This is a genomic window from Advenella sp. FME57, from assembly GCF_014897675.1.
Taxonomy (GTDB): domain Bacteria; phylum Pseudomonadota; class Gammaproteobacteria; order Burkholderiales; family Burkholderiaceae_B; genus Advenella.
Genome location: NZ_JABUXU010000005.1, coordinates 57,186 through 113,989 on the forward strand (window position 1 = coordinate 57,186; position 56,804 = coordinate 113,989).

Annotated in this window: 54 protein-coding genes and 1 pseudogene (1 of these 55 only partly in view); 36 read left to right on the forward strand and 19 right to left on the reverse strand. The window is 55.6% G+C overall.

Annotation, left to right across the window (positions count from 1 at the left end):
* The 5 genes and pseudogenes from INT32_RS07495 to INT32_RS07510 all read right to left on the reverse strand — a co-directional run.
* Window positions 1–1,207 carry the 5' portion of a mechanosensitive ion channel domain-containing protein gene (locus INT32_RS07495; protein WP_370540195.1) on the reverse strand. The gene continues 1,265 nt to the left of window position 1, outside the view, so the window shows 1,207 of its 2,472 coding nt (coding positions 1–1,207); its start codon is at window positions 1,205–1,207; its stop codon lies off the left edge, out of view.
* Window positions 1,208–1,456: 249 nt separating this feature from the next.
* A complete protein-coding gene (locus INT32_RS07500) occupies window positions 1,457–2,191 on the reverse strand; it encodes an SDR family oxidoreductase (protein WP_193088112.1) in 735 nt (244 codons plus the stop codon).
* Window positions 2,192–2,279: 88 nt separating this feature from the next.
* A complete protein-coding gene (locus tag INT32_RS07505) occupies window positions 2,280–3,125 on the reverse strand; it encodes an alpha/beta fold hydrolase (protein ID WP_255509673.1) in 846 nt (281 codons plus the stop codon).
* A 6-nt stretch (window positions 3,126–3,131) separates the two neighbouring features.
* A pseudogene (locus tag INT32_RS22355) lies at window positions 3,132–3,248 on the reverse strand (twin-arginine translocation signal domain-containing protein); the annotation flags it as partial.
* Window positions 3,249–3,291: 43 nt separating this feature from the next.
* A complete protein-coding gene (locus INT32_RS07510; protein WP_193088114.1) occupies window positions 3,292–4,458 on the reverse strand; it encodes a mandelate racemase/muconate lactonizing enzyme family protein in 1,167 nt (388 codons plus the stop codon).
* A gap of 180 nt (window positions 4,459–4,638) precedes the next feature.
* Between INT32_RS07510 and INT32_RS07515 the strand changes: the two genes are divergently transcribed.
* Both INT32_RS07515 and INT32_RS07520 read left to right on the forward strand, forming a co-directional pair.
* Window positions 4,639–5,601: a tripartite tricarboxylate transporter substrate binding protein gene (locus INT32_RS07515; protein WP_193088115.1), complete on the forward strand. Its 963-nt coding sequence runs from the start codon at window positions 4,639–4,641 to the stop codon at window positions 5,599–5,601.
* 39 nt (window positions 5,602–5,640) lie between these two features.
* Window positions 5,641–6,615, forward strand: a complete 975-nt coding sequence (locus INT32_RS07520; protein WP_226816701.1) for a LysR family transcriptional regulator — start codon at window positions 5,641–5,643, stop codon at window positions 6,613–6,615.
* Between the two features lie 131 nt (window positions 6,616–6,746).
* Here INT32_RS07520 and INT32_RS07525 read toward each other — a convergent pair whose 3' ends face one another.
* From INT32_RS07525 to INT32_RS07535, 3 genes are all read right to left on the reverse strand, one after another.
* Entirely contained in the window at window positions 6,747–7,187 is a 441-nt protein-coding gene (locus tag INT32_RS07525; protein ID WP_193088116.1) for a VOC family protein, read from the reverse strand.
* A gap of 110 nt (window positions 7,188–7,297) precedes the next feature.
* Window positions 7,298–7,810 (reverse strand): VOC family protein, encoded by a 513-nt coding sequence (locus tag INT32_RS07530; protein WP_193088117.1) that lies wholly within the window; start codon window positions 7,808–7,810, stop codon window positions 7,298–7,300.
* Window positions 7,811–8,247: 437 nt separating this feature from the next.
* The gene (locus INT32_RS07535; protein ID WP_193088118.1) at window positions 8,248–10,239 is read right to left on the reverse strand and encodes a sigma-54-dependent Fis family transcriptional regulator; all 1,992 of its coding nucleotides are present in this window, start codon (window positions 10,237–10,239) and stop codon (window positions 8,248–8,250) included.
* 241 nt (window positions 10,240–10,480) lie between these two features.
* Between INT32_RS07535 and INT32_RS07540 the strand changes: the two genes are divergently transcribed.
* The 3 genes from INT32_RS07540 (at window position 10,481) to INT32_RS07550 (ending at window position 15,164) form a co-directional block, all read left to right on the forward strand.
* Window positions 10,481–12,004 (forward strand): aldehyde dehydrogenase family protein, encoded by a 1,524-nt coding sequence (locus INT32_RS07540; RefSeq protein WP_193088119.1) that lies wholly within the window; start codon window positions 10,481–10,483, stop codon window positions 12,002–12,004.
* 359 nt (window positions 12,005–12,363) lie between these two features.
* A complete protein-coding gene (locus tag INT32_RS07545; protein ID WP_193088120.1) occupies window positions 12,364–12,828 on the forward strand; it encodes a (2Fe-2S)-binding protein in 465 nt (154 codons plus the stop codon).
* The gene (locus tag INT32_RS07550; protein ID WP_193088121.1) at window positions 12,825–15,164 is read left to right on the forward strand and encodes a xanthine dehydrogenase family protein molybdopterin-binding subunit; all 2,340 of its coding nucleotides are present in this window, start codon (window positions 12,825–12,827) and stop codon (window positions 15,162–15,164) included. Before INT32_RS07545 ends, INT32_RS07550 begins: the two co-directional genes overlap by 4 nt.
* A 163-nt stretch (window positions 15,165–15,327) precedes the next feature.
* Here INT32_RS07550 and INT32_RS07555 read toward each other — a convergent pair whose 3' ends face one another.
* Together INT32_RS07555 and INT32_RS07560 are read right to left on the reverse strand one after the other, a co-directional pair.
* On the reverse strand, window positions 15,328–15,969 hold the full coding sequence (locus INT32_RS07555; RefSeq protein WP_193088122.1) for an NTP transferase domain-containing protein: 642 nt from the start codon (window positions 15,967–15,969) through the stop codon (window positions 15,328–15,330).
* A 7-nt stretch (window positions 15,970–15,976) separates the two neighbouring features.
* Window positions 15,977–16,996, reverse strand: a complete 1,020-nt coding sequence (locus INT32_RS07560; protein ID WP_193088123.1) for an XdhC family protein — start codon at window positions 16,994–16,996, stop codon at window positions 15,977–15,979.
* A gap of 401 nt (window positions 16,997–17,397) precedes the next feature.
* Here INT32_RS07560 and INT32_RS07565 point away from each other — a divergent pair, with 401 nt between their 5' ends.
* The 3 genes from INT32_RS07565 (at window position 17,398) to INT32_RS07575 (ending at window position 20,972) form a co-directional block, all read left to right on the forward strand.
* Window positions 17,398–18,180, forward strand: a complete 783-nt coding sequence (locus INT32_RS07565) for a c-type cytochrome (RefSeq protein WP_193088124.1) — start codon at window positions 17,398–17,400, stop codon at window positions 18,178–18,180.
* Between the two features lie 79 nt (window positions 18,181–18,259).
* Window positions 18,260–20,050: a PQQ-binding-like beta-propeller repeat protein gene (locus tag INT32_RS07570; protein ID WP_193088125.1), complete on the forward strand. Its 1,791-nt coding sequence runs from the start codon at window positions 18,260–18,262 to the stop codon at window positions 20,048–20,050.
* A gap of 340 nt (window positions 20,051–20,390) precedes the next feature.
* Window positions 20,391–20,972, forward strand: a complete 582-nt coding sequence (locus INT32_RS07575) for a DUF4760 domain-containing protein (protein WP_193088126.1) — start codon at window positions 20,391–20,393, stop codon at window positions 20,970–20,972.
* 103 nt (window positions 20,973–21,075) lie between these two features.
* Here the strand turns inward: INT32_RS07575 and argE are convergent, their stop codons facing one another.
* Window positions 21,076–22,239, reverse strand: coding sequence for an acetylornithine deacetylase (gene argE / locus INT32_RS07580; protein ID WP_193088127.1), 1,164 nt, complete (start codon window positions 22,237–22,239; stop codon window positions 21,076–21,078).
* A gap of 143 nt (window positions 22,240–22,382) precedes the next feature.
* Here argE and INT32_RS07585 point away from each other — a divergent pair, with 143 nt between their 5' ends.
* Window positions 22,383–23,681 carry an MFS transporter gene (locus INT32_RS07585; protein WP_193088128.1) on the forward strand — a complete coding sequence of 433 codons (1,299 nt, stop codon included), beginning with the start codon at window positions 22,383–22,385 and terminating at the stop codon, window positions 23,679–23,681.
* A gap of 145 nt (window positions 23,682–23,826) precedes the next feature.
* Here the strand turns inward: INT32_RS07585 and INT32_RS07590 are convergent, their stop codons facing one another.
* Entirely contained in the window at window positions 23,827–24,303 is a 477-nt protein-coding gene (locus tag INT32_RS07590; RefSeq protein ID WP_193088129.1) for an OsmC family protein, read from the reverse strand.
* 81 nt (window positions 24,304–24,384) lie between these two features.
* The gene (locus INT32_RS07595) at window positions 24,385–24,705 is read right to left on the reverse strand and encodes an antibiotic biosynthesis monooxygenase (RefSeq protein ID WP_193088130.1); all 321 of its coding nucleotides are present in this window, start codon (window positions 24,703–24,705) and stop codon (window positions 24,385–24,387) included.
* A gap of 323 nt (window positions 24,706–25,028) precedes the next feature.
* Between INT32_RS07595 and INT32_RS07600 the strand changes: the two genes are divergently transcribed.
* Together INT32_RS07600 and INT32_RS07605 are read left to right on the forward strand one after the other, a co-directional pair.
* On the forward strand, window positions 25,029–25,829 hold the full coding sequence (locus tag INT32_RS07600) for a helix-turn-helix domain-containing protein (protein ID WP_193088131.1): 801 nt from the start codon (window positions 25,029–25,031) through the stop codon (window positions 25,827–25,829).
* 63 nt (window positions 25,830–25,892) lie between these two features.
* Window positions 25,893–26,786, forward strand: coding sequence for an arylamine N-acetyltransferase (locus INT32_RS07605; RefSeq protein ID WP_193088132.1), 894 nt, complete (start codon window positions 25,893–25,895; stop codon window positions 26,784–26,786).
* Here the strand turns inward: INT32_RS07605 and soxR are convergent.
* Entirely contained in the window at window positions 26,712–27,173 is a 462-nt protein-coding gene (gene soxR / locus INT32_RS07610; RefSeq protein ID WP_193088133.1) for a redox-sensitive transcriptional activator SoxR, read from the reverse strand. The two genes, INT32_RS07605 and soxR, sit on opposite strands and share 75 nt — an antisense overlap.
* A gap of 289 nt (window positions 27,174–27,462) precedes the next feature.
* Here soxR and INT32_RS07615 point away from each other — a divergent pair, with 289 nt between their 5' ends.
* From INT32_RS07615 to INT32_RS07650, 8 genes are all read left to right on the forward strand, one after another.
* Entirely contained in the window at window positions 27,463–28,461 is a 999-nt protein-coding gene (locus INT32_RS07615; RefSeq protein ID WP_193088134.1) for an MmgE/PrpD family protein, read from the forward strand.
* 133 nt (window positions 28,462–28,594) lie between these two features.
* Window positions 28,595–28,855 carry a ParD-like family protein gene (locus tag INT32_RS07620; protein WP_193088135.1) on the forward strand — a complete coding sequence of 87 codons (261 nt, stop codon included), beginning with the start codon at window positions 28,595–28,597 and terminating at the stop codon, window positions 28,853–28,855.
* Window positions 28,852–29,643, forward strand: coding sequence for a type I methionyl aminopeptidase (gene map, locus INT32_RS07625; RefSeq protein ID WP_193088136.1), 792 nt, complete (start codon window positions 28,852–28,854; stop codon window positions 29,641–29,643). Before INT32_RS07620 ends, map begins: the two co-directional genes overlap by 4 nt.
* A 228-nt stretch (window positions 29,644–29,871) precedes the next feature.
* Window positions 29,872–31,134, forward strand: coding sequence for an alpha/beta fold hydrolase (locus INT32_RS07630; protein ID WP_193088137.1), 1,263 nt, complete (start codon window positions 29,872–29,874; stop codon window positions 31,132–31,134).
* Between the two features lie 252 nt (window positions 31,135–31,386).
* The gene (locus INT32_RS07635; RefSeq protein ID WP_193088138.1) at window positions 31,387–32,412 is read left to right on the forward strand and encodes a ketopantoate reductase family protein; all 1,026 of its coding nucleotides are present in this window, start codon (window positions 31,387–31,389) and stop codon (window positions 32,410–32,412) included.
* Window positions 32,413–32,420: 8 nt separating this feature from the next.
* Window positions 32,421–33,290, forward strand: coding sequence for a fumarate hydratase (locus INT32_RS07640; protein WP_193088139.1), 870 nt, complete (start codon window positions 32,421–32,423; stop codon window positions 33,288–33,290).
* Between the two features lie 6 nt (window positions 33,291–33,296).
* Window positions 33,297–33,890, forward strand: a complete 594-nt coding sequence (locus INT32_RS07645) for a fumarate hydratase C-terminal domain-containing protein (RefSeq protein ID WP_193088140.1) — start codon at window positions 33,297–33,299, stop codon at window positions 33,888–33,890.
* 216 nt (window positions 33,891–34,106) lie between these two features.
* Window positions 34,107–34,469: a DUF488 domain-containing protein gene (locus tag INT32_RS07650; protein WP_193088141.1), complete on the forward strand. Its 363-nt coding sequence runs from the start codon at window positions 34,107–34,109 to the stop codon at window positions 34,467–34,469.
* A 257-nt stretch (window positions 34,470–34,726) separates the two neighbouring features.
* Here INT32_RS07650 and INT32_RS07655 read toward each other — a convergent pair whose 3' ends face one another.
* Both INT32_RS07655 and INT32_RS07660 read right to left on the reverse strand, forming a co-directional pair.
* Window positions 34,727–37,207: a glucose/quinate/shikimate family membrane-bound PQQ-dependent dehydrogenase gene (locus INT32_RS07655; RefSeq protein WP_193088142.1), complete on the reverse strand. Its 2,481-nt coding sequence runs from the start codon at window positions 37,205–37,207 to the stop codon at window positions 34,727–34,729.
* A 173-nt stretch (window positions 37,208–37,380) separates the two neighbouring features.
* A complete protein-coding gene (locus INT32_RS07660) occupies window positions 37,381–39,579 on the reverse strand; it encodes a TonB-dependent receptor (protein WP_226816708.1) in 2,199 nt (732 codons plus the stop codon).
* A gap of 456 nt (window positions 39,580–40,035) precedes the next feature.
* On the opposite strand from INT32_RS07660, the gene INT32_RS07665 reads away from it, so the two are divergent.
* From INT32_RS07665 to INT32_RS07680, 4 genes are read left to right on the forward strand one after another with little or no spacing between them, the layout of a single operon-like run.
* Window positions 40,036–41,289, forward strand: coding sequence for an aminotransferase class V-fold PLP-dependent enzyme (locus INT32_RS07665; RefSeq protein WP_193088143.1), 1,254 nt, complete (start codon window positions 40,036–40,038; stop codon window positions 41,287–41,289).
* Window positions 41,290–41,347: 58 nt separating this feature from the next.
* Window positions 41,348–42,397 carry an ABC transporter substrate-binding protein gene (locus INT32_RS07670; protein WP_193088144.1) on the forward strand — a complete coding sequence of 350 codons (1,050 nt, stop codon included), beginning with the start codon at window positions 41,348–41,350 and terminating at the stop codon, window positions 42,395–42,397.
* Between the two features lie 11 nt (window positions 42,398–42,408).
* Window positions 42,409–43,242: an ABC transporter ATP-binding protein gene (locus tag INT32_RS07675; RefSeq protein WP_226816713.1), complete on the forward strand. Its 834-nt coding sequence runs from the start codon at window positions 42,409–42,411 to the stop codon at window positions 43,240–43,242.
* Window positions 43,239–44,069: an ABC transporter permease gene (locus INT32_RS07680; protein ID WP_193088145.1), complete on the forward strand. Its 831-nt coding sequence runs from the start codon at window positions 43,239–43,241 to the stop codon at window positions 44,067–44,069. Before INT32_RS07675 ends, INT32_RS07680 begins: the two co-directional genes overlap by 4 nt.
* Here the strand turns inward: INT32_RS07680 and INT32_RS07685 are convergent.
* Window positions 44,066–44,809: a GntR family transcriptional regulator gene (locus INT32_RS07685; protein WP_193088146.1), complete on the reverse strand. Its 744-nt coding sequence runs from the start codon at window positions 44,807–44,809 to the stop codon at window positions 44,066–44,068. The two genes, INT32_RS07680 and INT32_RS07685, sit on opposite strands and share 4 nt — an antisense overlap.
* Window positions 44,810–45,050: 241 nt before the next feature.
* Between INT32_RS07685 and INT32_RS07690 the strand changes: the two genes are divergently transcribed.
* From INT32_RS07690 to INT32_RS07740, 11 genes are all read left to right on the forward strand, one after another.
* On the forward strand, window positions 45,051–45,770 hold the full coding sequence (locus INT32_RS07690) for an IclR family transcriptional regulator (protein ID WP_193088147.1): 720 nt from the start codon (window positions 45,051–45,053) through the stop codon (window positions 45,768–45,770).
* Window positions 45,771–45,988: 218 nt separating this feature from the next.
* Window positions 45,989–46,921: a hydroxymethylglutaryl-CoA lyase gene (locus tag INT32_RS07695; RefSeq protein WP_193088148.1), complete on the forward strand. Its 933-nt coding sequence runs from the start codon at window positions 45,989–45,991 to the stop codon at window positions 46,919–46,921.
* A gap of 1 nt (window position 46,922) precedes the next feature.
* Window positions 46,923–48,110, forward strand: a complete 1,188-nt coding sequence (locus INT32_RS07700) for a CaiB/BaiF CoA-transferase family protein (protein ID WP_193088149.1) — start codon at window positions 46,923–46,925, stop codon at window positions 48,108–48,110.
* Between the two features lie 10 nt (window positions 48,111–48,120).
* Complete coding sequence (locus INT32_RS07705; RefSeq protein ID WP_193088150.1) at window positions 48,121–49,095, forward strand: tripartite tricarboxylate transporter substrate binding protein; 975 nt, start codon at window positions 48,121–48,123, stop codon at window positions 49,093–49,095.
* 9 nt (window positions 49,096–49,104) lie between these two features.
* Complete coding sequence (locus tag INT32_RS07710) at window positions 49,105–50,037, forward strand: SMP-30/gluconolactonase/LRE family protein (RefSeq protein WP_193088151.1); 933 nt, start codon at window positions 49,105–49,107, stop codon at window positions 50,035–50,037.
* Between the two features lie 16 nt (window positions 50,038–50,053).
* Window positions 50,054–51,040 carry a tripartite tricarboxylate transporter substrate binding protein gene (locus INT32_RS07715; RefSeq protein WP_193088152.1) on the forward strand — a complete coding sequence of 329 codons (987 nt, stop codon included), beginning with the start codon at window positions 50,054–50,056 and terminating at the stop codon, window positions 51,038–51,040.
* Window positions 51,041–51,373: 333 nt separating this feature from the next.
* On the forward strand, window positions 51,374–52,294 hold the full coding sequence (gene lpxP, locus INT32_RS07720; protein ID WP_193088153.1) for a kdo(2)-lipid IV(A) palmitoleoyltransferase: 921 nt from the start codon (window positions 51,374–51,376) through the stop codon (window positions 52,292–52,294).
* 107 nt (window positions 52,295–52,401) lie between these two features.
* On the forward strand, window positions 52,402–53,376 hold the full coding sequence (locus INT32_RS07725; protein WP_193088154.1) for a quinone oxidoreductase: 975 nt from the start codon (window positions 52,402–52,404) through the stop codon (window positions 53,374–53,376).
* 218 nt (window positions 53,377–53,594) lie between these two features.
* Entirely contained in the window at window positions 53,595–53,804 is a 210-nt protein-coding gene (locus INT32_RS07730; RefSeq protein ID WP_193088155.1) for a type II toxin-antitoxin system VapB family antitoxin, read from the forward strand.
* Window positions 53,801–54,181, forward strand: coding sequence for a type II toxin-antitoxin system VapC family toxin (locus INT32_RS07735; protein ID WP_193088156.1), 381 nt, complete (start codon window positions 53,801–53,803; stop codon window positions 54,179–54,181). Before INT32_RS07730 ends, INT32_RS07735 begins: the two co-directional genes overlap by 4 nt.
* A 108-nt stretch (window positions 54,182–54,289) precedes the next feature.
* Window positions 54,290–54,718, forward strand: coding sequence for a secondary thiamine-phosphate synthase enzyme YjbQ (locus INT32_RS07740; RefSeq protein ID WP_193088157.1), 429 nt, complete (start codon window positions 54,290–54,292; stop codon window positions 54,716–54,718).
* A gap of 143 nt (window positions 54,719–54,861) precedes the next feature.
* Here INT32_RS07740 and INT32_RS07745 read toward each other — a convergent pair whose 3' ends face one another.
* A complete protein-coding gene (locus INT32_RS07745; RefSeq protein WP_193088158.1) occupies window positions 54,862–55,071 on the reverse strand; it encodes a hypothetical protein in 210 nt (69 codons plus the stop codon).
* Between INT32_RS07745 and INT32_RS07750 the strand changes: the two genes are divergently transcribed.
* The gene (locus INT32_RS07750; RefSeq protein WP_193088159.1) at window positions 55,070–55,522 is read left to right on the forward strand and encodes a DUF2214 family protein; all 453 of its coding nucleotides are present in this window, start codon (window positions 55,070–55,072) and stop codon (window positions 55,520–55,522) included. The genes INT32_RS07745 and INT32_RS07750 overlap by 2 nt on opposite strands.
* A 41-nt stretch (window positions 55,523–55,563) precedes the next feature.
* A complete protein-coding gene (locus INT32_RS07755) occupies window positions 55,564–56,049 on the forward strand; it encodes a gamma-glutamylcyclotransferase (protein ID WP_226816754.1) in 486 nt (161 codons plus the stop codon).
* Here the strand turns inward: INT32_RS07755 and INT32_RS07760 are convergent.
* Window positions 56,039–56,641, reverse strand: a complete 603-nt coding sequence (locus INT32_RS07760) for a bifunctional 2-polyprenyl-6-hydroxyphenol methylase/3-demethylubiquinol 3-O-methyltransferase UbiG (protein WP_193088161.1) — start codon at window positions 56,639–56,641, stop codon at window positions 56,039–56,041. The genes INT32_RS07755 and INT32_RS07760 overlap by 11 nt on opposite strands.
* Window positions 56,642–56,804: the final 163 nt, after the last annotated feature.

The following is a 56,804-nucleotide window of genomic DNA, read 5'->3' on the forward strand; positions in this document are numbered from 1 at the left end:
GCACCGTGGCGCGCGCCATGAACGGCAGGGCATCGACCGGATCGATCTGGCTGACAACGAGCAGAACGGTGAAATAGAGAATGGCCAGAATATGCCAGACACGGGCCAGCAGGCGCAGCATGGTTGCAAAAAATGCAGTGGAAGTCTGATTGGCGCGTTCTACGATCCGTTCACGTATCAGGGCCCGGTTATTCCATACCACCCGCAGGGCATAAATATACATGCCAAGCATGATGAGCAGGCCGACCAGATTACCCAATGCCGCAGTAAACAGGGCTGTGACGACAGGTACGACAACCAGCATGCCGTAGCCGGTGATGCCAATCAGGCTACACAGCCAGCCGTTCCAGTACATGGCAACTTCGTCACGCATTGGAAACAGCCGCAGTTGCGGAAAGCGCGTTGCAAACACCGTGCGCACCAGCGCCCTGGCAATTTCAACGGCGACAAAGGCATTGACAAAGAGCGATTCGAATGTGCCCACGGTCGCGTCAGGCCCCGCGACCGCCAGCGCAACGCTATATCCGACAACACCGGCCAAGGCAATGGCAGCGACATCGACAATGAGCGCGCCAATGACAGCTGCAATTTTTTTCAGTGTCGCAGGCTGGGCCAGGCGACGCCGCCCGAGGGCGGGTGTCGGCTGGCCGACCCAGCGATTGATAATGGAAAAGATGCGCGCGGCCAGCAAGCGCAACAAGACAAAGGCGATGACCGTGGCTGCGATAACCAGTGCAAAATTGGCCAGCGTCGATTGCCAGTCGGTCATGCCGGAGCCGCCAGTGCCTTCACCGCGCGCCATGGCGCCGATTGCCGCCGCCGCATCGCCCATATCGTTCAACAGTTTGGTCAGAAAAAATTGCGTGCTGTCGGCGACCCGGCGAGGCAATGAATCGTCAAGACTGCTCTGTGCGTCGCTGGACGCCGCTTGCTGTGCAGCGGGCGCCTGCGCGCGCAGTTGCTCTATGAGTTGCTGACGCGTCTTTTCGTTTTCCAGCAAATCGGCCAGTTGCGCGGCAGAGGCAGGCGCGATGTCGGGTTCAGGAGAGGGGGCAATCTGGGCACCTGCAGTATTCAGATGCAGCAGTGCAGCGAGCAGCAGAAAAAATGGGAGAAATAACCGGAGGATAAGGGCGGACAACGGTCTGGCTGCCTGCGCGCCCGTTAGTCTGGATTTCTGCGACCCTCTTGCAAACCGTTCAAGCACTATCCTAACTCCTTGTCCAATAGGGTTACTCAGAGGCCGGCAGCCGTGACATCCTGATTACAGCTGCAATATGACGCACGCTATTTACTGGTATTAACACTACTGACATGACACGCTTGACAGGCATAGCTCGTTGGTATGCGGCACGCTGGCTCTGAGGATACTATACGGTAACACGATTGCTATAGTGAATGAAAGCGGCAAGACGGCTTACCGGACGATCCCTTGCCAGTCAGGGCCGGCGCATGCCTAGCGTCCGCCAGCCAGATCAATAAACGAGCCGGTCACGTATGACGCTTCATCGGACAGCAGCCAGGCTATGGCCGATGCGACCTCTTCTGGCTGACCACCACGTAGCATGGGAATCTGGCTGCTGACGCGATCAACCCGGCCGGGTTCGCCGCCATCAGCGTGGATATCTGTATAGATAAACCCCGGCCGCACACCATTGACCCGGATTCCTTGGGGGGCCAGTTCCAGCGACAGACCTCGGGTGAATATATCAACGGCGCCCTTGGATGCAGCGTAATCCACGTATTCACCGGCAGCGCCGGTGCGGGAAGCCACCGAGGAAACATTGACGATGGCGCCACCGGGTTGCATGCGTTTGAGCGCTTCCCTGCTGCACAGAAAATAACTCGTCACATTGGTGGAGAGCGTTTTGTTGATGCGTTCTGCATCCATCTCGGTCACTTTCATCTGCTTGAACAGCACGCCGACATTATTGACCAGATGGGTGACCGGGCTTAGCAGCTCGTCCATTTCGGCAAAGAGCCGTACCACTTGCGCCTCTTCGGAGACGTCGGCGCCAATGGCAATGCACGGGACGGAAAATTGCTCCTTGATCTGGGCGACCAGGGTCTCGGCGGCCTGTTCGTTTCGATGATAATTAATGCAAATGCCATATCCTTTGGCGGCCAGGTATTTGGCAGTTGCCGCGCCAATGCCGCGACCTCCGCCGGTAATCAACGCCGTTTTGTCCATCCCGTTCTCCTGTTTTGCATCATGTCACGATGTCAGATAATACCGCGTGGCTTGTGCAGGAGTAAAGCGGACCTATCGCCTTGACCGGTTAAGTGGCGATATGTTTTCCTATGAATTGGAGAACAGAGGTATTAAACGCCTGCGGTTGTTCCCAGTTGGAGCAATGACCGGCTTCCTTGATTATTACCGTCTCGGCTGCTGGAAAGTGCGATGCCTGCAGACGCAATACGGACGGCGGCACATAAAGATCGGCGTCGCCAGTCATAAGCAATACCGGTACCTTGATGCTTTTCAGATTTTTCCAGTTCAATTCATTTTTTATTTCCGGCATGACTCTGCCTCCGGGCCGCGCAGCTTCTGCCAGTGCCTTCCATTGGTCGTGCCCTTCTGGATTGCCGGCGCGATATGACGGACCCAGCTCCTTGAAGTCAACGGGCAAGTCGTTGAAAAACGGCGGCCTCAGCCGTTTTTGCATGATGCTGTATGCATCGTCCCTGACACCTAGCATTGAAGAGGCCAGCGTCAGGCTCAGTACTTTGGCCGGATGGGACAGACTGTAGTCCAGTGCAAAGTAACCGCCGTGGGCTACCGCCACCAGATGTGCGCGTTCAATATTCAGATGCTGAAGCAGCCGATCCAGGTCATCGGATGCGACGCCGGGGTTACTGATATCACCCAAATCGGACTTGAAATAGCCACGCCGCGAATAGCCAATAGCACGATAACCGGCAGATGCAAATGCCGCTTGCTGGTATCCCCAGCCGGCTGCGCTCTGGCTGCCGGCGTGCATGAAGATGACGACTTCACCATTGCCGCCGGTGTCCCAATACCACAAGCGGGTGTCACCGAGATCGGCAATAGCATCTGTTACGGGCACTTGCGCCGGGATGGGTGACGCAGGCCACATTGGGGTGGTCTTTATTGTGTCTGCCATGGCTGCTTGCGGCCACAGCTCAGAAACACCGGCGATGGCTGCGCCAGTCAATAAGCTGTGTTTGAAAAAGTTCCTGCGACTATTTTGCGGTTCGCAATCCTGAAGGTGCGGTGAGCATGCCATTGTTTTTTCCCCTTTAAGTTGGTCGGATAAGGCGGTTTTCGATTTATTTTTGTAAATAGGAGATGCCGCCGCCCGGTAGGTCAGGAACGGCGATGTGACCTTGTTCGATCGGCAGGCTTTCGAATGGATCGTCCTCGAGGTGCTGATGTTCGGACAGTTCACAGGCATAGGGCAGCTGTTTGATGACACTGGCAGCCTGAGCTGCCATTGCCTGTAGCAGACCAGGGCCGAATGCAGCGCCAACCCGGCAGATGACATTCCCTGCCTCACATATATGAACCGCCTGCATAAACCGTCGTATACCACCGAGTTTGGTTATTTTCAGGTTGATCACATCAGCCTGCCGGTTCGCCACCAGTCTGAATACGTCGCTGACTGTCTGCGCGCTTTCATCGGCCTCTATGGCCGCAGGCAAGGTCCGGGTCAATAATGCCAGACCTTCGGTGTCCGATGCGGGCACGGGCTGCTCGATCAATGCAATATCGTAACGCTCCATTTTCGAAAATGCTTGCAGCATCTGCTTGCAGCTGTAGGATTGATTTGGATCCAGCGTTAATACGGTACCGGCACCGGCGGCGTTGCGCACTGCGGCGATCCGCTCAATGTCCAGCTTAGTGTCTCCGGAGAGCTTGAGTTTGAGCTGACGGTAGCCCGCCGTGACAAGCAATTCCGCCTTGTGGGCCATATCTGATGGCGATTTGATGGCCAGAATGCGCGATTGGGCAATTGTGTCGTGCATACGTCCACCCAATAGGGTGGCGACACTGAGCCCCTTGCGTTTTCCCAGCAGATCATGCAGAGCCATGTCTACAGCAGCTTTTACGCTGCAGTTGAAAGCAAGTAGCAGATCCAGCTCCTCCATGACAGACGCAATACTGTCGATTCGGCGATGCTGCAATGCAGGTCTGATCCAATCCAGAGCGCTGCGTGCACCGGCGCCGTGAGTGGTAATCGCCGGTATGGCGTGAACGTATCCCAGGCCTGTCACACCTGCGTCGTCTGTCAACTCAAGGATATGCCCCTCCAATTGAGGCACCAGAGCACGTGCAAACTTCCAGCTCGGGTCCTTCAGGCGCTGGGTACATTCTATGATCTTGACGTCGACGATTTCCAATGCAATGTTCCTGTGTATGAGTGCGCTTCGAGATATAAGTGTTCTTGGGCAGCCCGCGATGATGGCGATGGTGCCAACGCTCGGGTTTGTCTGCATGATACGTTTGCCGGCGGTTGCCAGCTACCTCAAAAACCGCAATTCAGAATTGCTGTTGCTGCGCTGGCCTAGCGCCACATTTACGCCATAAAGTAAGGGTTATCGTGGCAGCGTTTACGCCTGAGTAGGCGCTGTCCGGTCTGGAAAACAAAATAAAACCATGTTGGAGACAAAGCCGCTATGCGCAAGTTATTGTTGATGTTCATCTTGTTTTCTCCCGGCATCCTGGCGCCGGCCGCTAACGCCGCTTCCTGGCCGACAAAACCACTGCGTCTGATTGTTCCGTATACCGCGGGCGGGCCCACAGACGGTGTCGCCCGACTCATTGCCCAGCACCTGGAAGAAAATCTTGGGCAAGCGGTCGTGGTACAGAATCGGCCAGGCGCTGGCGGTGCAGTTGGTGTGGGGGAGGTTCTGCGGGCTGCGCCCGACGGCTATACGCTGGCGCTGGTCGCGCCAGGCCCTGTAGCCGGGTTACCCGCCCTGCAGGCGCTCCCATATAAACTATCGGATATTCAATATATTGCCGGGGTGGCCAGATACCCTTCTGTGATTTCGGTCGGCGCCAAATCGGCCATATCAACATTGCAGCAATTGGTGGATACGGCAAAAAAGGCGCCTGGCACGCTCAATTACAGTTCAGCCGGCAATGGCACCACACCACATATTGGTGCAGAGTTGTTTCGGCAGGAAGCCGACATCGACACGCTGCATATCCCCTATAAGGGAGCCGCGCCTGCAACGACTGCATTGCTGGCAGGTGAAGTGCAGTACGAAATGTCGGATCTTGCCCCCGTATTGCCATTTCACCGGGCGGGTAAGCTCAAAGTGCTTGCTGTTGCAGGCAAGGAGCGTTTGTCTCAATTGCCGGATGTGCCGACAACAGTCGAGTCCGGGTTGCCGGCGGTCATCATGGAAACGCTGTATGGTCTGATCGGGCCGGCTGGAATCGATAAGACGATCATTGAACGCCTTGGGCAGGCGGTCACGGATGTGACCGCCACCGAGCATGTCAGACAATTTCTGTATGAGCAGGGCGGCGCGCCGGCAAATCTGAATGACGATCAGTATCGTCAGACGATGATGGCCGAGTTCAACAAGTGGAAACGGGTGGCGGAAAAAGGGGATATCAAGCTCAATTGAATGGTAAGCTGCAGACGCAATTGTCAATACTGGCGGGCGATGAGCCTGCCTTGGGATTACAACGTCATGCAGCCAGAGCGCGTCGCTACCGATTTTCAAATTAACTTATCGTCGGATTTGAACCGGTGGCGGTTCTTTGTGGTCATTGCCCAATTGGGCAGCCTGACCCGTGCCGCGGCTTTTCTGGATAGCAATCAGTCTTTGCTGAGCCGGCAGTTGAATGCGCTTGAGCGCGAATGCGGTGTCCGGCTTTTCAACCGCACCGGGCGTGGCGTGACGCTTACCGAGACTGGAAGCCAGATTTTTGATCGGGTGGTGGCGCTGCTCAAAGATGCAGAGCAACTGGATCAGCGTTTACAGGACTATGTCAAAGCCCCCGTCGGCAAGGTCACGTTTGCCTGTTTTGGCTCGATCGGCGCGACGCTTGCTGGCCGGCTATATGATGATCTTCGCAAGGATGCACCGGGCGTCAGCTTGTGCTATATGGAAGGTAATGTAGGGCAGATCGAAGCCTGGCTTGCCGACGGGCGTGCCGATATCGGCATAGTGTATCGGTATGGAGAGGTACTGCCAGAGCAGGAATTTGAACTGGCTACGGTAGACAGCTATCTGGTGGGTAGTGCCAACGATCCGCTTACCTCCCGTGCCGAGGTCGAATTCAGTGAGCTAAGGAATTTGTCGTTTGTACTTCCTGGAGCACCTAATGAATTGCGCAATACGATGGAGTCTTTGGCGCGCGATATGGGATTTTCCATCGCGGTTTCAATGGAGACCAACTCGTTGACGTTGATGAAACTGATGGTCGCGCAAAAGGGGCTGCATACAACACTGCCCATCCATTCTGTCCTGGATGGTGTCGCCGGCGGCCGCCTCCAGGCCTCACGTATTGTGAATCCACCGATAAGGCGGTTGATTTCAATGGCCATTTCAAAAAGCAAGGGCCCTTCCAGAACGGTTTCGCTGGTATCGACAAGATTGTTTGGTCTGGCACGCTCGATATTGGTTGATCACTAGCGGGGCAAAACAGATTATTGCAGTGCACCCATCCGGATGGTATCTGGTCGGGTGCACTGTATCCGGGTGGGGGTCCGCGGTTTTTGCTGCAGTCAGCAGTGTTGGGACGCTGGGCTTGGCGCCTGCGTTCCTCAGGCTTGCGCCGCCTGTTCTGCCGGTTGCATGGCAATCATCCATTCCATCCCGAAACGGTCTTTGAGCATGCCAAAGCAGGGGGAGAAGAAGGTTTCACCCAGCGGCATGGTGACAGTGCCGCCGTCGGCCAGCGCGTTGAACATCCGGGTTGCATCTTCTTTGTTGACCGGAATAACAGACAGGGCGAAGCCGCTCAGGGTGCTGTCGCCGCCGCAGCCATCGGAAGCCATGACCAGGCTGCTGCCAATGCGAAAACTTGCGTGCATGATCTTGTTATCAAAATCTGGGGGAACGGCGCCTGGTGGTGGCGGTTCAGGGCTCTCGCCAAAACGCATCATCATATCGAGCTGGGCGCCCACGGCATCTTTGTAAAAGTTCAGGGCTTCTTCGCAGTGGCCGCCGAAGAAAAGGTAAGGGACGATAGAGGTCTGGTTCATGATGTTTTCCTGGTGTGGCCCAGTCGCAAACAGACTGGATACGGTATTAAAAATAGTCTATTGAAAAATAGCGATGTAAATTAAATTGAACTGCATTGATGCTGAGCCGATCAGGATCTTTCGGCACTGGTTGCGTCGGCAGCCTGCTGCAGTTTGCCAATATCCAGTTTTTTCATTGGCAGCAATGCCTCCATGACTCGCTGGGCGCGAGCCGGGTCGGTCAACAGGGTCGGCAATATGGCGGGCACGATCTGCCAAGACAGGCCGTACCGATCCTTGAGCCAGCCGCACTGCTGGGCAGACGGATCGCCACCTTCATTTAACGCTGTCCAGTATGTGTCTAGCTCTTCCTGAGACTCGCAATGCACCTGCAGAGAAATGGATTCATTGAACTTGAAAATGGGGCCACCATTAAGGGCAGTAAAAGGCACGCCGGCAAGCTCGAACGCGACTGTGAGCACACTGCCTTCGGGTCTGCCGCTGACCTGTGTCATTTTCTTGCCCAGATAATGGGTAGTCTGGGTTATTTTTGAATCAGGAAAAATGCCGGTATAAAACCGTGCTGCAGCCTCGGCCTGGTCGTCAAACCAAAGGCAGGGTGAAATTTTCGAAGCGATTATCATGTTTATTTCCTTTTGCCGACAGCACAATTGCAAATGCCATAATGAGAACCAGGAAGGAGAGACGACCCGACCGATTCGGCCGTTTTATTGCACGCTGTCAGTATGCGCAGGAACGAACTGTCGGTAAATAGGCAGATGCGTCATTCTGCAAGGGGAGATACGGCAGCGGTTAAAAGGCAGATAACGACTGGCTCAAGGCGGTGCCCAGGCGCAGTGGTCTGCCGGCGTGCCGGGCCAGACGCAGGGGCGCTGGTATGCTTGGTGGGCAACAAATTGGTCACTGGCGTCATTGAATGACGCCAAGCGCAATGGAACAACAACTGCAATGACCACCGTGCGACATCATAATTCAGCAGAGATTTGCGCAGCCACCGCGAGCGTCCGTACCTGGCCGGGGGCGCACAGTAAAACAAATCCGGCGCCGTGCCTGTGCCAGCCTATTGCACTCGAGAACCAGCTCGAGTCAATTGCCGGTATACCGTACTGCGATGTAACCCCAGTTCTCTGGCTGTTTTGCTGACATTGCCCCGATTTTTGGTCAGCGCCTGTCTGATCCGCAATGCCTGCAAATCCTTTACGCTGACCTCCGGCAAGGGCCTTTCTGAAGGCGATATGGCGTCTTGCCACATCGTCCCACCCGCCTGAGTGATCCTCGTCGCCAGGTCCTCCTGTGCTGCCGTCCTGTCCTCCTGTCCGGCTACCGCTGCTCCGATGTCGGTAGACGATGGCGTGTGCGATTGCGTGCGCAGATGGGCCGGCAAGGATTCAGGATGAATAATACAGCCAGCGGGTAAAAAGGCGGCCAGCGTTTTGAGCACCGATCGCAATTGTCGGTAGTTGCCGGGCCAGTGATAGGTACACAGGATATCCAGCGTCTGGTCGGCGAAAATCAGGCTGGGGGTGTTTTCATGGCGTCTGAGTTCTGCGCAGATAAAGGTGCGCAAGTCAGCGCGATGACGCAGTGCCGGCAACTGAACCAGATGATCCTGGATACGATAGTAAAGGTCCTGGCGGAAATTTTCCTCGCGGCTCAGGGTATCGGCGTGCTGGTTGGTGGCGCTGATCAGTCCAAACTGCACCGGCCATGTTTTATCGGAACCCAACGGCTGCACGACCCGTTCCTGCAGGACTCGCAGCAGGCGCGATTGCAGTTGCAATGGCATGTCGCCAATTTCATCAAGAAAGAGCACACCGCCATTGGCCTCGCGCAGGCGACCCCGAGAGCCGTTGCGCTGGGCTCCGGTAAATGCACCGGGTTCGTAGCCGAACAACTCGGCTTCAATCAGGCTTTCAGGAAGCGCAGCGCAGTTGATGGCGACAAACGGACCATCGCGCCAGCGGCTATGCACATGCAAGTGGCGGGCAAACACCTCTTTGCCGGTGCCTGTCTCGCCCAGCAGCAGAATGCCCAGATCGGCATTGATGGCCAGCGTACTCTGACGTAACTGGTGTTGCAATGCTGGCTCCAGCGCTGGCAGGGCCGCCTGCACCCCGCCCGGGCCGCTGCGGTTTTTCACTTGCGGTGGTATCGACGTCGCCCCTTCGCCGTGCAACGCTTGTGAAGGGGCGCTGCCGGCAACGCCGATCCGCTCAAACTGCAAGGTTGCATACAGCGCAGTGCCATCGGCGCAAAAGCTGCGCTTCGGTTGCGACTGTAGTTGTTTCCAGGCGGGCAGCCATTTATCGACGGGTTCGTCCAGTAATGTAATAAGCGGGACATCAAGCAGTTCAGCTGCTGTTTCATTGGCGCCCACAATCTGCTGATCGGCAATCAGCAGCGTGCCGCATTGCGCCGCGTTCAGCGGCCCTGCGTGCCGCTGAAACTGCAGTCGGGCAATGTGCGTGCCGGCAAGATCCAGGATCTGGTTGCCGATCTGGCGTGCCGTGATTCGGACCAGATCGCCGGTGTAGTCCGGCAGTGTACGGGCATCGCCGGAAATATCCAGAACGCCCAGGATTTCTCCGCGTGGCGAGCGGATAGGCGCAGCATGGCAACTGAGAATACGGTTGCAGGGCAAAAAGTGCTCCCGGCCGATGACTCGGGTAAAGCCGTTTTCGATCAGGGCGGTGCCGATGGCATTGGTGCCGCGATGGCCTTCGGCCCAGCTGGCGCCGGGCCGCAGGGTCACCTGGTCAGCCTTATGCAGAAAGGCGCTATTGCCGGTGGCGTGCAGGATGACGCCGCTGGCATCCGAGAGCAACAGTATGCCCTGCGCCTGCGCCGCGATGCCACTGGCCGTGGCGATGTGCGGCGCGGCAGTCTGTAACAGGCTGGCGTATTGATCCAGGCGGGTATCAAGGTCTGCCCGGTCCAGCAGAATCGGTTCGTTTGCCAGCGTATCCGCCTGCTTTTCACAGCGCTCCCAGGAACGCTGAATTAGCGCATTCGGCTGTACGGTACCGGCGGAGTTCAGCGAGTGATGCAACATCGTAGTCTCCTGATGTGTTGCAAAAACAGACAGTTGTTGCTTGTGTTGCCTGCCTGCTGTCGTGATTCGCGACACCTTCTTGCTATGTTGTGCGTGCCGCGCGCGATGCGTCAAAACTATTCTACTCCAAAACCCTGTTTTGCTCCTTGCTAGCGAGATGGCATGAACTTTGCTCTAGAACGATAGCAGCGCGAGGCTATGGCTGCGCGCCATTTTAAAAATGAATATCTGGAGATAAGACATGAATCTATCCGATTTGAAGCAATTTGGTATTGACACCGATTACCCCTACAAGACCAAGTACGGCAACTATATTGGCGGCAAATGGGTGGAACCGGTCTCGGGCGAATACTTTGAGAATATTTCTCCGGTCAATGGTCAGGTGTTTTGCGAAGTCCCCAGGTCCGGCGCCGACGATATCGAGCGGGCCGTGGACGCTGCGCATGCGGCACGCCGTGCCTGGGGGCAGACCTCGACGACCGACAGAGCTAACCTGCTGCTGAAAATGGCCGATCGCATGGAGCAGAATCTGAAAGTGCTGGCGGTAGCTGAAACCATTGACAATGGCAAGCCCCTGCGTGAAACGATGGCTGCCGATCTGCCGCTGGCAGTGGACCATTTGCGCTATTTTGCCGGATGCATCCGGGCGCAGGAAGGGGGTATTTCCGAAATCGACAATACAACGGTGGCCTATCATTTTCACGAGCCACTCGGTGTGGTGGGGCAGATCATTCCATGGAATTTTCCGATCCTGATGGCGATCTGGAAACTGGCGCCGTCACTGGCAGCAGGGTGCTGCGTGGTGCTCAAGCCGGCCGAGCAGACACCCGCTTCGATCCTGGTGCTCATGGAAATTATTGGTGATCTGTTCCCTCCCGGTGTGATCAATATTGTCAATGGCTATGGCAAGGAAGCGGGCAATGCGCTGGCTACCAACAAGCGTATCGCCAAAATTGCCTTTACCGGCTCGACCGCCACAGGCAAGCATATCCTGCATGCGGCTGCCGACAACTTGATTCCGTCCACCGTTGAGCTTGGTGGCAAGAGCCCGAATGTATTTTTTGCCGATGTCATGGATCAGTCAGACGACTTTTTTGACAAGGCGCTTGAAGGGCTTTCGATGTTTGCGCTCAACCAGGGCGAAGTGTGCACATGCCCTTCACGCATCCTCATCCAGGAGTCCATATACGATCAGTTCATCGAGAAGGCCATTAACCGCGTGCAAAAGATCAAGACCGGCAACCCGCTGGATATGAATACCATGGTGGGCGCTCAGGCGTCGCAGGCGCAGATGGACAAGATCCTGGGCTATATTGATATTGGTCGTGATGAGGGCGCAGCGTGCCTGACCGGTGGCGAGCGCAATCGTGTGCAGAGTCTGGAGGAGGGGTATTACGTGACACCCACCATGCTTTCCGGCAAGAATGATATGCGCATATTCCAGGAAGAAATTTTCGGGCCGGTCGCCTCTGTTACGACGTTCCGGGATGAAGAAGAAGCACTGGCCATTGCCAATGACACCTATTATGGTCTGGGCGCAGGCGTATGGACCCGGGATGGTTCCCGCGCCTATCGCATGGGACGGGGTATTGAGGCAGGCCGGGTTTGGACCAATTGCTATCACCTGTATCCGGCTCATGCTGCATTCGGTGGTTATAAACAGTCGGGCATCGGGCGGGAAAATCACAAAATGGCGCTGTCCAATTACCAGCAGACAAAATGCCTGCTGGTGAGCTACAGCCCCAAGGCGCTGGGTTTTTTCTGATCGCTGTGCGTGTCGGACCGCATCTGGCGGTCCAGCCAACTGACCGGTGCAGGCCTTATGACTGCAAATATGCGCCGGTTTGCGTTTCTGTTGCATTTGTATTTCATTTTTATTTCTGCGTCAAAGACAACTTAGCATTGTCATCTGCGCTGCTTGGCCATAGCGGGCGGCCAGATCATACTGGCGCAAAACGTTAGGACAAATGTGGTTATCAGGAAGTTGATCACAATCCCGATAAGATTGCTATACTGAATACAGTAAAGCGAGTCTGGTTTGCCTGCGTCGGGTGCGACAGCACGTTAATGATGGGGCTTTACGATGATGGTTTTGTTTAGCAACGAACGGAAAGGATAGCTGCAATGATTACACTTGAAATTAACGGTTCGAAGCATGATGTTGATCTGCCGGATGACACGCCCATTCTTTGGGCGCTGCGCGATCACCTCGGATTTACCGGGACAAAGTTCGGTTGTGGTATGTCGCTATGCGGCGCCTGTACGGTGCATCTGGACGGTGAGCCGATACGATCCTGTGTGACGCCGATTACCGCTGCCGTAGGCAAGCAAATCGTCACGATTGAAGCCCTGGAAAATGACGAGACAGGCAAAGCGGTGCAGAAAGCCTGGGTGGAAATGGGCGTGCCGCAATGCGGTTTCTGTCAAACGGGGCAAATCATGTCTGCCACGGCTCTGCTGAAAAAGACGCCGGCGCCGACCGATGCCGATATTGACGCGGCGATGAGCGGCAATCTGTGCCGCTGCGGCACCTATACGCGTATCCGCAGCGCCATCAAGAATGTCGCACAGGCCGGAGGTGCAAAATGAATATACGTGACAATGCATTTGCCATGGCTGCTGCCGATGTGCAGATCAGCAATATCAGTCGTCGCAAAATGCTCAAGGGCTTGGCCCTGGGCGGATTTGTGCTGGCCGTCGGAGTGCCATTGCGCGCCCTTGCCGAAGGCGAAGAACAGAAGGGCCCCAAAAAGTATGGCGCCGACGCCATGCCGCATGGCACGGTCGACAATCCGCTGGTTTTCGTGGCAATCGCCGCCGATGGCGCAATCACGATTCTTTGTCACCGGGCCGAAATGGGACAGGGCGTCAGGACCAGTCTACCCATGGTTGTTGCCGACGAAATGGAAGCAGACTGGGGGCGTGTGACAGTAAAGCAGGCCTGGGCTGAAGAAGCACGTTTCGGCAATCAGGACACCGACGGCTCGCGCAGTGTGCGCCATTTCTTCATGCCGATGCGGCGCGTGGGCGCTGCTGCGCGGGCCATGCTCGTGTCTGCGGCTGCCAGCCAGTGGAATGTGCCCGAATCCGAAGTGCAGGCCAAAAATCATGAATTGATTCATACGCCAACCGGCAAGAAACTCGGTTTCGGTGACGTCGCGCAGAAAGCGGCGCAGCTTGATGTACCATCCGGCGAAGCGCTAAAACTAAAATCGGCAGACGCCTTTCGCTATATAGGCAAAGGGCAGACACATATTGCAGATGGCATGGATATCGTTACGGGCCGCGCGCAATATGGCCAGGATGTCCGGCTTGAAGGCATGCTGTACGCTGTGGTTGCCCGTCCTCCTGTGTTCGGCGGCAAACTGGTCAAGGTCGACGACACGGCCGCGCTGAAAGTTCCGGGTGTGGTAAAAGTGGTGACGCTGGCCGGATCGCCACCGCCGGCCATGTTCAATCCGCTGGGCGGCGTGGCCGTGATTGCGACCAATACGTGGGCGGCCATTGCAGGGCGCAAGGCATTGAAGATCGAATGGGATGGGGGCCCTCACGCCTCTTATGATTCGACAGAATACCGCAAGCAGCTTGAAGCGTCGGTACGCAAGCCGGCCGATAAAGCGGTGCGCAACGATGGGGATGCAATGGCTGCACTGGGCAGTGCGGCCAAACGCATAGAGGCCGAGTATTACGTTCCGCATCTAGCTCAGGCGCCCATGGAAACGCCCGTGGCAACGGTAAGGATCGTCGATGGCAAATGTGAAGCCTGGGCCAGTGTCCAGGCGCCGCAGGCGACGCATGACATGCTGGTCAAATGGCTTGAGCTGCCGCCGGAAAACGTCAAGGTCAATCAGACACTGCTGGGCGGCGGTTTTGGCCGTAAGTCCAAGCCGGATTTTGTGGTCGAAGCCGGGCTGCTGTCCAAGGCGATGGACGGCAAACCGGTGAAGGTTACCTGGACCCGTGAAGATGACATTCAGCATTCCTATTATCACACCGTATCGGTGGAGCATCTGGAAGCGGGGCTGGACGCCCAAGGCAAGGTAACGGCGTGGCTGCACCGCACTGCGGCGCCCTCCATTGGCTCCACTTTTGCCGACACCAAGCTGCAGTCAGCAGGAGAACTGGGCATGGGTGCCGCTAACGTGCCTTTTGCCATAGCCAATGTTCGGGTCGAGAATCCCGAAGCCGAGGCTCATACCCGCATTGGTTGGTTCCGTTCGGTCTCGAACATTCCCCGTGCGTTCGCCATCCAGTCCTTTGTCGCGGAAATGGCCGCCGAACTGGACAAGGACCATAGGGACTTCCTGCTCGATCTGATCGGCCCTGCCAGGCGCATTAACCCGGCCGACCTGTCAGATTCATGGAATCACGACGAGTCTCCCGAAAAGTATCCGGTGGATACGGGCCGCCTGCGCAATGTGATTGAAGTGGTCACGCGCGAAGCAGGCTGGGGCAAATCTGCAGAAAAAGGGCAGGCCATGGGGCTGGCAGCGCACTACAGCTTTGTCACCTATGTCGCCACAGTGGTTCATGTGCAAGTGTCAGACAATGGCGAGGTTTCCATCCCGCGCGTGGATGTCGCGGTCGATTGCGGGCCGCAAGTCAATCCCGAGCGCATTCGTTCCCAGATTGAAGGCGCAACGGTTATGGGGGTGAGTCTGGCCACGACGGGTGAAATCAGTTTCAAGAACGGCGCGGCGGTGCAAAGCAATTTCCATGACTATCGCATCACATCCATGATGAGCGCGCCGCGTGAAATTCATGTTCATCTGGTCGCGGCCAGTGATTATGATGCGCCGCTGGGTGGCGTGGGCGAGCCCGGCACGCCACCGGTATCGGCTGCCCTGTGCAATGCTATTTTTGCCGCTACCGGCAAGCGGATTCGCAGCTTGCCTATTGGTAATCAGACGCAGCAAAAAAGTTAAGGGAGGCAGTTAAGCAGGGGGCAGACCTGTGATTGTTTGGCCTGGGTATGTAGTGCTGGCAAAGAAGGCTGCTTATGCACGCCTCTTTGCCGCTCAAGGTGCTGACAGGTGCTTCTCCTGGTGTCTTACCTGAAATAAACGGGGCGCTTGATGCGCCCCGTTTCTATGGGCGCGCGGGCAGGGCGCTGGCCTTGCCAAGCTGCTGCAATTGTTCCTGGGTATCAATATCGAGCAGGCAACCGGGATCGTTGACGGGAATGAGCGTTAACGCCTCGGGATGGCGCTGGACGATTGCGCGTGCACCCTCGTCGCCCGTCACCTGCAGCAGTTCGTCCTTGAACTGACTCGCAAATGCCACGGGATGCCCGGGCCTGTTCTGAAATTGCGGGCGTATGATGAGGCCATCCTGGCGCAGGCGCGTGGCGACTGCCTGCACCGTATTTGTGTGGATGCAGGGCATATCGGCAAGGGCGATGATCCAGCCAACTCGGGCCGGGCTGTGACTGATCCCGCAACGCAGCGAGGCGCTCATGCCCATGTCAGCATCGGCGCAATGAATCAGGTTTACCGGCAGCCCACCCAGCGCATTGCGCACCGCCTCCTGCTGCGGACCGCAGACAACAGTGACAGCATCAGTATGTTGCAGCAACGTATGACAGACGGCATAGACCATGGGGGTCCCATCGGCCAAGGGCTGCACGGGCTTGTAACGTGCGCCCGAGGCATCAAAACGGGATCCCTTGCCAGCTGCCAGAACAAGAGCGACGATATCGGGAGCGGGGGTTCGGCAATCAGCTTCCGGCATGTCAGTGTCAGGCGGCGTATTCAGAAAGGTTGGCCTTGGCATGGGAGACATCGAAACTGTCTGGCAGCAGCAGGCCGTTTTTCACAGCGATCACTTCGGCCATGACGCTGACGGCAATTTCGGCGGGAGACTTGCTGCCAATATATACGCCGATCGGGCCGCGCAGACGGGCAAGCTGTTGCGGCGTGATGCCAAAGTGCTCTTGTAGTCTTTGACGACGAATGTGATTATTGCGACGCGAACCGATGGCGCCCACATAGAAGGCATCTGACAGCAGTGCTTCCATCAGCGCCAGATCGTCCAGCTTGGGGTCATGGGTCAAGGCAATAATGCAACTGCGCCGGTCCGGCCGAAAAGCGGTAACCACGTCGTCGGGCATTTCCGAGAGCACAGTTACACCCTGTACCGACCAGCCGTTGCGGTATTCGATGCGCGGGTCACAGACGGTCACGGCAAAGCCGCTGAACAGGGCCATGGTGGCCACGTACTCGGTCAACTGGCCCGCGCCGATCAGCAGCATGCGAAACTCCGGACCGAAGGTGTTTTTCAGCGTCTTGTCGTCAATACTGAGCGGTAACGGCTGATCAATCGGCTGCTGCTGAACAATGCCATTATCCAGTTGCACGGCGCGTTGCATCAACTGGCCCTGTTCCAGGGCCGCCACCAGCTCATCCAGCGCCTGCGCATCGGGATTGAATTCCAGCAGGATTTCCAGGGTACCGCCGCAAGGCAGGCCAAAGCGATAGGCTTCTTCAGCGGTCACGCCGTAGCGGACCAGGCAGGGCGGTCCGCCATTGACCAGCACTGCATTCTCGTTGCCGCCGGTGTAGCGATAGATCAGGTCGTCTTCAATACAGCCGCCCGAAACCGAGCCGACCACCGCGCCGTCTTCGCACAAGGCCATGACCGATCCGAGCGGGCGCGGCGAGGAGCCCCAGGTACGAATGACTGTGGCCAGCAGGGCCTTTTTCCCTTCCTGGCGCCAGGCGCAAAGTTTGCGCAGTACGAGGACATCAAGATTTTCCATTACTACCGCCTGTTCCTGTTTGTCGGGGCCGTGTATAGCCCAAGTTGATGACAGTCGTCATGTCATTTCGATTGTAATGCAATCGGCGGGATTGGGCAGCCAGGCAAGGGCTTTGCCGCTCGCTCATCATCTGCGGCGTCCCGGCAGGTCCTGGGCCTTTGGAGTTGCAAAACAGCAGTGAAAAGAGGGTGTGTTGTGTCGGGTTACCAACGTTATATCCGGTTGGCGGCGGATGGAATCAACGGTAAGTCCTTGATGAGGTAACCAATTGAGCAAAAGACCGGCAGATGGGTTGTCCCGGCGAAAATAAAAGCATATCATTTGACCTATATCATTGACTAGTCAACCAAATTATGGCTTGAGCAATGACTAATTCGAACCCTCCCAACACGAGAAAAGCAATGAAAATTAAACTGACACACACTGCCGCAGCAGTCGCGTGTGCGGCTACCTTCGGCTTTGCTGGCCTGGCAAATGCAAACGCGGCAGCCGATTCACAAGGCACGGACAAGACTGCCGGGTCAACCTCCACAACCCTGATTGCCAAGGGCACCAGCGGCACCATGACGCCATTTCTTGTCGACGAGAAAGGGTACACGCTGTATACCCTGACCAAAGAGAGCAAAGCCAGCTGCGATGAAGCCTGTATGAAGCATTGGGACCCCGTGGTTTCCGAGAGCCGTCCTTTGGGCCACGAAATTTTGCCGGGCCTGCTCAAGGCAGAAAAAAATGACCAGGGTGTGTCCCAGGTCAGTTACGGCGGCCTTCCCCTGTATCGCTTTGACGGCGACAAAAAACCGGGCGACATGAACGGCCAGGATTTTTCCGACGTTGGCGTGATGGTCTCTGTATTGGGTACGGCAGAAAAGCCTGAAGTGGCTGGTGAAAAAGTAGAAGCCACGCCTGAATTGATGGCTGCCGGCGCCAAAGTGTATAGCAGCACATGCGCTGCCTGCCATGGTGCAGAAGGCCAGGGGGCGTTCGGCACGAAGCTGGAAGGGTTCGACAGGCTGGCCAATGCGCCTGCACTGCTCAGCACGATTATCCATGGCCTGAACAGTATGCCGGCCCTGGGTGGCCAGTTCAATGACGAGCAGGTTGCTGCCGTTGCTACTTACGTTCGCAACAGCTGGGGCAACAGTTATGGAGGAGTTTCAGCAGAACAGGCCAAAGCCGCGCGCTGATCAGTACATTTGACCCAACGTCGTGATGCCTCTCTTGTGAGCCGCGACGCGTAACGAATATTGAAGAATAGGATCTAAAATGAAATTTCATAGCCTTCTGGCTGTATCTGCCGCAGTGATGTTTGCCTGTGCGGCTCAGGCACAAGTGAAGATCGACGATTACAAACCCATTTCCAATGAACAGATTCTGAATCCTGCCGACGGCGACTGGCCGAGCTGGCGCCGTACCATTGACAATCAGGGTTACAGCCCCCTGGATCAGGTCAATAAAAAGAACGTCAAACAGTTGGATCTGGCCTGGGCGTGGTCCATGCCGGTAGGCGGTCTGCAGGAAACGGCGCCGCTGGTTCACGACGGCATCATGTTCCTTGGAATGAATCGCAGCCATGTGCAGGCGCTGGATGCCACAACGGGCGACTTGATCTGGGAATACACCCAGCCCTTGCCCAAGTTTACTGGCGGCTATCATGATGCGCAGGCCAATCGCCAGCGCAATTCGCTGGCACTGTACGAAGACAAGGTCTATCTGACAACGCCGGATGCCAAACTGGTCGCGCTGGAAGCGAAAACCGGCAAGAAACTGTGGGAAGTCCAGGTCAATGAATGGGAAAAAGGCTACAGCTTTACCGCAGGCCCGCTGGTCGTTGACGGCAAAGTCTTCACCGGGACGTCTGGCTGCAGTATCACTGGCACGGCAGGCGGTTGCTATATTACCGCCCATGATGCCGAAACAGGCAAGGAACTGTGGCGTCTGAACACCATTGGCGATCCAGCTGTAGACGACAGCTGGGGCGGTCTGGCCAAGGAAAATCGCTGGGGCGGCTCGCCCTGGATCACCGGCTCTTACGATCCAAAACGCAAAATGCTGTTCTGGGGCGTAGGCATGCCGATTCCGTACCCATCCATTTTGCGCGGAAGTGGCGATGGCGATGCACTGTACACCAGCTCTACGCTGGCCATCGATGCGGAAACCGGCAAAGTCAAATGGCATTATCAGCATATGCCCAATGACGACTGGGATCTGGACAGCCCGTTTGAACGCGTGCTTGTAGAGAGCCAGATTGCGCCATCCAAGGATGAAGTGGCCTATATGAGCAAGGATGTGGAAGCGGGCAAGAAATATGACGTGATTGCATCCGTTCCCGGCAAATACGGTACTGCTTTTGTGCTGGATCGTGATACCGGCAAGCTGCTGTGGGCACGCGATACCGTTTTCCAGAATGTGATCAAGGGATTTACGCAAGACGGCAAGGTCATTACCAATACCGATCTGAAAGCCAAATCCATCGACGAAACGGTCAAGGTATGTGGCGGACGCGATCTGGGTAAATTGTGGATGACAGCGGCCTACAGCCCGCTGACCAACGCCCTGTATGTTCCGGTCAGTTCTTCATGCAAGGAGCTCACGCCCAAGCCGATAGAGCTGCGTACCGGCGAATCTGTTGGTGCCCAGGCATCGGGTGCAGTATCGTTTGCGCCAGGAGAAGATAGCGTGGGTCGCGTGTATGCGGTCGATGTGAAAACCGGCAAGTTCCTGTGGGTTAAAAAGCAGAAACCGATTTTTAGCTCTGGCGTGCTGACCACCGGTGGTGGCCTGGTCTTTACCGGCGACAGCATGCGCGAGTTTGCTGCGTATGACCAGAACAACGGCGAGAAGCTGTGGTCGATTCGCTTAAACACCTCGATCGGCGGTTTCCCAATGACCTACAGTGTTGATGGCAAGCAGTACATCGCCGTTGTGACAGGCCCGAATGCCCAGACGCCGCCCGCTGCGATTCTGAGCCCCGAGCTGAAAAACGTTGTTGACTCCGGCCACTCGGTATTTGTATTTGCGCTGGATGATGTAAAGGCCACGGACGGCAAGAAATAAGGTTGCGAACGAAGTTGCGTGACAGTGTTCTGCTGTCACGCGGGTTCGATAAACCAGAGGCAAACAGCGTTTTTTTCGTTAGCCGATGTTGGTAAAAAAGGGATGAGCCTTTAGGGGCTCATCTTTTTTTGTGGAGGTTGATCAGCCGCACAAGCGATCATAGAGGATTTACGCGCAGGCCAATGCGGCAATTCGTATGGCGATTCCTGGCCATAATCAGGACATTTATGCGCGATCTCCAGCTCTGGTTTGCTCTATAATCGGTGCATGGTAGAACGATTTATCGTTTGTTACGCTATGCAGGAGGTCATATGAAACATGACGAACAGGACTTCGGCCAATGATGTTTAATGGCTGTTCAGTAAGAGCGCCCCTTTGGGGCGCTTTCTCGTTAGTGCTCGCTGTCGCAGGATGCCATCATTTTGACCGGGCGACGGTATGGCAATTTGCGAAAAACAATCCCACCGCTCCCATCATGTCCTTAGCGACCCTGATAGCGCATAACGGTCTTAGAACTCAAAGAAAAATAGCTCGGGTCAAAAACGCTCTTGATTTTCAGAACAATTATCTATCTTCGGAAATATCAAAAAAATATATAGCAAATGCTGTTCAAATTGCAAATAATAAGTCAGCAGAAGAACTTAGCGTCGCCGCACTAAATGATCAAGATTTACTATGCATTCGAGAAGTTTTGAACAGTTTTGAGAGAATGGCGATTGGTATTGAAATCAAAGCTTATGATTCAAAAGTGCTGTTTAGGTCATACGCGTCTACGGTCTTGACAGTATGGAAAGCGTTGCGACCTTATATACGGGAACGACAGCAAAGCGCATCGTACGTCTACTGTCATGTAGATAAACTTGCGGCAGATTGGATGGCCAAAAGAGACAAGAAGATAAGTCGGCGTGACAAAGCGGTGTGACGACGGGGGTTATTTGCAGTTGCGCGATGCGCGCAGTATTGCCGATCAATAACAGCGTTTGATTCTCGGCAATACCTTCCCGCAAGAAAAGGCCCTATGGCATTCAAAGACTTGCCGACAGTTTTCTTAGGAAATTTTCGCAGTCATTCAATTGTGAAAAGTCCACGAATTCGTCGGGCTTGTGCGCCTGCTCGATCAGTCCGGGACCACACACGATGGTGGGGATGCCCAGCTGCTGGAACAGACCTGCTTCGGTGCCATAAGCAACCTTGCGTGTTTCGTGGTCCTGGGTCAGTGCCCGAACCAGTTCTGTAATCGCTGCCTGTTCAGAGGCCTCAAGCGGTGGGGCGCTGGCATCGGCGCTGATATCGATGCGCGCATCAGGATATTCTTTTTGCATGCGCGGCAGCAACTCGTTACTTACATATTCCTGAATCTTGGCCTGGATTTGCTCGCCGGGCATGCCGGGCAGATTGCGGAACTCGTAGTTGAACTGGCACTCGCCGGGGATTGTATTGACGGCAATACCGCCCTGGATTTTATTGGAGGTGATAGTTGAATAGGCCACGTCATAGTGCTTGTCATAAGGGCCGGTATCACGATAGTGATCGGCGAGGTCGCGAATATGGCAGATCAGTCTGGCCGCGTGTTCAATGGCATTGCAGCCGAAGGGCGTGAGCGACGAGTGTGCCGCCTTGCCGTGAACGCGGCAGGTAAACAGATTAATTCCCTTGTGCGCAACCACCACCCGCATGCCCGTGGGCTCGCCGACCACGCACCCATCTATTTTCTGATTGCGTTTTTGCAGATCCTTGAGCATGAACGGCGCGCCCGCACAACCGACTTCTTCGTCATAGGAAAAGGCCAGATGGATGGGTTTGGTGCGCTTTTGCTGCAGGAATTCGGGCACCAGGGCCATTGCAGTCGCAATAAATCCTTTCATATCGCAGGTGCCGCGACCGTAGAAGCGATCTTGCGAAGGCAACAGCACAAACGGATCGCTGTTCCAGTCCTGCCCGTCCACCGGTACGACGTCGGTGTGTCCCGATAGCGCGACGCCGCCCTGGGTCTGCCCGTCGGATGCCGGCAGGGTGGCAAATAGATTGGCCTTGGCACCCTTGTCATCGGTAGTGAGCCAGCTATCGACGCCCTGGGCGGACAGCGCGTCGCGAATGGTTTCGATCAGCCCCATGTTGGAGTTGCGACTGGTTGTGTCCATGCCGACCAGAGTGGCAAGCCATTCTTCTTTGGTGATATTGGTTGTCATGCGAAATTGTCCTTGATACAGGATAAGGAGTATGGAAAAACCACAGAATCGGTGTTTTTACACGTTAACTATTCTTGCGTGCTTGTGCTGTATGTCATTACAAAGTATTTTAATTTCTATTCTAACCGGTAAAGGACATTTTCATGCAATCCACCAAGGTTTCGGTGCGCAACCTGGCTGCTGCAGTCATTGGCAATGCGCTGGAATGGTACGACTTTCTGGTCTTCGCCTTCATGACGCCAATTATCGCCAGGCTCTTTTTTCCTGTGGATCCGTCCGCTGAAAGTGGTGATCTGAACGCTATTCTCATGACAACTGCAATATTCGGAGTAGGTTTTTTCATGCGGCCGGTGGGCGGCATCATCCTTGGCATGTATGGCGACAGGAACGGGCGTAAAGCGGCGCTGGTGCTGGTCACGTCGCTGATGGCCGTGTCCATGGCAATTATCACTTTTTCGCCGACCTATCTGACCGCAGGCATTCTGGCTCCTGTCCTGATTCTGATTGCGCGGCTTATCCAGGGTTTTTCGGCAGGCGGAGAGTTCGGTACGGCCACGGCGCTATTGATTGAAATGGCGCCACCAGGCAAACGCGGATTCTACGGTTCATGGCAAATGACCGGACAGATGATCGGTCTGTTGATCGGCGCCGCAGCCGGCACCTTGATGACCGTGTATTTTACGCAGGAAGAAATCGAAGCCTGGGCCTGGCGTATCCCGTTCTTTGTCGGGCTGATCATCATTCCGGTGGCAGTATATATTCGGCGACAACTGGATGAAACCGAAGTGTTTCGCAATGCCAAAAAGCTGGAAGCAGCAGAAGGACGCCGTATCACGATCGGTGAACTGCTGGTCAATGCCTGGCGCGAAACAGTTCTGGGTATCGGGCTTGTGGCGGCGGCCACCGTGACCGTGTATATTACGTTCACTTATCTGGTGACGTTTGCCACGAAAATACTGAAACTGCCGCTGCAGGAAACCTTTGAAGTGCAGATGCTGGGGGCATTGTGGGTGGTTATTCTCACGCCCTTGATGGGCCTGCTGTCCGATCGCATTGGCCGCAGCCGGTTGCTGATCGGCTCACTGGGTCTGTATTTTGTGATTCTGTTCCCGATCTATTCTTGGCTCACGGCAGCACCCACCATCTCCAAACTGATTGTGGTGCAATTGGCCACCGGTCTGTGTGCGGCGGCTTTCTTTGCTGTTTTCAGTACGGTGATGGCCGTGTTGTTTCCAACGCGCGTGCGTTCGCTCGGCCTGTCCATTTCCTATAACCTGGCGGTCATGCTGATTGGCGGCTTTGCCCAGTTCATCGTTACCTGGCTGATTCAGCAGACCGGTTCACCCATGGCGCCAACCTATTATGTGATGTTCGGGGTTGGTCTGGGACTGGTTGCGGCCATCATATTGGGCAAACGTGCCGATAGCGAAGTGACGCACTGATGGTGCCCGTGCAGGTTGGTAGTTGACATAGCAGTAATAAAGGCCACATGGCGATTGTCATGTGGCCTTTGGTATTTCAAAACGGGTATTTCGAAGTGGCTATGTCAACGCTGAGGCATTTGCCGGCTGCTCGCGCACACCTGCGTTATTGCGCTGCGGCGACCCGAATTTCCGGTTCGACTTCTATCGGAAAATTCACCGAACTGGCAATAAAGCATTTTGCGTGGGCGTCGTGATGCAATTGGCGAGCCTTGTCGATATCCTGCTCTCGGCTAATGGTGATGACTGGCCGAAGCACAATCTTGCTGAAGGCACCACCATTGGCGTGGGTCACCATAACGCCATGGGCCTGATCGATATAGCTCATGACCTGTATGCGGGCGTCTGAACACAGATGCAGGTACCACAATTTATGACAGGCAGACACGGAGGCCACAAGAAGGTCTTCAGGATTCCAGCGCTGCGCATCGCCGGCAAATGCCGCATCCGAAGAGCCTGCGATATCGGGTTTGCCATTGGCACGGATGACGTGGTCGCGATCATAACTTTTATAGTCGCGCGTCCCAACACCGCGATTGCCGGTCCATTCGATGATAACGTCATAGTTGTGAGTGACTGCCATGGTCTGCTCCTGGTGCAGGAATGATAAAAACATCGGGCTGGGCGAAGGACCCGCCATGATCGTTGCCCGCACATTGTAACTTCAGACGGTCAGATCGGTCCTGATCGGTTTCCATACCTGTATCTGTCTGGGTTGCTCCAGCAGTTCCGGCAGGATATCCCAGAAAGCCTGGCGATAAGGCCTGTGCATCTGGACATTCAGCACATCTTCACGATCCAGCCAGGTTTCAGAGAGCATATAGACGGTGTCCGATACCGGGTCGCGGTGCAGCGCTGCATTGACGAATGTGGTTTCGTCGCGCATGGCGTCCAGCACGGGTTCCAGTAGCGCGAGAAACTGTGCTTGCGTGCCCGCTTTCAGATGAAAGATAATGACGTAGGTCTCTTCTGTAGGCTGACTCACAGACGATACAAGCGTACGGTGATTTGTATTTTTGTGTAAGTCAGGACTTGATGTGGACAGCTCGATCATGCGATATTCCTTTTATTTTACGAATCGATGGCAATTGTCATCGGGCCGCAGGTGTGGTGTGATGAGTTCGGTTGCATCTACTGTGATGTAAAACGCGGCGCATGTCCATTACCAGCCAGGTAATGGTTTATTGTTCAGGACCCGATTATGATTGAGCCAACAAGCTGCTTTTGCTTTTGTATTTGTGGTGACACGCCAGACCGCCCGTGTGTGCGTCCGCATGCCTGCGCCGACCATTCAAACCTGCGAAAATCATGACACAAACCACTGTTGGAGGTCTCATACGCGACTGGCGACAACGACGGCGCTACAGTCAGCTGGACCTGGCCTGCCTGGCAAATATTTCCGCCCGGCATTTGAGTTTCATGGAGACCGGCAGGGCGCAGCCCAGCCGCCAGATGTTGCTTTTACTGGCTGAACATCTGGATATTCCCCTGCGGCAGCGCAATGAAATGCTGCTGTGCGCCGGCTATGCCCCTCACTATGCCGAACATGCGCTGAACGATGCGCCGCTGCATGAAGCGCATAGCGCGATCACTGCCTTGCTGACGGCGCATGAACCTTTTCCTGCCATGGCGGTGGATGGCCACTGGAATTTGGTGCATGCCAACCGCAGCCTGTCGTTGTTGCTTGCCGATGTGGCGCCTGAGCTGTTGGAGGCGCCGGTTAACGTACTGCGGCTGGGCCTGCATCCGCAAGGGCTGGCAGCGCGCATTCTCAATTTTTCTGAATGGCGTGCGCATTTGCTGCAACGGTTGCAGCGCCAGTACGAGCAGACGGCCGACCCGTGGCTGCTGGCGCTGTATGATGAGCTGGTTGCCTATCCCACCCCGGATGGCATCCCGCATCTGCCGCGTGTCAACCATACCATTGCCGTGCCATTGCAGCTGGACACGAACGAGGGTGTGTTGTCTTTACTGAGCGCGACCATGACCTTTGGGACCCCTTTGGAGGTTGCGCTTTCGGAGTTGGTGCTGGAAATATTTTTGCCGGCCAATGCCGGTTCTGCAGCGATCCTGCGGAATCTGGACATGCCTGTGGAGCAGATGGCTTGACCTTAATGTAGGTTGAGGTTTTACACTGCGATCGTCATTTATTCTTTTACCCGGAGTGTTTTGATGAAGACCCCGCTCACAGATTACAAAATCGATCTGAATGCGTATTTTGCCAAACTCGGTTATACAGGATCCCAGGACCCCACGCTGGAGACGCTGGCAGCGCTGCAGTTGTTGCACCAGAAGACTATTTCATTTGAAAATCTGGACCCGTTTCTGAACCGGTCGGTTCCGATCGATTTGCCCAGCCTTGAGCACAAACTGGTATTCAGTGAGCGCGGCGGGTACTGCTATGAACAGAATTTGCTGTTCGCCCATGTGTTGCGCCGTCTGGGCTTTACTGTGTCCAATCTGCTGGCGCGTGTGCTGTGGGGTGCCGACGATAATGCCATTACCCCTCGCTCCCATATGCTGCTGCATGTCAGGCTGGATCATCGCCCTTACATTGTCGACGTGGGCTTTGGCGGCAACTCCATTCCCGCGCCCATGGTGATGAACCGGGAAAATCTGCAGCAAACCAGCCACGGCACTTATCGCTGTCTGCTGATTGATGGCGATTACTGGCTACAGGTTCATACCAACACAGGCTGGCGCAATATGTACCGGTTCGATTTGACCCGGCAGCATCCGGTGGACTACATTGCGCCCAACTATTACACATCCACGCACGACGATTCCCATTTCCGTCATTCCGTTGTGGCAGCCAGGATTTTCCAGAATGGGCGCTATACCTTGCGCAACAATCTGCTAACCACGCGTTATGAGGATGGACAGACTGAACAGACCATGCTGGAAAGCGCGCAAGCGGCGCAAGCCGCGTTGCATGACGTTTTTGGGATTTGCGTGCCGGATATGACGGCGTTTGCAAAGAAATGGCAGCTGTTAGCCCAGGGATGGGAAATGGGCGCCCGGTCCCTCGTCCGAGAGCCTGTCCAGGTAGTTGCGCAAGGGGCATGACGCAATCGACAGGCAACCACACCCTATGCATTCGGTAAGCTGATCGCGCAGGCTGGTCAGCGTCCGGATGCGGTCGCTCAGATCATCATGCCAGACCTGGGACATGCGTTCCCAGTCTGCTGCGCTCGGGGTCCGGCCGCTGGGCAGGGTGGCAAACGCTTCGGCAATTTCCGTCAATGGAATGCCCACCCGCTGTGCAACCTTGATAATGGCCACTCTGCGCAGGACTTCGCGTTTGTAGCGGCGCTGGTTGCCGCTGTTTCGTACGCTGGCAATTAATCCCTTGCGTTCATAAAAGTGCAGCGCAGATACCGCCACGCCGCTGCGTCGGGCTACGTCGCCCACCGACAGTAGTTTTCCGTGTTCTTCAGGTTTTATCTCTGGCATGGGCGCTCCCGCACCTCAACTATGGTTCAGTGATTATATCTGTGATCGGCCCGCTGCCGGTGTGCCAGGGGCGGCGGTGCGTGAACAGGTAGCGCAAGCTGCGAGCGCATAGCAATATCCATGGCCGTATTGCGGGCAATCGATTGCATGTGAAATATCCCTGTGGTTGTTGTGGTCTATAAATTTAAAAAATATGATCCACGTCAAGAAACCTCCTGAGTGCAACTGGCGGCGATGCGCATGGTGCTGCACAATAGCAGTGGCATTTAACAGAAGAGATTAGAAAGATATGACCGATCCGGTGACGGCGCAATTTGCGCAACGTATCAGTAATATGGCAGTTGAAAATATGCCGGTTGCGGCTACAGAACAGATTCGCTGGCGTGTGCTCAAGGCACTTGCAGCGATACTGAGCGCAGACATAAACCGGCAGGTAACCGTGCCGCGTACCACCACCACTATCGGCACCAGCGCCAGCAGCGGCTCGCAGGCCGCTATGGACACAACAGGATATATTCAGAACCAACCGGTGTTATCAGCCTTGTCAACTGGCGTGATGCTTGAAATCCCACAGCCTGGTGCAGATGCGCATTCCGGGTTCATGACAGTGGACGCCGCCGTCATTCCTGCTGCTTGGGCGCTCGTCCAGGCCTGTCAGGGCAGCGGGCACGTGTTCATGAGCGCGCTGGCCGCCGGTTACCTTGCAACAAGGGTATTGGCCGATCTGCCTGATATCGATCACAGCCCTGCCTGGCGGGGCGGCGCTGTTAATGGAACGGTCGGAGCCGCGGTGGCGGCAGCCAGAGCAAGCCAGTTACCCGCAACCGCGACGCTGGATGCAATGGGATTTGCTGCTGCGCAGGCGGCGCAATTGGCGGAAAATGCGGCAACAGCGGCTCAGGCCAGGATACACGATGCTATCGGTGGCGTTTCCCAGGACCCGCCCGATCTTCCCGGCCCCGGCCGGTCCGCGATGGATGGAGTGCTATCGGCCCATATGGCGACATTGGGCGGTCACTGTCCGCCTGCATTGATTGAGCAACTACAGCTGCGTATGGGCACCGTGAACCTGAATCGCGCCTTGTCTGACGCCTGGGTCGCTGTCCAACGCAACCGGCCATGCACCGGGATCGAGGCCATACGGGGTTTCCGGAAGCAGGTTGCATCAGTCATCAGCAATGGCGAGGCCGAGAGGATTATCGGCTTGATACTGCATCTGGAATATACTGCCCCGGGTGAGCTGACGACCTATGTGAATGAGCGGATTGCCTCCCGTCTGGATTCATAAGTCCGGTCACCCATCTGCGTATCGTGATATACTAAACATATGCGTTTCATATAACATCATTCAGCTGAATGACGTTATATGTTGGCGTGGCCTTGCGGTCGCGCCATTTTTTATTACCGACTCCGGACAAATTATGGGTATTGTAAAAATTTCCGATCAGATGCATGAAAACCTGCGTCTGGCCAGTACGGCGCTTAGTCGTTCCATCAACGCTCAGGCCGAGCACTGGATGCGCATTGGCATGCTGGCTGAAATGTATCCCGATCTTGATCATAGCGACCTGTGCCGTCTGCTGGTGCAGGCCGGGCAGAGTGGCTCGCTGGATCTGAACTCGATCTCGACCATGGGTACAGCGGCGATCCGTGCAGGTGTGCCTGCGGGGGCGCGTCAATGAGTCAGCGCGTTTCCATCAAAAGTGCCCAGGACATAGCCAAGGCGCGGATCGCCGGCCGACTTGCGGCCGATGTTCTGCATATGATTGCGCCGCATGTGAAAGCCGGTGTAACAACCGATGAGCTGGACCGTTTGTGCAACGACTATATCGTGAATGTCCAGAACACCATCCCTGCCAATATCGGATATCACGGGTTTCCCAAAACCCTGTGTACGTCGGTCAACCATGTCATTTGTCATGGCATTCCTTCCGATAAGGTGCTGCGCAACGGCGATATCATCAATATCGACGTGGCTATCATCAAGGATGGCTGGTACGGAGACACCAGTCGCATGTATTTTGTGGGAGAGCCGGGGCCGCTGGCCAGGCGCCTGGTACATACGACCTATGAAGCCATGGTGGCCGGCATCCGTCAGGTGCGTCCTGGCGCTACATTGGGTGATGTCGGCTACGCCATACAAAGCGTAGCCCACCGCGAAGGGTTCAGTATCGTACGCGAATATTGTGGTCACGGTATCGGACAGATCTACCATGATGATCCGCAAGTGTTGCACTACGGGCGGCCGGGCGAGGGGCTCAGGTTGCAGGAAGGCATGATGTTTACCATTGAACCCATGGTCAATGCCGGCAAACGCCATTCGCGGCAACTGGCCGATGGCTGGACGGTGGTTACCAAGGACCACTCACTGTCGGCTCAGTGGGAGCATATGGTCGTGGTCACCGCCGACGGGTTTGAAGTACTTACCCCCTGGCCGGAAGATCAGGACGGCTACGAACCCATTGGCTGAGCATCGCAAGGGTGGTGAACCGGGCAAGGCGCAGGCGATTGCCCGCGTTCGTGCCCGACAAATCAGGTAGAGGCCGATTCTGCGGTACGATTACCGTCGGCGCCGCAAGAGCGCAAGCACTCTGATCTGTGGTCATCCTGGCGCGCCAGGCACCCAGGATGACGCCGGCACGACTGCCTTTTTTATTGTCCACTTTCCCATTGTCTATTTTCTTCGGAATTACACACCATGAGTTTTGATCCAGTTGACCACGATCTTGAACGAGGCCTCGATAACCGCCGTCGCGTTCTGGGCGATGCCTGGGTAGAGCGCTCGCTGACCGGCGCCAACGATTTCAATGCCGAGTTTCAACAGCTGATCTCGCGGTTTGCCTGGCACGAAATCTGGAGCCGACCCGGTCTGGATCACAAAACGCGCCGTATCATTGTTCTGTCTATTACGATTGCAATGGGACGCTGGGAAGAGTTTGACCTGCATGTGCGTGCGGCGCTCACGGGTGAAGCGTCGTCGCGCCTGACCCCGGATGAAATCAAGGAAGTACTGATGCAGGCAGCAATTTATGCCGGTGTTCCTGGCGCCAATACGGCTTTCAGTCATGCCATGGCTATCTTGAGGGAAGTTGGACCGCAAATCGGTTACGAGCCGCAAGCCTATTCTCCTTTGGACGTCTTTCATTCAGGAACCGGGCAGGAAGATCGTACGGTCAGTAAGCCGGCGCTGCACTACACGATACGCCGTGCCCGTAATGGCAAGGCAAAAAATACGGTTGTGTTAAGTCATGCGCTGGGTTGCGATCTGGCCATGTGGGACCGCCTGGCCAGCGAGCTGGCGGCCGATCATGATGTGATTGCCTATGATCATCGCGGCCATGGCAGTTCCGATGCGCCTGCCGGGCTGTACAGCATGGCTGAGCTGGCGGATGACGCCGCGCGACTGCTGCGTGAACTGGACAGCGGCCCTGTTGTGTGGATCGGCTTGTCGATGGGAGCAATGGTCGGGCAGGAACTGGCCTTGCGTCATCCCGAGCAGTTAATATCACTTGTGATCGCCAATTCCACTTCGGGGTATCCGCAAGAGGCGCGGGACAACTGGCGTCAGCGTATTGCAACTGTGCAGGATCAGGGTATTGAAGCCATTGCCGATGCCGTGATGCAGCGCTATTTTCACGATACATTCCGGCGCGAGCACGCCGGTGACGTGGCGGCTTACCGTCGTCGCCTGCTGACTACCGACACCGAAGGATATATTGGGTGCTGCAACGCAGTTGGCACGGTCGATACCACGGACAGGCTCAAGGACTTGTCGTTGCCGGTGCTGGTCATCGCCGGACGCCTGGACCAGGGCGCGCCGCTGCAAATGTCGGAAATCATGAGCAGCCAGATTGCGGGCGCGCAATTGGTGGTGCTGGAGGACGCATCGCACATTGCCGTTGTTGAACAGCCCGAGGCGTTTGCGGACGCGGTAAAGCAGTTTCTGAATAAACACGATTGAGTAAACCTGGCTAAGGTCTGGGCTAGATACCGAGACCTTACAGGCCGGATACGCACACCATAAACGAAATAGCATACGCCGGGTAAGGTGTATGCCATCCGCTCAATATACGGCGCTTGGTTTTACATATAGGTCAATAATATAATCTATTGACATTTAAACGAGCATATTCTAGTATAAATTTTCTGAAGACAGGGGTGTATACAGGTTCGCCATGGCGATGGCTACATCCAACCTGCATGTGGAAGGAATATGAGTACACAGGATAAAACCAAGGTCTGCATCATTGGCGCGGGCGCGATCGGCGGCTATCTGGGCGTGCGCCTGGCCCATGGCGGCGCTCAAGTAAGCGTGCTGGCTCGCGGCCAGACCCTGCAAGCCATACAGGCGCGTGGCTGGGTACTGGAAGATGGGCCCGAGCGGCTAGTCGCGCAAGTGCACGCGTCGGCCGATGCCGCAGCGCTCGGCCCGCAAGATATCATCATTCTGACCGTCAAGACCCATGCGCTGCAGGACATTGCAAACATGGTGCCCGCACTGTGCCACGCGGACACGATGATCATCCCGGCGATCAACGGTATTCCCTGGTGGTTTACGCAAGGGCTGGATAACAGCGAATCGCCCACTGGCCAACTGCCCACTCAACTTAAGGCCCTGGATCCCAGGGGCATTATTGCAGGCGCCATTGACGCCAGTCGCATAGTCGGTTGCGTTGTCTATCCATCGTGCTATAGCCCGGAACCGGGCGTGTCTCATCACAGCTCGGGCAACCGGCTGGTGCTTGGCGAAATAAGCCGCCATGCGGATCAATCAAACCAGGACCGGCTCGATCGTTTGGTCGCGCTGTTCAATGCGGCCGGCCTGGCTGCAGAAAAAACATCTGCCATCCGTTCTGCCGTCTGGGAAAAGCTATTGGGCAATGCCTGCTTCAATCCAGTCAGCATGCTCACCGGATCACAGACCGACCTGATGATTGACGACCCTGCAATTTACCGTTTGTTTGTCGCGCTTATGGAGGAAGTCGTCGCGGTAGGCGCGGCGCTGGGCATTGCAGTGAGCGTAACACCACAGCAACGTCTTGCTGTTACGCGCAAGCTTGGTGCGGTCAAGACCTCGATGCTGCAGGATACCGAAGCAGGACGCCCGGTCGAGATTGAGGCCATTCTTGGCGCATTTGTAGAGCTGGCAGCAAGCCTGCAAATGGCCACGCCGATTGCAGCAACCATCTATGCGCTGGCCCGCATGCGAGCCCGGACCTTCGGACTGCTTAAACACTAAGAGAAACAATGGCCATTACATTTGAAATGATCAAACAGGTGACAGCGCAACTTTACGAGCGGTCACTCAAGCAGATCCCGGACGATACTCGCCAGGCCCTGGTGCAGGCGAGTTTTCGCGAGACCAATGAGACCGGTCGACGTACCTTGCAAATCATGATCGAAAGCGCTGATGCAGCGCGCAGCCAGCAGTCGCTGGTCTGTTCCGACTCCGGTGTGCCGGTTTATTTCATGCAGATTGGTACGCAGGCGCGGTTCGATGGCAATGTGAAACAGGCCATTGAAGAAGGGTTCGCAGAACTGGTTGCCACGGTCAACCCGCCGCTGTTGCCGCATGTAACCAATCCGCTCACGCTTGAGCGTGGTTACCAGGGCAAGGGCATGCCGATTACCACGTTTGATCTGGTGGATGGCGCAGATTATATCGACATTACCTGTTCGCCCAAGGCGCTGGGTTCAGGACGCTGGGCTGCGCTGGAAATATTCAGTTTCCCCGATTTGCCGACAATAGAGAATTTTGTGATGGAGACTGTCGTCAAGGCAGGATCCCAACCCTGTCCGCCAGTGGTAATTGGCGTGGGCATTGGAGGCTCGTTTGATTACGCGGCAAAAATGGCCAAGGAGGCGACGCTGCGGCAAATCGGCACGGTCAATCCCGAACCCATCCTGGTGGATATGGAAGCCCGGTTGCTGGAGCGAATCAATAAAACAGGCTTTGGCCCCATGGGCACAGGGGGCGACAGCACTTCCATGGCGGTTCATATCAATTACTGCGCAGGTCATGGCTTTACACCGGTCGCGGTTTGTTTCAACTGCTGGATCAACCGGCGTACGCGGGCGCGCTGTTATAACGACGGTCGCATTCAAATGCTGGAGTAAACGGGCATGTCCATTACCACCCACCGCATGACTTTTCCGCTGTCTGCCAGTGATGCACGCACGCTGCGGGCCGGCGACCAGGTCATTATTGACGGTGAAATTATCATTACCGCCGGGCTGCCGACCCACGCCCGATTTCTGGATTGCCTGGATGGCAAGGAACCATTTCCCATGGACCTGCAAGGCGCCTCGCTGTTTCATCTGGGCAGCTATAGCCGGGAAACCGCCGGGCAGTTTGACATTCTGTACATCAATCCAACTACAAGCACCCGCTTCAACCCGCATATGCCCCGCCTGATCCGCGAACTGCAACTGCATGCAACTGGCGGCAAAGGGGGGCTGGACCAGGCCAGCGCCCAAGCCATGCAAGTGGCCGGCTGTGTCTATCTGTCTTTTCTGGGAGGCGGCTGCACGCTATTGAGTCAGGCCATTGAAGAGGTGCTGGAAGTGGGGTGGACCGATATGTTGACTCACTATCGCGTGGTGCGCCTGCGTGTGAAGGGACTGGGGCCGGTGACGGTGGGAATCGACGCACATGGTAACAACCTGTACGCCCGGATTCATGAGGCTGCGCAGAAACAGCTGACGAGCGGGGGTTAGGGCGAACTGCCATCCAGAGCGACTTTATGCAGGTTGTGGTAATAATAATGAACAGACCAGCGACAATGCACCGCATCTGCTCGCGCCCATATCCTGGTGCCAAGACCACCTGCGTACCGTATTCGCAGTACCATAGACAAGAGGTATTGGAGCAGGCATTGCGGGCATCATCTATCTGATAGCGGCCGGCAAGCATGGTGCGACAGGAGATTGATAATGAAAAAAGATCAGATCCAGACTAAGCGTGTATACGATGAGCCGGACGATAACGACGGTTATCGGGTGCTGGTCGATCGATTATGGCCGCGAGGGATAAGAAAAGTAGATCTGAGGCATGATCTTTGGCTCAAGGAGGTAACCCCCAGCAGCCCATTGCGCAAATGGTTTCATGAGAACAAGGACCAATGGGCCGAATTTACGAAACGCTATTGCGCCGAACTGGATGAAGCGCCAGAAGCGGTGAAGCAGCTGTTAGATAGGGCGCGGCAGCAGCGCGTGACTCTGCTGTATTCGGCAAAAGACGAGCAGCACAATAACGCAAATGTATTGCGGGACTACCTGCTTGCTCATGCGAAATAGGCGCAGGGTACCGGTCACTAACCGTGAGAATGTGCTGCGTACCTGAACATGTTCCGTCAGTCCAGGCCCGCTGTTGCAGGCAGTCACGTCAAGCGCGGGGTGCGCAACCGCTGACGCTTGCCACTCATCCCAATATCGAGCAAAACAAAACAGCCCCAATAGCGTCGTAAATGTCAGTTGCTATTGGGGCTGTATTTCGGGCTTTTTTGGGCGATGGGCTGATGCCACACAGCCCATCAGCCACGCTTTTTCATACGCTATTGTTCCTTGCGTGCATCATCTGGCAGCGCATAGGCAATGATGTAGTCGCCGCGATCAGGAGACTGCCTGGCTCCGCCGGCATTGATCACAATGTACTGCTTGCCGGTTTTGGGAGAAATGTACGACATGGGGCCGGCCTGGCTGCCTACCGGCAGGCGAGACTTCCAGATTTCCTTGCCGGTGGCCGAATCATAGGCGCGCAGGTAGAAGTCTTGCGTGCCCGCAAAGAACAACAGCCCGGCCTGGGTTGCCAGCGATGGGCCCAAGGTGGGCATACCAACAGGAATGGGCATACCCATGCGAATGCCCAGCGGTCCCGTATCCTGGACGGTGCCGACCGGAACCTGCCAGACGATCTTGCGGGTTTTCAGGTCAATGGCAGTCATCGTACCAAATGGCGGTTTCTGGCAAGGGATACCCAATTGCGACAGGAAACGCTCGCGCATGGCGCCATAGGGCGTTCCGTCCTGGGGAACCACACCCATTTCGATGCCGCTGGCGCCGGCGCCCACTTTGTCGCGAGGGATCATGTAATTGGCCAGGCCCAGCCGCATGTCGTTGACAAACATATAGTTGGTGGTCGGATCAACCGAGACACCACCCCAGTTCATGCCACCCAGCGAGCCGGGAAACTGCAGGGCACGGTCTTCGCCGGGCGGTGTGTAGACGCCATCGTGACGCATGCCCTTGAACTGAATCCGGCACAGCAGTTGGTCGAATGCAGTCGCACCCCACATATCGGCTTCTTTTAGCGTCTGGTTGCCAATAGAGGGCATGCCTACTGAAAACGGCTGGGTGGCGGCGTAGCGTTCACCCTTGACATTGCCTTGCGGTACCTGCTTTTCCTGAACCTGCGCCAGCGGTTGGCCGGTCACGCGGTCGAGCATGAAAATTTCGCCCTGCTTGGTTACTTGTACCAGCGCGAAATGGGTGCCACCTTTGCCATCGGGAATGTCATAAAGCAACGGTTGCGCAGGCAGATCAAAGTCCCACAGATCATGGTGGGTTGTCTGGAAATGCCAGCGTACCTTGCCGGTTTTTACATCGAGTGCGACGATGGATGAACTGTATTTGTCATCCAGTTCGCTGCGCTGGGCGGCGTAAAAATCCGGTGTGGCATTGCCGGTGGGCAAATAGACGAGACCGAGCTTGGCATCGTAGGACATGGCAGACCACACGTTCGGTGTGCCCCGGGTGTAGGTCTGGCCTTCGGGCGGAGCGCCGGTTATTTCCGGATTGCCCGGATCCCACGCCCATTCCAGGTTGCCGGAAATGACATTGAAGGCACGAACCACGCCTGGCGGTTCGTCTACGGCAAAGTTGTCAGCTACGCGTCCGCCTACAATGACCAGATTGCCCGCAACCAGTGGAGTGGACGTTTGTTGATAGTAGCCGTCCTTGACTTCGCCCATGCCCACTTTCAGGTCGACCGTGCCCATATTGCCAAACTCGGAGCAGGGCTGGCCGTTGTCGGCATTGATTGCAATCAGGCGGGCATCGGTGGTGGGTAAAAACAGGCGCCGCGCGCAGGTTACCGCGTTGGCCGGCTGGCTGGTCGGCATCGTGCCCGCAGGTGTGGTGCCTTCGGCTGGTGACGTATTCTGGTCACCAGCGAGCGCAGCGCCTTCGGCGCTGGTTTGGGCTACAGTATTGGCGCTGGCGGTTGCATCGAAATACCCCAGACCGCGGCAGCGTTGCCAGTTAGGCGCGGTTGCTTTGGAGTCGTAGCGCCATTTTTCCTTGCCGGTATCTACATCCAGGGCCAGCACCTTGCTGTAGGGCGTGCACACGTACAGCGTATCGCCGATTTGCAGTGGTGTGTTCTGGTCTTCGGCGCCCGATCCGGTACTCTCGGGAATATCGCCGGTGTGAGCCGTCCAGGCTACTTGCAGCTTGCCGATATTGTTCTTGTTGATCTGGTCTATGGCCACAAAGCGCGTTCCGCTTGGGGTGTTACCCCAATGCTCCCAGTTTGTTGGCGGGTCGTTGGGGTCGACTTTTGTGACGGCGGCAATATGCTCAGCCTCGAGGACCGATTTGGGGAAAAAGAAAAGGGTGAATGTGACCACAATGCCGATGGCCAGCACGACCGAAGCCCAGCGCGTTACGCGGCAGGGCGCTTTGCCCTGGGCACGACGCAGTGCCGGCGCGGCCAGGGTGACCAGAAAAGCCAGAACGGCAAATGCAAAGACGCGTGCGACCAATGGCCAGAATTCCCAGCCGGCTTCCCATACCGCCCAAATGAGAGTGGCAATAAATGCCAGGCCATAAAGCCAGGCGCCCAGCAAGCTGCGTTTCCAGAGCAGGTAGCCAGACAGTAGCAGCGCCAGGCCCATCAATACGTAATAAACACTGCCGCCCAGGACGGCGAGCCACGCGCCTGCGCCGGTCATGAACAGGCCGATCAGAATAATGAGCGCTGCCAGCAGTGTCAGGCCAGCGGCAGCAATGCCGGATATGGGTCTGCGTTCGTCCATTGTATTTCCCTTTTGAAACAGACAACTTTACAACGATGATTCTTCGGGCTCTGGTGCAGCGCTTTGCGCTATGGCGCGCAAGCCGGTGGCGATGATGGTCGCCAGCGTGATCTACGCAGCCGGCGCAGCGCAGTCATGTGCGCCGGATCGGCAAGGATAGAGACATTCTAACGCTAAAAACGGTAACTTGCCGTCATGCCTGCCGTCCAGTTTCTACCAGGCGCCGGTTCATAATAACGTTTGTTGGCATCGTTTATGATGACCGATCCCGCATATCGCGCATTAAAGACGTTGTCTACGCGCGCAAATGCATTGACAGTCCAATGGTCGCGTTTCCAGGTGTAGCCAGTGTGCAGGCCGGTTACCACTGCCGAAGGAGCGGACTCGCTGTTTTGGTTGTTTACGTACACTTTACCCAGGTAGTCGACATCGACACCGCCGCTCCAGCCCTGCTCCGGTTCCCATGCCAGCGAAGCCGTTGCTGTATTGCGGGCGATGCCGGGAATCATGTTGCCGGCAGGTACTTGCGGGTTGCTGCCGGAGCAGGGTCCGGAACAAAAGCTGTCGCGGTAGCGGGCGTGCAGATAAGTATAAGAAAGCTGGGCGCGCAGATTGCGGTAAAGTCGTGCATCCCAGGCCAGTTCGACCCCATCGCGCAGGGTACGGCCCGCATTCTGATAGGTGGTGCGCCCGCCCGAGGCGCCGGCGCTTACAATTTCGTCCTTGGTGTAGGTGCGAAAGACGGCGGCGGTCAGTTGACCGTAGCCGACATTGGCCTTGAGCCCGGCTTCCAGCGTGGTATTGACCGATGGCTTCAGACCAAAGTTCAGGCCTGGTTCGTTGTCGGCGCGATATGACAACTCGTTGAAGGTCGGGGTTTCAAAGCCGCGGCCGGCCGTGACGTATAGTAAAAGGTCTGGTGTGGCTTGGTAGTTCAGGGCAATGACTGGCAGCAGCTTGCTGTAGTTGGCGGTTCCGCTGTCGTCGGCGTTGCCGTTTGTAATATAGCGGTCTGAGGACTTGAAATGGACGTTGCTGTAGCGCAGGCCGGCATCCAGCGTCCAGCGCTCGGCAAAGTTCCACGATGCCTGTACGTAGGGATCAAGGTTCCAGATGTTGTTGATTTCGTTGCGCCGCAGGTTGCCCTGCACGCCAAGCTGGTTGCCGATGAAGTTTTCGTAGCCCTTGCGCGCTTCGCGCATCGTATCCCAGGCCAGGCCCGCCACCAGAGTGAGCGGCCTGTCGGCCAGGGAGACATGCGAGGTGAGCCGGATGTCTGCACCCCCGTATTGCCTTTTGAGCCAGATGACGCCGCCCGAATGCGAGGGTGCACGTTGGGGGCCAATTGGAATGGACAGAAACTGCCTGGTTTCCCGCTGGCCATAGTAGCCCATGACGCGCAGATCGGTCCGGTCCGACAGCGGCTGTTCATAGACCAGACCACCCTGGGTCTGCTTGGTCGTTTTGCGTACATTGTAGGTTTGGGCATTGGGCGACGAGGCTCGTGGATCGTTCTCGAACGCTTCCCGCGTCAGCCCTTGTGGGTCCTGTGCCGACACATCGACATGATTGAGCAGCAGGCTAAGATGGCCGGCATCGCCTACGCGCAGCCCGAGCTTGGCATTGACCTGGTTTTTCTGCGCCCTGCTATGGTCGCGGTAGCCGTCTGTACGGAAATGATTGGTGCTCAATAGATAGTCTATGGCGCCGGCGCCTTCCCCACGGGACCCTGACGCTTTCATGCCGTAACGCTGTTGCCCGTAGCTGCCGGCTGCAAAAGACGGGGTAAGGGTAAGCGGCCCCTCACCGGTTTCGGTTTCGGTCAGCAGCACACCGCCCGATGAGTTGCCGTGCAACGTGGAAAACGGCCCGCGCAGGACCTCTGCCGATTCAATGGAGGACAGATCAATATTGGACGTCTGGCCCTGTCCGTCTGGCATGGTCGCCGGAATGCCGTCCACATACAGGCGGATGCCGCGTACGCCAAATGCCGACCGGGCGCCGAAACCGCGAATGCCCACCTGCAGATCCTGAGCATAGTTCTGCCGGTTGCGCACGGTCAGCCCCGGGATGCCGCGCAAACCTTCGGATAGATTGACTTGCATCTGGTTGGCGCGGATGTGCGCACCGTCTATGATGCTGATCGATGCCGGTATTTCGCTTGCCGGGCGATCCATACGGGTGCTGGTGGCCACAATGGGCGACAGTTGGGTAATGGGAGCTTCAGGTGTGGCAGCAGCGGGCGTGGCTGATTCAGGCCCGGCTGTGATGGCTGCTTGTGCTGTAGTCACCGGCTGGGCAACCGCCGCGCAGGCAAACAGCGAAAAAATACAGCCGGCCACAACTGCGGGCTTAAAAGTAGGCGAACTCATGGACAAACTCATGCAGATTAAATGGTCAGGATGCTGGCCAGGCGACGCGTCTCATCTTAGGCATGGTGTACACCAGCCAGCGTGAAAGCGATATGTCTGTTAAAGGCCGTGTTATGTCCGTTTTTGAAACGAACTTAAATCTTGTTACGTTCTATGATAACCCGTCAGTGCCCGTACGGGATTAAACATACATCAAATGCTTATATCTTTGATGTGCGAGATCTTAGGGTTCAATTTGTTTGAGACTGATTTGCGGGTCAGTCAGATGGGTGCCCGGACTGCTTCGCCTTCTTTTTTCCTGCACTGTGCGCAACTTCCACGTGTGCGATTGGCCTAGCGCTGTTCGGGTAGCTTCTTAAAGGCTTCGTTGGGGGCTATATATGGTGATAATACTTTCTTGTTTAATCCAATATTTTGATATAACATATATCTAACTTAAATCTCCTTCTAAAGAAAATGACTCCATTTCCCTCACATGGTGTGTCCAAAGAAACAATCAAATATGCACTGGATGCGTTCGCAGAAAGTGATAAAAACTGGCGAGGAGGGCGCATTCCGCTCTACGTTTTTCGTGGCGAACAGGATGCGTACGAAGTAGGGCGTGATGCTTTCTTTCAATATTTCTCAGAAAATGCGCTGGGCGCAAACCGGGCATTCCCAAGCATCAAAACCATGCAGGAAGAGATTATCCAGAAGTGCCTGTCATTATTAAATGGCAGTGCCGATATGGCCGGGATTGTCACCTGCGGCGGAACGGAGAGTATATTTTTAGCGGTGCGTGCGGCACGCGCAGAAGCAAGGTTGAAGCGCGCGTTACCGAAAGGCTGTGGCAACATTGTACTTGCGGAAACGGCACACCCGGCTTTTACCAAAGCTGCGCAAAGTATGGATCTGCAAGAGCGCCGCATCCCCGTGATGCCCGATGGACGTGCCGATGTCGATCAAATGGCGGCATCGATAGATGAGCAGACCGTGATGCTAGTCGGCTCGGCACCCTGTTTTCCGTTTGGAGTAATAGATCCTATCGCCCGTTTGGGCCAGATCGCGCTGCGCCATGACATATGGCTGCATACCGATGCTTGCGTGGGTGGATACTTAGCGCCATTTGTCCGGGATATTGGCTATCCCCTTCCAGAATTTGACTTGAGCGTACCGGGAGTAGCGTCGCTTTCCGCCGATCTGCACAAATATGGATTCTGTCCTAAACCAGCTTCTACTGTTTTCTTTTCAAATCATGAGCGGTGCTCCATGGCTGGATTTGATATTGATGTTTGGCCTTCCGGGCGGTTTGTAACTCCCACGTTAATTGGTACGCGTCCGGCTGGCGGTGTCGCCGGAGCCTGGGCGACGCTGCATTTTTTAGGCGCAGATGGCTATCGGCGCATTGCACAAAAAATAATGACGATGCGCGATAGCTATATCAAGGGGATCATAGCAATTCCAGGCTATCGGATGGTCGTGGATCCCGACCTGGCTATTCTGGCATTTGCGGACCCCGGCCTGGATATGTCACGGGTCGCCGCCTTGATGCTTGAAAGGGACTGGCTGCCTGGCATGACCACGCAGCCACAGGCGTTGCACATGATGCTGTCGCTGTTGCATGAACCTGTACGCGAACAGTATTTGTCAGATTTACGTGATTGCTCTGAGATCGTGCGTCAACAGATGGCGGCGGGACAAAGTGGATTGCGAGCAGCGGTGCAGTATTAATTCATAAGCAAGTGTTTTGTGTATAAATTGCAGTTTCAATCATATTTCGGAGGAGACTATGACTATTCTCGAATCGTTCTCGCGTCGCGACGCATTACGCTTGATGCTCAACATGGGGGTCCTGACCTTCGGCAGCGCAGGCTTGATTTCCCCTCGCCAGGTCCAGGCGCAAGAACCCAGCAATGCGTTTGTACTGGGCCATTTCGGATCAGCCAATCCGCAAGTGCTTGGAAAAGCGATGGGGACGTATAAGAACGCTTTTGGTACTGGAGTCAAGACTGATTTCGTTACTGTGTCGGCCGGCTCGCAAGTGCTTGCTGCCATCGCAGGAAACAGTATGGATATATGTAATGTCGGCTCAAGTCCCATGGTCGTGGGCTTTGGACAAGGCGTGAAAATGTCGATGGTTTACGTACAAAAGTACATTACCGACAGTGAATGCCTTGCCGTACGTAAAGAGGCGGGGATCACCGAATTAAAAGACTTAAAAGGCACGACTATTGGACTGCCGTTTAATACTTCGGTACATTTTGCGCTCAATGCCGCGTTGAAGTCGGCTGGCATTGCAGCGAATGAAGTCAGGCTTTTGAACATAAAAGCTGACTCCATACGAGCTGCGTGGAAACGTAAAAGTATTGATGCTGCTTATATTTGGGCGCCTGTCTTGAATGACCTTGTTGCTGATAACGGCACTATTTTATTACGCACCGGCGATCTGGCTGATTCAGGTTTGCTGGTGTTTGATGGCATTGTAGTACGGGATGAATTCAAGCGGCAGCACCCCGAGTTGGTACTGGCTTATCTCAAGGAATATGCGCGCTTATGCGATATGTACGAGAATGATCCAAAGCAGGTTGTCGACGTACTGTCGCCCTACTTGAGTTTGCCGCCCGAAACGACAATTGAATATATGAAAACTTTCCATTCAATACCGGCTAAAGAATTGGCCACCGACAAGTGGATGGGAATGCCGGGAGCCAAGGATACAGGGGTGTTGCGTACATTGCGCGCGCAGGCAGAGTTTCTCAAAGAAGCAGATCAGCTTCCGGTTGTGCCTGCCAGCTTTGCTCCTTTTGTCGATTCGTCCTTTTTAGCACAGATGATTTAACAGGAACGCTTATGTCTATTCAACCGGTAAGCATGAGTTCGAAGTCGCGCGCAGACAGAGCAAAATTAATATTAAATGGTGTATCCAAGCGTTTTGGAAACGGTGCTGACGCAGTCCAGGCCCTGGAACCAGTCGATCTCGTTGTTGAAAACGGTGATTTCGTCTGTATTGTCGGGCCGTCGGGTTGCGGAAAAAGCACGCTCTTAAGTATTGTTGCCGGCTTTGAAACGCCTTCGTCTGGAAGTGCAATTTTGGATGGGAAGAAAATTCTTGCGCCAGGAGCAGAACGTGGGGTAGTGTTTCAGCAAGGCGCGTTGTTTAACTGGATGACCGTAAGAGATAATGTCGCGTTCGGACCGCAGGCCATGGGGAAATCTCGAGAGGCATCTTTAAGTGTGGCAGCCCGCTATCTGGAGTTGGTGGGGCTCACTTCATTTTCCCATCGTTATCCTTATGAATTGTCTGGCGGTATGCAACAGCGTGTCGCTATAGCCAGGGCGCTTGCCAATGAGCCGGAAATTTTGCTGATGGACGAGCCTTTTGCCGCACTCGACTACCAAACTCGCGAGCTTTTACAGGAAGAAATCCACAGTATTTGGAAACGTACTGCGAGTACCGTACTTTGGATCACCCATAGCATTGATGAGGCTTTGGTTCTTGCGACGCATATTGTCGTCATGAGCGCAAGGCCGGGCCGTATCAAAGCAACCTTCGAGTCCGATTTCTCAAAAAATACCGATCCGATGCTGACCACAACGGTTGAGTTCGCGGATGCCAAGCGTCAGATCGTGGCGCTTTTGCGACAAGAGTCCATTGAGGCGCAGCGACAGGAGATTAATCTATGAATAATGCAACGGTAAAGCGTCTGTGGACTCGCAGGCCGGTTAGCAAGGAGGGGTTTTTCAATTTCAAATTGAGTATGTGCTCTTTTGTAGGCATGCTCGCAATCTGGATAGCCTTGACCGGCTCCGGATTATGGGTCCCTATCGTTGATCCCATGTTCTTGCCGTCGCCTGTTGCTGTGTTGGATACGTTCTGGCAGCTTTGCAATACAGGCTACCAAGGCAATACATTGCAACACCACTTTTTTATCAGCCTGTTGCGCTTCGGTGTGGCGTTCTCCATTTGCATTCTGGTAGGCATCCCGATTGGGTTGTGGATGGGAATGAATAGTGCGGTGCGCGCGATACTTGATCCGCCGATAGAAATTACCCGCCCGATTCCCAAACTGGCCTTGTTGCCTCTGTTTATTATCTGGTTTGGCATTGGAGAACTGTCCAAGACAGTGGTGATCGTCGCTGCGATCTTTCCGCTCATGACAATCAGTGCGATGCAGGCGGTCAGATCGGTCAGCTTGCGCAAAATTCAGGCGGCTCAATCTTTGGGGGCCTCACAGTCGGTGATTTTTCGCAGGGTTTTGCTTCCTGCCAGTCTGCCGGGTATTTTCACCGGCATACGAATGTCAATTGGCATTGGCGTGACCATGCTGGTGGGGGCCGAGATGGTGGCAACCAGCGATGGTATTGCATGGATGGCGCTGACCGCAGCCGATTTTATGCTGACCAATGTCGTGTTGGTGGGCGTATTGATAATGGCCTTGCTGGGTTATGTTCTGGACCGTTTATGTCGTCTGCTGGAATCTCGTTTAGTGCATTGGAGCGGACGAGATTAAATTTTCGTTGTGATCTGATCAGAGGCGCGCTTGCGTAGCTGCTCGCAAAGTTGTTCCGAGCCGTCAATCAAATCTTGACGAATCGCTTCTGATAATTTTTTTTCATCCCGTTGTGTTAATGCCTTCAGAATTGCGGCATGGTTGACGCCGCCTTTCCACGCCCGTGTGTTGTACGGGTAGAGCAGGCGCAGCATTGGACCAGTCTGCATCCAAAGGGATTCCAGAATCGCCATGAGTGTGGGCATTTCGCACTGGCGATAAATGCGAAAATGAAACTCGCGATTACACGCGAGGACAGTGACATAGTCATGCCCCTGTTTCGCCTTAAGCAGCTCTTTCTGTATGTTCTTTAAGGCGTCAATGTCGCTCTTGGCGATTCTGCTCAGGGCGGCAGTGGCTGCAATGGGTTCGAGCGCCAGCCTGATTGCCACTAATTCACGATATCGTTCTTCCGACAGGTATGGGACGAGTAAGCCCCGCTGTGGTCCGGGCTCAAGGCAGGCCTCGGCCGCCAAGCGGTTGAGTGCCTCGCGCGCGGGCGTAAATCCGATATTCAGAAGAGAAACCAGGCCGCGTACCGTGACGCGTTGCCCCGGCGCCAGTTCGCCTGAAGACAACGCTTCGCGCAGCGATTCATATGCCTGGTCGCCAAGTGTTTTTACGCGTACCACTGGAGCAAGAGCAGGCGTCGCAGAAGATGCTGCCGATGTCGAAGATGGGCCGGATTTAGCTATAAACATAACACGCAGGTGAGGTTTTGATACCCTGAAGTTTAGCCCATCTGACTTGACGGGTGTATGCATGAAAACATTCTTTTTTTAATTTATCTGAAAGCTCTGTGGATGCGGTTGCATCAGCGTGTCTAACTGCTACCAGCTGTGACCCTGACGGCGCTCTGCACGAATCACCACGCACGTGCCAATCGCACTGACATTTGTCCAATCCACTATAAAATACCCTCATCGAATCAAGAGGTGGATTGTGCCAAGAAAAGCGTCAACATTATCGGTCGCTGACGAGAACCCGGCGTCGGGCGGCGTTGCGGCGGTGGATCGCGCCCTGTCGCTGCTGACCGTATTTCGCAAGAACGATGGGTATCTTTCGCTGGTAGAGCTGGCGGACCGCACACGCATGTACAAGAGCACTATCCTACGGCTGCTGGCCTCGCTGGAGCATTACGGCATGGTGCATAAGTCCGATGACGGTCGCTATGGCCTGGGTGAAGGCGTCGTGCGGCTGTATGGCGTTTACAATTCGGCGTTTTCCCAGGCCGATGTCATTATCCCGGTACTGCGCGCACTGGTGGAAAAAACCCAGGAAAGCGCCTCGTACCATGTCATCAGCGGCAATAGTCGGCTGTGCCTGCATCGGGTCAATTCGCCATTGCCGATCAGCTATCGAACCCGCGAAGGGGATGTGTTGCCATTGGATAAAGGTTCCGGTGCGCGCGTGCTGCAGGCCTTCACTGGCGCTAAAGGCAAACTGTACGATCAGATCCGACGTGATGGCGTCATTGTGCTGGACGGCGATCGCATGCCCGACCTGGCAGGCGTTTCCGCTGCTGTGTTCAATGCGCATCACGAATTTGCGGGAGCATTGACGCTGACCATGCCCTCGTCCCGTCTGAAACCGGCTTTCAGAAACGAGGTGCTTCAAGCCGCGATGGCATTAAGCAAAAAGTTCGGCTATATCAAAGACTGAATATTTCAAGACTGGCGCCTGGCGATAGCCAGCGCATTGCCTCCATGCAAATCGGCCCACAGCGGCCGATTTTGTTTTGCGTTCCACATCTTCCTGTATCTGACACTAACGCCGCAAGCCAATTACATTTGCGATTGCGTGTTGACGCGCTTGTCATTTCTGTTTTAATATTCTATTTAATAGAATATTGTTCTATAAGATAGAATATAGGAGAAAGCATGAATCAGACACATCCCGAGCGAGTGTTGATCAGTGAAGTGGGGATGCGCGATGGGCTGCAGAGCATCAAGAGCATCATGCCGACCGAATATAAATTCAAACTGATCGATGCGCTATATGAAGCCGGCATTCGCGAAATCGAAGTGTGTTCGTTTGTGCCTGCACAATTGTTGCCGCAAATGGCTGATGCGCCAGAGGTCGTTCGTTATGCGCTTCGTTACGCCGATCTGACGGTTATGGCGCTGGTGCCGAATCTGCGCGGCGCCCGAAACGCTCTGCAGGCGGGGGCACACAAACTGACGCTGCCGGTTTCTGCCAGCGAGGCGCATTCGCTGGCCAATGTGAGAAAAACGCGGCAGCAGATGGTGCAGGAAGTGCGCGAGATCGTGGCGCTGCGCAACGAGATTGCACCTAACGTGAAGATAGAGGCCGGCATATCGACTGCATTCGGTTGCACGATCCAGGGAACAGTGAGTGAAGACGATGTAGTCTGGCTCTCGTCCCAGCTGGTGGCTGCCGGCGCCGACGAAACCGGGCTGTCCGATACCACCGGGTATGCGAATCCGGCCCAGGTGCGGCGACTTTTCCGGCGTGTCTTTGCGGAAATAGGCGACAAATGTGGCGCGGCCCATATGCACAACACGCGCGGGCTGGGCATGGCCAACAATCTGGCTGCCTATGATGTTGGTGTGCGCACCTTTGATGCATCGCTGGGCGGGCTTGGCGGTTGCCCCTATGCGCCTGGCGCGTCAGGCAATGTGGTTACCGAGGATCTGGTGTTCATGTTCGAGGCCATGGGCATTGATACCGGTATCAATATTGAAAAACTGATTGGCGCCCGCGAGCCGCTCAAAGCCGGCGTTCCACAAGAAGCCGTATATGGCATGGTGGCCGAAGCCGGCGTGCCTTTAACCTTTGAACAACAAGTGTGATATGACAGAACAAACATTGCCCTATGCGGGATTGAAGGTCATTGAGTTTACGCACATGGTGATGGGTCCTACTTGTGGCCTGATCCTGGCAGACCTGGGCGCCGATGTCATCAAGATCGAACCGCTCAAGGGAGATAACACCCGTCATCTGCTGGGGTCTGGCGCCGGTTTTTTTTCCGCGTTCAATCGCAATAAAAAAAGCCTGGCTGTTGATCTGAAGTCGGAGCAGGGGCTGGCATTGGTCAAGGACCTGATCGGCTCGGCCGATGTGGTGAGCGAAAATTTCAAACCAGGCACCATGAAAAAACTGGGGCTGGACTATGAGTGTTTGTCAGAACGGAATCCGGGCCTGGTGTATGTCAGCCACAAGGGATTTCTTCCCGGCCCCTACGAACACCGCACTGCGCTGGACGAAGTGGTGCAGATGATGGGCGGGCTGGCCTACATGACCGGAAGAAAGGGCGACCCGATACGCGCGGGCACCAGTGTCAATGACATTATGGGCGGCATGTTTGGCGCCATCGGCGTGATGGCCGCGCTCAAGGCACGTGACCTCACCGGCAAGGGACAGCAGGTGCAAAGTGCCCTGTTCGAAAATAATATCTTTCTGGTTGCCCAGCACATGATGCAGTACGTGGTCACCGGCAAGGCCGCCGACCCGATGCCCAGCCGCATTTCGGCCTGGGCCATTTACGACGTCTTCAATGTCAAAGACGGTGAGCAGATATTCCTGGCGGTGGTCAGTGATACGCAGTGGCGGATTTTCTGCGACGCCTTTGGGCTGCCCGAGTTGCTGAACAATCAAGATTTGAAAACCAATAACCAACGGGTGCAGGCACGTCCGTGGCTGTTGCCCCTGCTGCAGGAACGCATGGCCGCCTATTCAAAGAAAGAGCTGGCCGCGCTGTTCGAAGCCAATGCGTTGCCGTTCGCGCCCATTGCGCGGCCCGAAGAGCTGCTGGACGATGCGCACCTTCTGGAGACCGGCGGGCTGGCGCCCATGCAGATGCCCGATGGTCGGCAAACCACTGTGCCGCTGCTGCCCATCTGCATGGATGGCCAACGGCTGGGCGTGCGCCTGAACCCGCCGCGGCTTGGTGAACATACGCTGAGTATTCTGCAGAGTGCCGGATTGAGCGACGAACAAATCAATACCTTGCTGGAAAACAATGTCATTGCCACGCACTAAGGAGACAAACATGAAAAAAATTGCCGTTGCCTTTGCGACCGCGCTGTTAACCCACCTGTCATGGAGTTCCGTCGCGCAGGCGCAAGAGCGCTACCCGCAACGGGCCGTGACCATTACGGTTCCCTATTCTCCGGGGGGTACCACCGATTATGTAGCCCGTATGCTGGCCAAACAGATGTCCGAAATATCGAAGCATTCATTTGTCGTGGAAAATAAGCCGGGAGCCAGCGGCACCATCGCTACCGCTTCAGTCATGCGAGCCAAACCGGATGGCTATTCCTTGTTGATGAATGATACGACATACGCAATGTTGCCGGCGGTGTTCAAGAAACTGTCCTGGGATCCCGTCAAGGATATTGCGCCCATTGCCAATGTCGCTTCAACGCCTGTCATCTTGATCGTGCCGGCAAATTCGCCGTTCGATTCGCTGGCCGATCTCGTGAAAGCGGCCAGGGAGAAACCTGAGTCGCTCACCTTCGGCTCCGGGGGCAAGGGCAGTTCAACGCATCTTGCCGGCGAAGTGTTCCAGCATCAGGCGGGCATTAAGCTGCTGCATGTTCCCTACAAGGGTGCGGGCGAAGCCTTGCTCGCCCTGGTCGGCGGAACCGTGGATGTGGAGATCAGTGCAACACCCACCGCCATTCCACAAATTAACAGCGGCAAGGTCAGGGCCTTGGCCATCAGCAGCCCGCAGCGCCTGCCACAACTGCCCGCCGTGCCGACTTTTGTACAGGCTGGCCTGCCTGATTATCAGGTGCAAAACTGGTTTGGTCTGGTCGCTCGTGCCGGTACGCCGCCAGAAATCATCAACACGCTGAACCGTCTGGTGAAGGAATCGGTGGCCGACCAATCCATACAATCGTCGTTTGAAAAACTCGGTGCGCAAGCTGTAGGCAACAGCCCCCAGGAATTCTCGCAGCAGATTGCAAGTGAAATTGACAGTTGGGGGCACACTGCCGCACGTGCCGGCCTGGAAAAGCAGTAAGGGTGCGTCATGTTTTTTCTGAACCAGGAGCCCGAACGTTGTGACGCGCAGGTATGGAGCACTATGCCTGACCATTTGCGCTTGCGCAATACCGATTCTGAATGGGCCAAAGCCAATAAGGGCGGCGAGCAATTGCATTCCTTTATCGAAGGCCCGGCCATGGATGCCCAGGGCAATCTTTATGTGACTGATATTCCTTACGGACGCATTTTCCGTATTTCGGCGCAAAAGGGTTGGGAATTGATTGTCCAGTATGACGGCGAACCGAACGGGCTCAAGGTTTTGCACGATGGTTCGCTGCTCATTGCCGATTATCGCCGCGGCCTGTTGCGCTGTGACCCGCTCGCAAAAGTGGTTGAGCCGGTGCTGGCGCGACGCAATGCCCAGTCATTCAAGGGGCTGAACGATTTATATGTCACTCGTGATGAATCACAGGTGTATTTCACTGATCAGGGGCAGACCGGCTTGCACGACCCTAGCGGAGCAGTGTATCGCTATGGCCTGAAAACGGGTCAGCTCGATTGCCTGATGAATAATGTCCCTAGCCCCAATGGGATAGTGGTCGATGAAGACAGATCGGTGCTGTTCGTGGCAGCCACTCGGGACAACGCCGTATGGCGTGCACCTCTGCTGGCCGACGGATCGGTATCGAAAGCCGGCCGCTTCTGCGCGCTGTTTGGGACCAGCGGCCCGGATGGTCTTGCGCTGGACCAACAGGGCAGACTGTATGTGGCGCATGCGTCGCTCGGACGCGTATTCGTATTTGAGGCCAACGGCGAGTGTTGCCGGATACTGCGTTCGGTTGCCGGCAACACGGTAACCAATCTGTGTTTCACCAATGCGCGCTGTGACACCTTGCTGATTACCGAATCGTCCACAGGCGCCGTGCTGCGCGCTGCGGTTGGCGCAGCAGAAGATAATTTTCAACAACCCAAAAAATAAGGGAACGGAGACAACAATGTTCAAGAAAACAATGATGACCGGATTGACCGGCGGTATGTTGCTGGCCGCAACGTTGACCACTGGCCTTGTGCAGGCCCAGGACTGGCCTCAGCGGCCCGTGCGCATGGTCGTGCCATATACCCCTGGCGGCGGAACCGATAGCATCACCCGGATTATTGCCGAGAAGATCAGCCAGATGGATAAGGATATCCAGTTTGTGATTGAGAACAAACCAGGCGCAGGCGGCAATATCGGCATGACCCAGGTGGCCCGGGCCAAACCGGACGGATTGACGTTGGGTATGGGACAGACCTCGAATCTGGCCATCAACCCGGTGATCATGCAGGATATGAAGTTCGATGCCAGCAAAGATTTCACGCCGGTTGGGGTGGTCGCCGAATTGCCAACGGTATTGGTGGTCAAGGCCGACTCTCCTTATCAATCGCTGGCCGATGTGATAGCCGCAGCCAAGGCCAACCCCGGGCAACTCAAGCAAGCCCTTGCCACCCTGGGCACCGTAGGCCATCTGGCCGGCGAAATGCTGTCCTACAAGGCGGGCATCAAGGTGCTGAATGTGCCTTACAAAGGGGCCTCTCCGGCGCTGACCGAGCTGATTGGCGGCCAGACCGATTATATGTTTGCGACACCGGTGTCGGTGCTTAAACTGATCGAAGGCAAGGATCTGCGCGCGCTGGCAGTTACATCCAGCAAACGCATCGCCGCCATGCCAGACGTACCTACAGTTGCAGAACAAGGCTATGAGGGATTCAGCGCGGTTGACTGGAAGTTGATTGTCGGGCCGGCAGGCTTGCCGAAAGATGCCGTTGACCGTCTGAGCAAGGCCTTTGTTGCCGTCAGCAAGGATCCGGAATTTATCAAGCGGATGGAAGCAGACGGCAATACCGTTGTAGGAGGCCCTGCAGCCGATGCCCAGGCGTATCTGGCCAAAGAACAGGTTGAATGGCGTACATTGCTTAAGGCAATGCAATTTCAACTGAAATAAGCCTGTTTTTGGGGACTCGGCGCAATTGGCACCCCCGATACAGGATTTGGCCCGTATGTATATGTCCTGGACCTGTCTGAAAGGGTGGGTGCACAGGCTGCCATCGGGGCCTTCGTGTATCTGTGGATATGGTATGCTTGTCTTGCCAGCCTGCCTTGCGATTTTCCTGCCAAGCTACCGCGCGCCCTCTCTTTCCTCTTCATAGCCGTATTCTATTTCAGCAGATGACAGAAAGGAACGATGCCTGTATACAGGTGTCAAACTATCAGTACTGCAATCGAGTGGCTTCCTTTGACGTTACTGTTTTCTGCTCGGATGCACCAAGGAACCGCTATGCTGTACTCACGAAATTTTCAAACCTCCTTTCTTCACCCCCGCTATTGGCTCACCTGGTTTGGCCTGGGCGTGCTGTTCCTGCTGGTTCAACTGCCATACCCCATATTGCATCGGCTGGGTATCTGGATGGGACGCTGTTCCATGCGTTTTCTCAAACGCCGGGTCGGAATTACACGTCGGAATCTGCAATTATGCTTTCCCAATATGGATGAAGCGTTACTCGAGAAGAGAGTGCGGGCAAACTTTGAGTCGCTGGGCATGGGCTTGATGGAAACCGGGATGGCGTGGTTTTGGTCCGATGAGCGGGTAAAACGCTGGTTTGATGTCTCCGGATTGGATAATCTGAAGCAGGCGCAACAGGATGGACGCGGTGCGCTGATGATTGGTGTACATCTGATGCCGCTGGAGCTCGGTGGCCGCGCAATGGGGCTGTGCCAGCCGATGATGGCGACCTATCGACCGCATAATAACAAGGCAATGGAATGGGCGCAAACCAAGGGCCGTATGCGTTCCAACAAGGCGATGATCGATCGCAAGGATTTGCGTGGACTGGTGCGTGCACTCAAGCAGGGCGAAGCCGTGTGGCTGGCCCCCGACCAGGATTATGGCCGCAGCGGTAGTGTTTTCGCACCTCTGTTTGCAGTTGCCCAAGTGGCTACGACCAGCGCCCCTTATATGCTGGCGCGGCTGGCCAAACCTGCGCTGGTGCCCGTGGTATTGATCCGCCGTCCGAACGCCGGTGGCTACGATTTGCTGATTCAACCTGAACTCAAAAACTATCCCGTGGACGATGAAATTGCCGCTGCCGCTTATATGAACAAAGTCGTGGAAAAAGAAATCATGCGTGCGCCGGATCAATACATGTGGCTGCATCGTCGTTTCAAAACCCGTCCGGTTGGGGCCCCGTCACTGTATTGACTGGCGTTGATCGCCAATGCGTCGTCTCGATTGCAGTTGCCATGCGCGCTTGTGATATTCTCGTGTCAGCAGTTCATCACGGATGAACCGGTCAAGTGGAGATAGCAATGGCAACTGCAGTTTTACTAAGAGAGTACGGCGGTCCCGAGACGCTGAACGCTGAACATGTGGACGTGGCCGCACCGGGCCCGGGAGAACTGCGTATCCGGCAGACGGCAATTGGCGTCAACTTCCACGATGTGTATGTGCGCGGCGGCCTATATAAAACCCTGGCATTGCCCGGAATCCCCGGGATAGAGGCGGCTGGCGTGGTCGAGGCGATCGGGCCGCAGGTGACCGGCTTCTCGGCAGGCGATTCGATTGCCTATATTACGAATCATTATGGTGCCTACGCGTCGGAGCGGATTCTGCCGGCCCGCCTTGCCATCCGTCTGCCCGATGGCATTGATCAAGACCTAGCGGCATCGGTCCTGCTCAAGGGCCTGACCGCCCAAATGCTGTTGCGACAGGTCCATCACGTGCAGCCGGGTGATACCGTTCTTGTACACGCTGCCAGTGGCGGCGTGGGGCAGTTGCTTTGCCAGTGGGCCAGTTATCTGGGCGCCACGGTGATTGGAACGGTTGGCAGTGAAGAAAAAGCCGAGCAGGCGCGCGCCATGGGATGCGCGCATACCATTTTGTATCGCGAGGAAAATTTCGTGGAACGGGTGCGCCAGATCACCAACGATCAGGGGGTCAACGTCGTTTATGACTCGGTAGGCAAGGACACGTTCCTGGGTTCACTGGCCGCGCTGGCCCGACGGGGCCATCTGGTCAATTTCGGACAGTCTTCGGGCAGTATCGACCCGATTGAGGTATCCATCCTCGCACCCAAATCCAATAGTCTGACCCGGCCGGGGGTATTTCACTATACCGCCGAGCGCGCGATGCTCGAATCCATGGCCAGCGAACTGTTTGCGTTGATGGAGCGGGGCGTATTGACAGTGCAGACCGGACAGATCTACCCGTTGGCCGACGCTGCGCGTGCGCACCAGACGCTGGAGTCCAGATCACGGATGGGAACGTTGCTGCTCAAGCCCTGATTGGAAGTGCGAAATCTGCCGGCAGGGCGAGCTGATATCGGGCATTGTTCGTTGGTCGATCACCACTGCTCAGGACGTGTTTCCTGAGCAGCAATGACCCTGTGCATAAAGAGCATTTGATATTTACGGCTTCAGATGATGCGATAATTGATGTAAAGTGGCATCATAATTGATGTAACAAGTCATTATTGATGCGATAGGATTACGGAGAGACCATCATGCGAACCACTGTCACCATAGATGAGGTTCTATACGCGCAGGCATTGGAACTTGCCGGTCCTGGGATAGTGCGTGCTTCCGATCTATGCCGGGAGGCGATGAAAACCTATGTGCGCGTCCAGGCCGGGCGACGGCTTGCTGCATTGGGTGGACAGGCGCCAGATATGAAGTACATACCGCGCCGCAGGGATGACGCCGGATCGCTATGAGCGTGCTTGTCGACACCTCGGTGTGGGTAGATCACTTCAGAGTGCGAAATGATGCATTGGTTCAGTTGCTTGAGGCCGATCGTGTCTTGGGCCATCCCATGATCCAGATTGAACTGGCCTGTGGAACACCGCCCGCGCCGCGCCTGCAAACACTGAATAACATAGGGCTCTTGCAACCCTGTAACCAGGCGGGCTTGCGGGAAGTTGCGGACTTTATTGAACGTGAACGGCTTTATGGCCTGGGGAGCGGCCTGGTAGCTATGGTTCTTCTTGCCTCTACACTTATTACGCCGGGCGCGCAATTGTGGACGCTGGACAAGCGCCTGCGCGCGATGGCCGAGCGTTTCAGGATCGCTTTTCAGGCGCCTGGATATTAAAATTTGTGGAAGAAAAGATTTGCGGCAGGACAATCCTGCATTTTTTGCATTTTGCATTTGTAATCATGGCGTCCTTCCTTTGAATATTGTATCTATAAAGAGTAGCGCATGTGGATCCAGAAAGAATTTCAATTGAAAGCGCGTCCCAGAGGATTTCATCTGGTGACCGAAGAGATTGTGTGTCAGGTGCCGGACTTGACCGGCCTGCGCGTAGGCATCATGAATGTGTTCCTTAAACATACCTCGGCATCGCTAACCATTAATGAAAATGCCGATTCCGCCGTACGGGTTGATTTCGAAAATTATTTCAACCGCCTGGTGCCGGAAGATGAGCCGTATTACACGCATACGTACGAAGGCAGTGATGATCTGCCGGCACATTTCAAAAGCAGTATCCTGGGCTGCACGCTGGTGGTACCCATCACGAATGGTGCGCTCAATCTTGGCACCTGGCAGGGCATTTATTTATGCGAGCATCGCAACCATGGCGGGCCACGAACGGTTGTGGTCACTGTGCAGGGCGAGGCTGGCGATTAGCCTATTGATGGCGCAGTGTGCCGTGATTGCTGCCAAGGGTCGCAAGCAGTCCTGCAAGTAATAACAATAGCAATCGTTGTTACGTACGCGACAGCGCGTCGGGCCACGCAAACCATGTTGATAGTGGTTGAATTTCGTCTGTATTATCCATTAAAGTAATGGCACACGCCGGTCGGCAGGCGGATACACTGACCAACTGCGGTTACCATAGCGTATGCGCAGCCAGCGCTTTGCGGCAGGCTGAAGTTCAGGCAGAATTGCCGGATAGCATTGTCGGGCAGTTTTTTTCGGCTGTAGTCGGGCAGATTACGATCGGCTTTATATTGTTGCTCAACCACAAGGGCATTGACCATGACACTTCTCTTTGCGTTTTTGCATCACGTTCTGGCTTTCGTGCTGGTTGCCGCACTCGCCATTGAGCTGGTGCTGGTCAAGGACCGTATCAGTATCGAACGTGCCCGGCGAATTTTGCGTGCCGATGCCATTTATGGCGCGTCGGCCATGCTGTTGCTGATCGTGGGTTTTTTGCGCGTGATCTTTTTTGAAAAGGGTGCTGCCTACTATTTTCACAGCATTCCCTTTGTTGCCAAACTGCTGCTGTTTGCCGCAGTAGGCGTGCTGTCCATTTATCCGACCATGACTTTTCTGTCGTGGCGCAAAAGCCTGAATCGTGGCCGGGAACCGGTGCTGGATCCTGCGGTGATCAAGCGGATTCGCAAGCTGATTCATTACGAATTGGTCTGTCTGGTGCTGATAGTGCTGGCGGCCGCCATGATGGCCCGTGGCGTAGGCTACTGGGGCTAGGGGAAGGAACCGTGTCAGATACAGTGCCACGCGTGATGTCTATGTTTGTGTATGGAACGCTGAAAACAGGTTGTTGTAATCACGAACGTCATTGCTCCATGGCAGTACATACAGAAAAAGCCTGGCTATGGGGCCGGATTTATCATCTTGACCACGATGAGGGGTACCCTATGGTGGAAATCTGTCCGCAAGCCATTCTGGCGCGGGGTACCGACCAGCCCGGGATGGATGCGTTGCTGGAGTGCACGCCAGGTACAACGGCCAGGCCCGATGGCGACTGGGATCTGATCGAAGGCGAGCTGATGCAATTTGATCGTCCGGAACGCGATGTGCCGCTGATAGACCTGCTGGAAGAGTTTCGCGCCGATGGACAGGGGCTGTATTATCGGGTGCTGACCACTGTGAACACCGATGCCGGCCCACAAACGGCATGGACGTATATCAGGGAGCGCGAACACGATGGCCGTCGCTTGCATCCGGATGCGACCGGGACGGTGTGCTGGCGCCCGGTCGACCTTATTTCCTGAAGACGGCGTAGCTCCAGGAAATGTCGTTTCGACCCAGTGTGTCGTTTTTATAGCTTTTCTTATAAAGCAGTTGCAACCCGCAGGTGCGCGCAAGCGCGATGGTTTCTGCGTCCGGGATGTCGAACATGTGGCGCTCTGCCGGGACGGGGCCATGGCGCAGGGACATCGACATAATGCCGTTGCGCCCCAGCAGCCCGGCGCAATGCTGCATGGCAGGCAGTCGCTCTTGTTCCTGCAGGTGCATCCACACCGCGGTCAGCAGTATCAGGTCGTATTGCTTACCGCTGGCGCGTACCAGGGTCAACTGCGGCAGGCTGTCTGCGATCCAGTTGATAGCGGCATCGGCATGATGCAGGTCGCCCTGTTCTCGCATGGCAGCGGTGGGCTCGACGGCATCCACCTGGTAGCCCAGCGCCGCCAGCGCAGCTGCGTCGCGGCCGGTACCGGCGCCGATATCCAGCACTTTTGCCGGTGCCTCTGGGTAAAAGCCACGTACCGGGTTGTGCACTTTTTCGAAGGTGACGCTTTCGTAGTCAGCGGCAAACCGTTGTGCCTTTTCTGCATAGCCCTTGCTGCCTGCGATTTCGACCATGTTCTTATGCCCATTCATGTATTGTGGATTAAGACAAGTGTATCGGATTGGGAAATTAAAATAGGGTTTTGTTTCATTCGCCCATATTTTTGCTCCGCACTTCTTTGCAGCAATTTCTTTTTTCCAGCCCGGAATTCTTTATACTTGTGCTGCTCTACATATT

Excerpts from the sequence above, each read along its gene's own strand:
- INT32_RS07750 (WP_193088159.1), top strand. The coding sequence starts at position 55,070 with ATGACACTTCTCTTTGCGTTTTTGCATCACGTTCTGGCTTTCGTGCTG.
- INT32_RS07730 (WP_193088155.1), top strand. The coding sequence starts at position 53,595 with ATGCGAACCACTGTCACCATAGATGAGGTTCTATACGCGCAGGCATTG.
- INT32_RS07700 (WP_193088149.1), top strand. The coding sequence starts at position 46,923 with ATGACAGAACAAACATTGCCCTATGCGGGATTGAAGGTCATTGAGTTT.
- INT32_RS07585 (WP_193088128.1), top strand. The coding sequence starts at position 22,383 with ATGCAATCCACCAAGGTTTCGGTGCGCAACCTGGCTGCTGCAGTCATT.
- lpxP (WP_193088153.1), top strand. The coding sequence starts at position 51,374 with ATGCTGTACTCACGAAATTTTCAAACCTCCTTTCTTCACCCCCGCTAT.
- INT32_RS07575 (WP_193088126.1), top strand. The coding sequence starts at position 20,391 with ATGATGTTTAATGGCTGTTCAGTAAGAGCGCCCCTTTGGGGCGCTTTC.
- INT32_RS07565 (WP_193088124.1), top strand. The coding sequence starts at position 17,398 with ATGAAAATTAAACTGACACACACTGCCGCAGCAGTCGCGTGTGCGGCT.
- INT32_RS07695 (WP_193088148.1), top strand. The coding sequence starts at position 45,989 with ATGAATCAGACACATCCCGAGCGAGTGTTGATCAGTGAAGTGGGGATG.
- INT32_RS07570 (WP_193088125.1), top strand. The coding sequence starts at position 18,260 with ATGAAATTTCATAGCCTTCTGGCTGTATCTGCCGCAGTGATGTTTGCC.
- INT32_RS07760 (WP_193088161.1), bottom strand. The coding sequence starts at position 56,641 with ATGGTCGAAATCGCAGGCAGCAAGGGCTATGCAGAAAAGGCACAACGG.
- INT32_RS07680 (WP_193088145.1), top strand. The coding sequence starts at position 43,239 with ATGAATAATGCAACGGTAAAGCGTCTGTGGACTCGCAGGCCGGTTAGC.
- INT32_RS07715 (WP_193088152.1), top strand. The coding sequence starts at position 50,054 with ATGTTCAAGAAAACAATGATGACCGGATTGACCGGCGGTATGTTGCTG.
- INT32_RS07755 (WP_226816754.1), top strand. The coding sequence starts at position 55,564 with ATGTTTGTGTATGGAACGCTGAAAACAGGTTGTTGTAATCACGAACGT.
- INT32_RS07725 (WP_193088154.1), top strand. The coding sequence starts at position 52,402 with ATGGCAACTGCAGTTTTACTAAGAGAGTACGGCGGTCCCGAGACGCTG.
- INT32_RS07530 (WP_193088117.1), bottom strand. The coding sequence starts at position 7,810 with ATGATAATCGCTTCGAAAATTTCACCCTGCCTTTGGTTTGACGACCAG.
- INT32_RS07660 (WP_226816708.1), bottom strand. The coding sequence starts at position 39,579 with ATGAGTTCGCCTACTTTTAAGCCCGCAGTTGTGGCCGGCTGTATTTTT.
- INT32_RS07620 (WP_193088135.1), top strand. The coding sequence starts at position 28,595 with ATGGGTATTGTAAAAATTTCCGATCAGATGCATGAAAACCTGCGTCTG.
- INT32_RS07655 (WP_193088142.1), bottom strand. The coding sequence starts at position 37,207 with ATGGACGAACGCAGACCCATATCCGGCATTGCTGCCGCTGGCCTGACA.
- INT32_RS07735 (WP_193088156.1), top strand. The coding sequence starts at position 53,801 with ATGAGCGTGCTTGTCGACACCTCGGTGTGGGTAGATCACTTCAGAGTG.
- INT32_RS07540 (WP_193088119.1), top strand. The coding sequence starts at position 10,481 with ATGAATCTATCCGATTTGAAGCAATTTGGTATTGACACCGATTACCCC.
- INT32_RS07535 (WP_193088118.1), bottom strand. The coding sequence starts at position 10,239 with ATGTTGCATCACTCGCTGAACTCCGCCGGTACCGTACAGCCGAATGCG.
- INT32_RS07740 (WP_193088157.1), top strand. The coding sequence starts at position 54,290 with ATGTGGATCCAGAAAGAATTTCAATTGAAAGCGCGTCCCAGAGGATTT.
- argE (WP_193088127.1), bottom strand. The coding sequence starts at position 22,239 with ATGACAACCAATATCACCAAAGAAGAATGGCTTGCCACTCTGGTCGGC.
- INT32_RS07590 (WP_193088129.1), bottom strand. The coding sequence starts at position 24,303 with ATGGCAGTCACTCACAACTATGACGTTATCATCGAATGGACCGGCAAT.
- INT32_RS07525 (WP_193088116.1), bottom strand. The coding sequence starts at position 7,187 with ATGAACCAGACCTCTATCGTCCCTTACCTTTTCTTCGGCGGCCACTGC.
- INT32_RS07615 (WP_193088134.1), top strand. The coding sequence starts at position 27,463 with ATGACCGATCCGGTGACGGCGCAATTTGCGCAACGTATCAGTAATATG.
- INT32_RS07555 (WP_193088122.1), bottom strand. The coding sequence starts at position 15,969 with ATGCCGGAAGCTGATTGCCGAACCCCCGCTCCCGATATCGTCGCTCTT.
- INT32_RS07670 (WP_193088144.1), top strand. The coding sequence starts at position 41,348 with ATGACTATTCTCGAATCGTTCTCGCGTCGCGACGCATTACGCTTGATG.
- INT32_RS07675 (WP_226816713.1), top strand. The coding sequence starts at position 42,409 with ATGTCTATTCAACCGGTAAGCATGAGTTCGAAGTCGCGCGCAGACAGA.
- INT32_RS07520 (WP_226816701.1), top strand. The coding sequence starts at position 5,641 with ATGAGCCTGCCTTGGGATTACAACGTCATGCAGCCAGAGCGCGTCGCT.
- INT32_RS07745 (WP_193088158.1), bottom strand. The coding sequence starts at position 55,071 with ATGGTCAATGCCCTTGTGGTTGAGCAACAATATAAAGCCGATCGTAAT.
- INT32_RS07705 (WP_193088150.1), top strand. The coding sequence starts at position 48,121 with ATGAAAAAAATTGCCGTTGCCTTTGCGACCGCGCTGTTAACCCACCTG.
- INT32_RS07505 (WP_255509673.1), bottom strand. The coding sequence starts at position 3,125 with ATGGCAGACACAATAAAGACCACCCCAATGTGGCCTGCGTCACCCATC.
- INT32_RS07500 (WP_193088112.1), bottom strand. The coding sequence starts at position 2,191 with ATGGACAAAACGGCGTTGATTACCGGCGGAGGTCGCGGCATTGGCGCG.
- INT32_RS07515 (WP_193088115.1), top strand. The coding sequence starts at position 4,639 with ATGCGCAAGTTATTGTTGATGTTCATCTTGTTTTCTCCCGGCATCCTG.
- INT32_RS07665 (WP_193088143.1), top strand. The coding sequence starts at position 40,036 with ATGACTCCATTTCCCTCACATGGTGTGTCCAAAGAAACAATCAAATAT.
- INT32_RS07550 (WP_193088121.1), top strand. The coding sequence starts at position 12,825 with ATGAATATACGTGACAATGCATTTGCCATGGCTGCTGCCGATGTGCAG.
- INT32_RS07635 (WP_193088138.1), top strand. The coding sequence starts at position 31,387 with ATGAGTACACAGGATAAAACCAAGGTCTGCATCATTGGCGCGGGCGCG.
- INT32_RS07630 (WP_193088137.1), top strand. The coding sequence starts at position 29,872 with ATGAGTTTTGATCCAGTTGACCACGATCTTGAACGAGGCCTCGATAAC.
- soxR (WP_193088133.1), bottom strand. The coding sequence starts at position 27,173 with ATGCCAGAGATAAAACCTGAAGAACACGGAAAACTACTGTCGGTGGGC.
- INT32_RS07640 (WP_193088139.1), top strand. The coding sequence starts at position 32,421 with ATGGCCATTACATTTGAAATGATCAAACAGGTGACAGCGCAACTTTAC.
- INT32_RS07560 (WP_193088123.1), bottom strand. The coding sequence starts at position 16,996 with ATGGAAAATCTTGATGTCCTCGTACTGCGCAAACTTTGCGCCTGGCGC.
- INT32_RS07600 (WP_193088131.1), top strand. The coding sequence starts at position 25,029 with ATGACACAAACCACTGTTGGAGGTCTCATACGCGACTGGCGACAACGA.
- INT32_RS07645 (WP_193088140.1), top strand. The coding sequence starts at position 33,297 with ATGTCCATTACCACCCACCGCATGACTTTTCCGCTGTCTGCCAGTGAT.
- INT32_RS07650 (WP_193088141.1), top strand. The coding sequence starts at position 34,107 with ATGAAAAAAGATCAGATCCAGACTAAGCGTGTATACGATGAGCCGGAC.
- INT32_RS07510 (WP_193088114.1), bottom strand. The coding sequence starts at position 4,458 with ATGCAGACAAACCCGAGCGTTGGCACCATCGCCATCATCGCGGGCTGC.
- INT32_RS07545 (WP_193088120.1), top strand. The coding sequence starts at position 12,364 with ATGATTACACTTGAAATTAACGGTTCGAAGCATGATGTTGATCTGCCG.
- map (WP_193088136.1), top strand. The coding sequence starts at position 28,852 with ATGAGTCAGCGCGTTTCCATCAAAAGTGCCCAGGACATAGCCAAGGCG.
- INT32_RS07685 (WP_193088146.1), bottom strand. The coding sequence starts at position 44,809 with ATGTTTATAGCTAAATCCGGCCCATCTTCGACATCGGCAGCATCTTCT.
- INT32_RS07605 (WP_193088132.1), top strand. The coding sequence starts at position 25,893 with ATGAAGACCCCGCTCACAGATTACAAAATCGATCTGAATGCGTATTTT.
- INT32_RS07710 (WP_193088151.1), top strand. The coding sequence starts at position 49,105 with ATGTTTTTTCTGAACCAGGAGCCCGAACGTTGTGACGCGCAGGTATGG.